46 protein-coding genes, 2 tRNA genes and 1 pseudogene (2 of these 49 running past the window's edge) are annotated in these 57,671 nt (G+C 60.6%); 40 read left to right on the top strand and 9 right to left on the bottom strand.

Annotation, left to right across the window (positions count from 1 at the left end):
* The 5 genes and pseudogenes from EKL15_RS22135 to EKL15_RS22115 form a co-directional block, all read left to right on the top strand.
* On the top strand, positions 1 to 15 hold the 3' end of the coding sequence (locus tag EKL15_RS22135; RefSeq protein WP_049274344.1) for an esterase-like activity of phytase family protein. It extends 1,329 nt beyond the left edge of the window; the window shows 15 of its 1,344 coding nt (coding positions 1,330–1,344); its start codon lies beyond the left edge, outside the window; the stop codon is at positions 13 to 15.
* 97 nt (positions 16 to 112) lie between these two features.
* A tRNA-Sec gene (locus EKL15_RS22130) sits at positions 113 to 207 on the top strand.
* A gap of 167 nt (positions 208 to 374) precedes the next feature.
* Positions 375 to 677, top strand: a pseudogene (locus tag EKL15_RS22125) (hydroxyacid dehydrogenase); the annotation flags it as partial.
* Between the two features lie 1,009 nt (positions 678 to 1,686).
* Positions 1,687 to 3,147 (top strand): S-type pyocin domain-containing protein, encoded by a 1,461-nt coding sequence (locus EKL15_RS22120; RefSeq protein ID WP_238423753.1) that lies wholly within the window; start codon positions 1,687 to 1,689, stop codon positions 3,145 to 3,147.
* 32 nt (positions 3,148 to 3,179) lie between these two features.
* Positions 3,180 to 3,452, top strand: coding sequence for a colicin immunity domain-containing protein (locus EKL15_RS22115; RefSeq protein WP_072270057.1), 273 nt, complete (start codon positions 3,180 to 3,182; stop codon positions 3,450 to 3,452).
* Positions 3,453 to 4,264: 812 nt separating this feature from the next.
* Here EKL15_RS22115 and EKL15_RS22110 read toward each other — a convergent pair.
* Together EKL15_RS22110 and EKL15_RS22105 are read right to left on the bottom strand one after the other, a co-directional pair.
* A complete protein-coding gene (locus EKL15_RS22110) occupies positions 4,265 to 4,624 on the bottom strand; it encodes a TonB family protein (RefSeq protein WP_052133472.1) in 360 nt (119 codons plus the stop codon).
* A gap of 227 nt (positions 4,625 to 4,851) precedes the next feature.
* Complete coding sequence (locus EKL15_RS22105) at positions 4,852 to 5,754, bottom strand: LysR family transcriptional regulator (protein WP_100396625.1); 903 nt, start codon at positions 5,752 to 5,754, stop codon at positions 4,852 to 4,854.
* A 140-nt stretch (positions 5,755 to 5,894) separates the two neighbouring features.
* Between EKL15_RS22105 and EKL15_RS22100 the strand changes: the two genes are divergently transcribed.
* From EKL15_RS22100 to EKL15_RS22065, 8 genes are all read left to right on the top strand, one after another.
* Entirely contained in the window at positions 5,895 to 7,430 is a 1,536-nt protein-coding gene (locus tag EKL15_RS22100) for an MFS transporter (RefSeq protein WP_100396601.1), read from the top strand.
* Between the two features lie 41 nt (positions 7,431 to 7,471).
* Complete coding sequence (locus tag EKL15_RS22095) at positions 7,472 to 8,515, top strand: HlyD family secretion protein (protein ID WP_100396600.1); 1,044 nt, start codon at positions 7,472 to 7,474, stop codon at positions 8,513 to 8,515.
* On the top strand, positions 8,512 to 9,957 hold the full coding sequence (locus EKL15_RS22090) for an efflux transporter outer membrane subunit (protein ID WP_100396599.1): 1,446 nt from the start codon (positions 8,512 to 8,514) through the stop codon (positions 9,955 to 9,957). The genes EKL15_RS22095 and EKL15_RS22090 overlap by 4 nt, the downstream gene beginning before the upstream one ends.
* The gene (locus EKL15_RS22085) at positions 9,938 to 10,711 is read left to right on the top strand and encodes a siderophore-interacting protein (RefSeq protein WP_060423466.1); all 774 of its coding nucleotides are present in this window, start codon (positions 9,938 to 9,940) and stop codon (positions 10,709 to 10,711) included. Before EKL15_RS22090 ends, EKL15_RS22085 begins: the two co-directional genes overlap by 20 nt.
* A 21-nt stretch (positions 10,712 to 10,732) precedes the next feature.
* On the top strand, positions 10,733 to 11,176 hold the full coding sequence (locus EKL15_RS22080) for a universal stress protein (RefSeq protein ID WP_203090390.1): 444 nt from the start codon (positions 10,733 to 10,735) through the stop codon (positions 11,174 to 11,176).
* A 71-nt stretch (positions 11,177 to 11,247) separates the two neighbouring features.
* Positions 11,248 to 11,760, top strand: coding sequence for a DUF962 domain-containing protein (locus EKL15_RS22075; protein ID WP_060441232.1), 513 nt, complete (start codon positions 11,248 to 11,250; stop codon positions 11,758 to 11,760).
* Positions 11,761 to 11,936: 176 nt separating this feature from the next.
* Positions 11,937 to 13,103, top strand: coding sequence for an MFS transporter (locus EKL15_RS22070; protein ID WP_039568202.1), 1,167 nt, complete (start codon positions 11,937 to 11,939; stop codon positions 13,101 to 13,103).
* Between the two features lie 192 nt (positions 13,104 to 13,295).
* Positions 13,296 to 13,532 carry a DUF4282 domain-containing protein gene (locus tag EKL15_RS22065; RefSeq protein WP_019452598.1) on the top strand — a complete coding sequence of 79 codons (237 nt, stop codon included), beginning with the start codon at positions 13,296 to 13,298 and terminating at the stop codon, positions 13,530 to 13,532.
* 51 nt (positions 13,533 to 13,583) lie between these two features.
* Here EKL15_RS22065 and EKL15_RS22060 read toward each other — a convergent pair whose 3' ends face one another.
* Positions 13,584 to 14,333: an NAD(P)-dependent oxidoreductase gene (locus EKL15_RS22060; RefSeq protein ID WP_203090419.1), complete on the bottom strand. Its 750-nt coding sequence runs from the start codon at positions 14,331 to 14,333 to the stop codon at positions 13,584 to 13,586.
* A 93-nt stretch (positions 14,334 to 14,426) separates the two neighbouring features.
* Positions 14,427 to 15,290, bottom strand: a complete 864-nt coding sequence (locus tag EKL15_RS22055; protein ID WP_102985093.1) for a LysR family transcriptional regulator — start codon at positions 15,288 to 15,290, stop codon at positions 14,427 to 14,429.
* Between the two features lie 114 nt (positions 15,291 to 15,404).
* Here EKL15_RS22055 and EKL15_RS22050 point away from each other — a divergent pair, with 114 nt between their 5' ends.
* The 4 genes from EKL15_RS22050 (at position 15,405) to EKL15_RS22035 (ending at position 21,226) form a co-directional block, all read left to right on the top strand.
* Entirely contained in the window at positions 15,405 to 16,163 is a 759-nt protein-coding gene (locus EKL15_RS22050; RefSeq protein ID WP_100396595.1) for an SDR family NAD(P)-dependent oxidoreductase, read from the top strand.
* A 260-nt stretch (positions 16,164 to 16,423) separates the two neighbouring features.
* Complete coding sequence (gene bglF, locus EKL15_RS22045; RefSeq protein ID WP_060424259.1) at positions 16,424 to 18,286, top strand: PTS beta-glucoside transporter subunit IIABC; 1,863 nt, start codon at positions 16,424 to 16,426, stop codon at positions 18,284 to 18,286.
* Between the two features lie 14 nt (positions 18,287 to 18,300).
* Positions 18,301 to 19,704 (top strand): glycoside hydrolase family 1 protein, encoded by a 1,404-nt coding sequence (locus EKL15_RS22040; protein ID WP_203090388.1) that lies wholly within the window; start codon positions 18,301 to 18,303, stop codon positions 19,702 to 19,704.
* Between the two features lie 151 nt (positions 19,705 to 19,855).
* The gene (locus tag EKL15_RS22035) at positions 19,856 to 21,226 is read left to right on the top strand and encodes a carbohydrate porin (protein WP_369803993.1); all 1,371 of its coding nucleotides are present in this window, start codon (positions 19,856 to 19,858) and stop codon (positions 21,224 to 21,226) included.
* Here EKL15_RS22035 and EKL15_RS22030 read toward each other — a convergent pair whose 3' ends face one another.
* Positions 21,227 to 21,826, bottom strand: a complete 600-nt coding sequence (locus tag EKL15_RS22030) for an HD domain-containing protein (protein WP_049274352.1) — start codon at positions 21,824 to 21,826, stop codon at positions 21,227 to 21,229. It lies immediately after the preceding gene.
* 97 nt (positions 21,827 to 21,923) lie between these two features.
* Here EKL15_RS22030 and EKL15_RS22025 point away from each other — a divergent pair, with 97 nt between their 5' ends.
* The 13 genes from EKL15_RS22025 to dppF all read left to right on the top strand — a co-directional run bounded on the left by EKL15_RS22025 (position 21,924) and on the right by dppF (position 37,179).
* Positions 21,924 to 22,388: a MarR family winged helix-turn-helix transcriptional regulator gene (locus EKL15_RS22025; protein ID WP_100396593.1), complete on the top strand. Its 465-nt coding sequence runs from the start codon at positions 21,924 to 21,926 to the stop codon at positions 22,386 to 22,388.
* A gap of 160 nt (positions 22,389 to 22,548) precedes the next feature.
* Entirely contained in the window at positions 22,549 to 22,974 is a 426-nt protein-coding gene (locus EKL15_RS22020; protein ID WP_004934114.1) for an organic hydroperoxide resistance protein, read from the top strand.
* 225 nt (positions 22,975 to 23,199) lie between these two features.
* On the top strand, positions 23,200 to 24,894 hold the full coding sequence (eptB, locus tag EKL15_RS22015) for a kdo(2)-lipid A phosphoethanolamine 7''-transferase (protein ID WP_060424255.1): 1,695 nt from the start codon (positions 23,200 to 23,202) through the stop codon (positions 24,892 to 24,894).
* 118 nt (positions 24,895 to 25,012) lie between these two features.
* Positions 25,013 to 25,603, top strand: a complete 591-nt coding sequence (gene uhpA, locus EKL15_RS22010) for a transcriptional regulator UhpA (protein ID WP_004934117.1) — start codon at positions 25,013 to 25,015, stop codon at positions 25,601 to 25,603.
* On the top strand, positions 25,600 to 27,144 hold the full coding sequence (gene uhpB / locus EKL15_RS22005) for a signal transduction histidine-protein kinase/phosphatase UhpB (RefSeq protein WP_049202602.1): 1,545 nt from the start codon (positions 25,600 to 25,602) through the stop codon (positions 27,142 to 27,144). Before uhpA ends, uhpB begins: the two co-directional genes overlap by 4 nt.
* A 95-nt stretch (positions 27,145 to 27,239) precedes the next feature.
* Positions 27,240 to 28,571 (top strand): MFS transporter, encoded by a 1,332-nt coding sequence (locus EKL15_RS22000; RefSeq protein ID WP_038875891.1) that lies wholly within the window; start codon positions 27,240 to 27,242, stop codon positions 28,569 to 28,571.
* A 120-nt stretch (positions 28,572 to 28,691) separates the two neighbouring features.
* Positions 28,692 to 28,768, top strand: a tRNA-Pro gene (locus EKL15_RS21995).
* Between the two features lie 424 nt (positions 28,769 to 29,192).
* Positions 29,193 to 30,884 carry a glycosyl hydrolase family 18 protein gene (locus EKL15_RS21990; RefSeq protein WP_049198206.1) on the top strand — a complete coding sequence of 564 codons (1,692 nt, stop codon included), beginning with the start codon at positions 29,193 to 29,195 and terminating at the stop codon, positions 30,882 to 30,884.
* A gap of 601 nt (positions 30,885 to 31,485) precedes the next feature.
* Positions 31,486 to 33,093: a dipeptide ABC transporter periplasmic-binding protein DppA gene (dppA, locus tag EKL15_RS21985; RefSeq protein ID WP_047729481.1), complete on the top strand. Its 1,608-nt coding sequence runs from the start codon at positions 31,486 to 31,488 to the stop codon at positions 33,091 to 33,093.
* 170 nt (positions 33,094 to 33,263) lie between these two features.
* On the top strand, positions 33,264 to 34,283 hold the full coding sequence (gene dppB, locus EKL15_RS21980) for a dipeptide ABC transporter permease DppB (RefSeq protein ID WP_043129106.1): 1,020 nt from the start codon (positions 33,264 to 33,266) through the stop codon (positions 34,281 to 34,283).
* An 11-nt stretch (positions 34,284 to 34,294) separates the two neighbouring features.
* Positions 34,295 to 35,197 carry a dipeptide ABC transporter permease DppC gene (dppC, locus tag EKL15_RS21975; RefSeq protein ID WP_100396590.1) on the top strand — a complete coding sequence of 301 codons (903 nt, stop codon included), beginning with the start codon at positions 34,295 to 34,297 and terminating at the stop codon, positions 35,195 to 35,197.
* A 15-nt stretch (positions 35,198 to 35,212) separates the two neighbouring features.
* Positions 35,213 to 36,193, top strand: coding sequence for a dipeptide ABC transporter ATP-binding protein (gene dppD / locus EKL15_RS21970; protein ID WP_038874024.1), 981 nt, complete (start codon positions 35,213 to 35,215; stop codon positions 36,191 to 36,193).
* Positions 36,190 to 37,179 (top strand): dipeptide ABC transporter ATP-binding subunit DppF, encoded by a 990-nt coding sequence (gene dppF / locus EKL15_RS21965; protein WP_047729477.1) that lies wholly within the window; start codon positions 36,190 to 36,192, stop codon positions 37,177 to 37,179. Before dppD ends, dppF begins: the two co-directional genes overlap by 4 nt.
* 297 nt (positions 37,180 to 37,476) lie before the next feature.
* On the opposite strand, the gene bcsG is transcribed toward dppF, so the two are convergent.
* From bcsG to bcsE, 3 genes are read right to left on the bottom strand one after another with little or no spacing between them, the layout of a single operon-like run.
* Entirely contained in the window at positions 37,477 to 39,132 is a 1,656-nt protein-coding gene (gene bcsG, locus EKL15_RS21960) for a cellulose biosynthesis protein BcsG (RefSeq protein ID WP_087762634.1), read from the bottom strand.
* A complete protein-coding gene (gene bcsF, locus EKL15_RS21955; RefSeq protein ID WP_004934139.1) occupies positions 39,129 to 39,332 on the bottom strand; it encodes a cellulose biosynthesis protein BcsF in 204 nt (67 codons plus the stop codon). The genes bcsG and bcsF overlap by 4 nt, the downstream gene beginning before the upstream one ends.
* Complete coding sequence (gene bcsE / locus EKL15_RS21950) at positions 39,319 to 40,887, bottom strand: cellulose biosynthesis protein BcsE (RefSeq protein ID WP_100396589.1); 1,569 nt, start codon at positions 40,885 to 40,887, stop codon at positions 39,319 to 39,321. Before bcsE ends, bcsF begins: the two co-directional genes overlap by 14 nt.
* A 189-nt stretch (positions 40,888 to 41,076) precedes the next feature.
* Between bcsE and bcsR the strand changes: the two genes are divergently transcribed.
* The 9 genes from bcsR to EKL15_RS21905 all read left to right on the top strand — a co-directional run bounded on the left by bcsR (position 41,077) and on the right by EKL15_RS21905 (position 57,111).
* Entirely contained in the window at positions 41,077 to 41,268 is a 192-nt protein-coding gene (bcsR, locus tag EKL15_RS21945) for a cellulose biosynthesis protein BcsR (protein WP_033649881.1), read from the top strand.
* Positions 41,269 to 41,271: 3 nt separating this feature from the next.
* Positions 41,272 to 42,012, top strand: a complete 741-nt coding sequence (bcsQ, locus tag EKL15_RS21940; RefSeq protein WP_087762632.1) for a cellulose biosynthesis protein BcsQ — start codon at positions 41,272 to 41,274, stop codon at positions 42,010 to 42,012.
* Complete coding sequence (bcsA, locus tag EKL15_RS21935) at positions 42,009 to 44,612, top strand: UDP-forming cellulose synthase catalytic subunit (RefSeq protein ID WP_060424243.1); 2,604 nt, start codon at positions 42,009 to 42,011, stop codon at positions 44,610 to 44,612. Before bcsQ ends, bcsA begins: the two co-directional genes overlap by 4 nt.
* A gap of 62 nt (positions 44,613 to 44,674) precedes the next feature.
* Positions 44,675 to 46,981, top strand: coding sequence for a cellulose biosynthesis cyclic di-GMP-binding regulatory protein BcsB (bcsB, locus tag EKL15_RS21930; RefSeq protein WP_203090386.1), 2,307 nt, complete (start codon positions 44,675 to 44,677; stop codon positions 46,979 to 46,981).
* 5 nt (positions 46,982 to 46,986) lie between these two features.
* On the top strand, positions 46,987 to 48,099 hold the full coding sequence (bcsZ, locus tag EKL15_RS21925) for a cellulose synthase complex periplasmic endoglucanase BcsZ (RefSeq protein WP_203090384.1): 1,113 nt from the start codon (positions 46,987 to 46,989) through the stop codon (positions 48,097 to 48,099).
* On the top strand, positions 48,081 to 51,554 hold the full coding sequence (bcsC, locus tag EKL15_RS21920) for a cellulose synthase complex outer membrane protein BcsC (protein ID WP_203090382.1): 3,474 nt from the start codon (positions 48,081 to 48,083) through the stop codon (positions 51,552 to 51,554). Before bcsZ ends, bcsC begins: the two co-directional genes overlap by 19 nt.
* A gap of 228 nt (positions 51,555 to 51,782) precedes the next feature.
* Positions 51,783 to 53,789, top strand: a complete 2,007-nt coding sequence (hmsP, locus tag EKL15_RS21915) for a biofilm formation regulator HmsP (RefSeq protein WP_206190303.1) — start codon at positions 51,783 to 51,785, stop codon at positions 53,787 to 53,789.
* A gap of 272 nt (positions 53,790 to 54,061) precedes the next feature.
* Positions 54,062 to 55,348 (top strand): dicarboxylate/amino acid:cation symporter, encoded by a 1,287-nt coding sequence (locus EKL15_RS21910; protein ID WP_126180510.1) that lies wholly within the window; start codon positions 54,062 to 54,064, stop codon positions 55,346 to 55,348.
* Between the two features lie 260 nt (positions 55,349 to 55,608).
* Positions 55,609 to 57,111, top strand: a complete 1,503-nt coding sequence (locus EKL15_RS21905; protein WP_060424235.1) for a pitrilysin family protein — start codon at positions 55,609 to 55,611, stop codon at positions 57,109 to 57,111.
* A 25-nt stretch (positions 57,112 to 57,136) separates the two neighbouring features.
* Here EKL15_RS21905 and ppiC read toward each other — a convergent pair whose 3' ends face one another.
* Complete coding sequence (ppiC, locus tag EKL15_RS21900; protein WP_004934175.1) at positions 57,137 to 57,418, bottom strand: peptidylprolyl isomerase PpiC; 282 nt, start codon at positions 57,416 to 57,418, stop codon at positions 57,137 to 57,139.
* A gap of 109 nt (positions 57,419 to 57,527) precedes the next feature.
* On the opposite strand from ppiC, the gene rep reads away from it, so the two are divergent.
* On the top strand, positions 57,528 to 57,671 hold the 5' portion of the coding sequence (gene rep, locus EKL15_RS21895; RefSeq protein ID WP_004934177.1) for a DNA helicase Rep. The gene runs 1,881 nt beyond the window's last position; the window shows 144 of its 2,025 coding nt (coding positions 1–144); its start codon is at positions 57,528 to 57,530; its stop codon lies off the right edge, out of view.

The raw sequence follows: 57,671 nt of genomic DNA, 5'->3' as shown, positions 1-57,671 counted from the left end.
GATTTCCTGAAGTAGCTCCCCCTGGCCGCCGAATCGCCGGCGGCCGCCATTTCCCGCTTAGCGCAGCGAACGAACTGCGCTATAATCAGCGCCTTGCTTCCCTCTTCTCCAAGGAAGATCCTCGTCCCCGGTGGGGCGGCCGGACTTCAAATCCGGTTGGGGCCGCCAGCGGTCCTGGGCAGGTTCGACTCCTGTGATCTTCCGCCACCTTACTGTTTCCACACTTTCTTGAATTCAACGAAATAATATCCGAGCGAATCAGCTTCCAGGAATTTTTTGGGGAAACAACCGTTATTCGGGTAATGAGCTTCGATGGGTTTCTCTGACATACAAGGACATTATTGCACGGTAAGTTAGATTAAAGCGGAGGCGGCATGACAGAGAAACATTTAGCCCAATCCCCGGCAGGTGAATTTGTCATGTTTGCCAGCGGTGATGGAAAGGTGCGCGTTGAATGCCGCTTTGAAAGCGATACTCTGTGGCTATCCCAGACAATGATCTGCGAACTGTACGGCAAAGCTAAAGCGACTATCAGCGAACACATAAAGCATATCTTTGCAGAAGGTGAACGGGTCGAAAATTCAGTTGTTCGGTTTTACCGAACAACTGCCAGCGACGGGAAAAACTATAAAGTTCAATATCTTAGTCTGCCGTTAATACTCGCTGTTGGCTACCGCGCCACAGTGTTCCAACCGTAGGGATACCGAGTGTTTTCACTTTGTTTGGCTATTGATTTCGTGATAAACGATTGCACCGTTTGGGATTTCAGCAGACTGAATCTCCACGCACCGTCGATCAACGAAAGATTGAATTGTGCCCCCACCGCGACAGACGCTTGTGCTTCCGGAAACAGACTCAGGTTAACGTTGCTCCCGGGATCCCTGTCCCCACCATTGTTGCCACCACCAGTATGCCCGCCAGTGTCCTTATTCTTACCTCCCCATGGGTTATTCTCCGAGCTCCAGCCAGAGTGATCGGATGCATCCACACCTCCACCCAACTCCGTCGGCCCACCATTCACCCCACCGCCAGGACCGCGGCTGTCTTTACCATCACCACCACTAATAACTCATCTCCTGTTGAAATCGCATACAAACACTGTATGCACATCCTGTTTTTAGCGAGAGTTAAAGGAGTTTACATGCCATTAACCCAGCTGGTTGTTGTGCTGTATATCAAACAAAACAGAGAGGAGGTTTGGGGTGAATGGGGTTTGAGGGCCAATGGAACGAAAACGTACGTTAAGTAGATAATTAATTGTTTAAGCTGAAATTTAATGCTCTCTACTCTCCCTTCAGAATATCCTCCGGGAGTATGACTGGTTGCAGAAGCTGGAGTGGGAACGGACGCGCAGCCGGGATTAACCCACATTTGTCAGTGTGACAGCTGTCGCAGGCGGCTGCTTTTTTGTGTCACGCTTAGCACATATGAGAATGATTATCATTTGATTGACGGGTTTGAGAGGAGGGTTTAGCATCAAACACTATATATAAACACAGTGTTTGTGTGCAAAATGACAGATATCAAAAAGGAGATTTTATGGAGCATAAATGGGAAGTTAAATACGATCCGTATAATTATAATAACGGGGTGGCACCTGAACCCGGATTATATTGGTAAAACGGATCTTGGAGTTGGGAAAATGGAGAGGAGACCCTGACAGTCACTGCAATTCCGATCCCTGGGTTGGATGAAAAAGTCAAAGAATGTCTGGCCAATAATATTTGTTTTATCTGCGGAAAGAAAAATTGCCCATATATAAAAAACGACAAGCATTATCGTGAATTGCTGGATGCCTGTCGTCGAGGCGATGGTGCGAACGCAAAAAGAATATACATGCAGCAGTTTGCGCCACTTCTCCATGTATTCAGCGGGCAACGTAACGAAGGGTTGCAACGGGAACTGGACGCGCAGGCAAGAGCGAAAGCCGAAGCAGAAGCCCGAAAGGCCGAGGAAGCCCGAAAGGCCGAGGAAGCCCGAAAGGCCGAGGAAGCCCGCAAGGCCGAGGAAGCCCGCAAGGCCGAGGAAGCCCGTAAGGCCGAGGAAGCCCGTAAGGCTTTGTTCGACAAAGCCGGGGTGAAACCCGCTCCCGTGTATACACCGGCGATGGTAGCAGAAGCGAATAAGGCGCTCAAAGCGCCGGGCGCTATGGTGCTGAATCAGACGCCGGGGACGGCGCAGATAGCGTTGGCTGGAGCCGGAGTGTGGACAGCTGCCGGTAATGTGGCAGGCAGTATTACCAACTGGTTCAGTAATGCGCTGTCCAAACTGTCCGTTCCGGCGGTCAGTCCGGGGCTTCTTAAGGCATCGATGGCGACTCTTTGGTTCCATTCAAAACCTGCTGGTCAGGGTAGTGATCAAGTTCCAGGGCGCGACGCTCCTGCGCTGTTTGCGTTTCCGGCGCGGGCTCTGGCGGATGCGAAGGCGATAGAGGCCGGGATGAAAACCGTGAATATGCCGGCGCGTGGGAGTCTGGTGAAGAGCAATGGGCAACTGGCGCTGCAGCTGCTGAAAACCGGTAACGGCGGTATTCCGGCGGCGGTGCAGGTGCTGACGGGGGTGCGTGATCCGAAAACAGGTCTGGACCGTATTACCGTTCCGGCAATTGCCGGTGCAGGCGTCCCTGCGCGGACCATCCTGATTAACCCGGCTCAGCCGCCCTCAGCGCCGTCAAATACCGGCACACCACCGCCTCCGGTCCCAGTGACCCCCGTCCATACTGGCACGGAAGTGAAACCGATGGACACCATCACGGTGACCACGACGCCGGTCGCAGACCACAACGGACTACAGGATTTTATCTACTGGCGTCCGGACGCGGCCGGAACAGGTGTAGAGCCGGTGTATGTGGTGCTGAGTGATCCGCTTGATTCTGGACGATTTACACGTAAACAATTGGATAGAAAATATCTCAAACATGCTAGTGATTTTGGGGTTAGTGACACGAAGAAAAATCGTGAAACGTTGACTAAGTTCAGGGATGCTATTGAGGCGCATTTGGCGGATAAAGGAACTGTGGAGAAAGGGACTTACCTTCATGAAAAAGGATCAAAAGTATTCTTTAATCCAAAAACAAATAACGTCGTTATTTTGAAGGAAAATGGTGACTTTATATCTGGGTGGCATTTAACTGTGGGAACACCGTAATATGAGGTTTACATTAAAACGGGGAGTTTGAAATGAGTATTAAATTAATTGATTTGACGAAAGATTTAGTGTCATCCAAGGTTTCACCTGAAGATTTTGAATCTCGCTTTTTTAAGTTATGGCGAGATGAGGGTAATTCAGGGGTACTGGCAAAGGATAGCAAGGAGATTAGTGGGTGTTTATACGAAATTTTTGATCTGGCTGAGCGGTACACATCAGATCCTGATCGTTCATCAATTGAAATTGATGAAAAAACGCTGAAAAAAGAAGCTGAAGTAACATTGAGAAAATTTAAATTCATCTGAGAATTCTTTGAATATGTTCTTTGCGCCATCCGAACGGGTGGCGTTTTTTATGCATGCAATTCGATGGGGGGAGACGGGGCCTGACGCTCAGTGGAACGAAAACTCACGTTAAGATATTTTCTGCCTTTGACGCCGCTTTTAACGGCCTCAGATGTCCTTGGGGTTTGAGGGGCAACCGTACGAAAACGTGCGGCAAGCTAAAAATGAACGTCTGAAAAATCGATTAGCAGACAAAGCTGTCCGTTAAATGCCAATTTTCGATTAAAAAGACACCATTTTAAGGGCATTTTTCTATGCCTATTATTTTTATATATCAGATAGTTACTTCGCTAACGTACAATCTCGTTCCATTGGCCCTCAAACCCCTGAATAAACTCGCCGACATGACAACAGATAGCATTAAATGTGCATATTAAAAAATTGTTACATTGCCATTGTTGGTTTCTCTTCATAAGCCTCAAGCGCCTTTGAAACCGAAGAAGTTGTCGTCATAAGGTGAGGAATACCGACAAGATAGAGGGCTGAAACCTAACAGGGGATTTATCACGCCTTCAATTAGCTAAAATCGAACGGTCAAAATATGAGCTTAACGTACAATAATTTTCGATATCCAAACTGACCCTTAAACCCCACAAGTAAAATCATTTGGGGGCATAATAGGGGGCATGGTTCAAAATCTAACTTGATAAAACTGAGTAAATTCAAATGAATTGGCTATCAAATGCGACTCCTGTGATGTCCGGTAGGGGTAATTTGCTTCCTTCCTTTTGTGAGAGCACGGCTTGTGTGGGTAGAGAAAATTTAGCGTACGATCAGCGAAACGGAACCCCATTGCCATAGACTGAGTTGTGCGGTTTGGTGGTGAAGTTAAAAGTAAATTCACGATCCTTCACTGGCTGACCGCGTTCAAAGCGCCAGCTTTTCATGGCAGTCAGCACCGGCTCGTCAAAGATCCCGGCGGGTTTCGCCTGCATAATACGCACATGGCTGACCGTGCCGTCGTGCTCGATATCATATTTCACCTTGACGATGCCATTGGTGTTTTTCAACAGGGCCTGTTCAGGGTAAACGGGAGCCGTTTTAATGAGAGCTTTGGGGGACGGTGCGGCACCGAGCGCCAGCGCAGGCGTCAAACACAGTAGCAGGAGGGCGACAAACGTATGTTTTTTCATGTCATAATCCATTGGTTAAAAAGATAGCAAATACAATGTAAGACCGTGAGCTCCTCCTAATAGAGCGGAACTCAAGATACTGATTTTTTAACTAATTGAATAATTAATGCTTTCATCGAATATACCGAGTATGCGCAGGGCTTCGGCAAAATGCCATATTACCGGCTTATCTGGCAGGCGTATTTGGGTTCTGCCGCGAGCGTCTTCTCTCCCCAACACCTAACCCCTCACTCCCTTTGCAAAAAGAACTGCTTGATGGTCTGCCGCAGCCAGCGGTGCGCCGGATCGCGATCCAGGCGCGGATGCCAGGCCTGCACGATAAACACCGATTCCAGCTCGAGCGGCAGCTCGATCTCAGCCAACGGCAGGTGGATGTTGCTTACTCCCTGCAGCACGTGGCGCGGTAGCGGCAGGATAAAGTCTGATTTCATGGTTAGCATCATCGCCGAATGGAAGCCCGGCAGGGTCAGGGCGACGTTGCGCTGCAGGCCAAGATCGCGCAGCGCGTCGTCGATCGGCCCCTGCGTGCGCCCGCGGCGAGAAACGCTGATATGCGGGTAATGGGTCAGGGTTTCGGGCGTTACCTGGCCGATGATCGGGTGACCAGGGCGCACCAGCGCCTGAAAGGTGCTGGTGAACAGGCTCTGCGTCTTAATTTCCGGGTGCCAGTCGCGTGAGGAACCGATCACCAGATCCACCTTGCCGCTGCGCAGCGCGTCATCTTCGCCGTCGCTTTCGGCGATAAACTTCAGGCCGCTTAACGGCGCCATGTCCCGCAGCGTCTCCAGCAAGCCGCCCGCCAGCGCGCCGATAAAAATGTCGTTGGCGCGAATGGTGAAGGTTCGGGTCAGCTTGCCGGGCTCGAAGGATTCACTCGGCGCGATCAGCGCGGCGGCCTGTTCGATGATATCGCCGAGCTGGCGTTTCAACTCCAGCGCGCGCGGCGTCGGCACCAGATGCTTGCCGGCCCTGACCATGATCGGATCGTCGAACTGCCGGCGGATGCGCCCCAGAATGCGGCTCATCGCCGGGGCGCTCAGATTCATCTTCTCGGCGGCGCCGCTCACGCTGCCTTCTTCCAGCAGCAGATTCAGCGCATAGATCAGGTTGAAATCAATTTTTTGCGGCATGGCCTCTCCGGTGGTGGTGCGCTCAATGGATTGCGTTTTGTGCAACTAGTTAATTACATCATTTCATTTTAAACAATCGAAATAAGCCCGGATACTGCCCACGACAACAAAGATTGAGGCTGAAACAGCAGGAGTGGGGAATGGTTGAGGTGTCTGTTACGCCGCACCACAAAAATCGATGGCTCGCCAGCGCCGGCGAAATCAACGGCCGCACCTGGCTGGGGCTGTTCGGCGTGTTTTTGGCGGTGATGGCCAGCGGCGTGGGGGAAAACGCCAGCAAGTTCGCGCTGGCGGATATACAGGGCGGCATGCTGCTGAGCTTCGATGCCGGCAGTTGGCTGACCACCTGTTACGTCACCGGCTTTGTGATCGGTTCCGGGTTCACGCCCTGTTTTTGGCCGACCTTTTCGCTGCGCCGGGTGGCGTTGACGATGTGCGGCATTTACCTGGCCGGTGGGCTGCTGACGCCCTGGCTGGGAGAACAGTATGGCGTGCTGCTGGCGGTGCGCAGCCTGCAGGGCTTCGCCGGCGGCGCGTTGCCGCCGATGCTGATGACGGTGGTGCTGCGTTTTATGCCGCCGCTGATCAAGGTGCTGGGGCTGGGTGCCTACGGCTGGGTCTCCGCCTGGAGCGCCACGCTGGGCGCCACCGCCGCCGCCTTCGCCTTTCACTGGGGTTGGAGCGGGTACTTCTACTGGAACCTGCCGCTGATGGCGATCGCTGCGGTGTGTATCGGCTACGGTCTGCCGCAGGATCCGCTGCGGCTGGAGCGCCTGCGGCAGTTCAACTGGCGCGGCCTGCTGCTCGGCGGCGTGGCGCTCGGCATGCTGACGGTGGGCATTTCACAGGGGGAGCGCCTCGACTGGCTGAACTCGCCGCTGATCTACGTTTTATTATTGGGTGGCGGCGGATTATTGGCGTTATTTCTGATTAACGAATGGTATCACCCGCTGCCTTTTTTCAATTTGCAGCTATTAAGCAAAAGGAATTTGTCCTTCTCCTTAATTACGCTGGGTGGCGTGCTGTTAATTATGGTGTCGCTGGTCAATATCACGTCGGGATATTTAGCCGCGATTCAGGGCTATCGTCAGGAACAAACTTCCGACTTAATGCTGTGGGTGGCGTTGCCGCAATTAATTACGCTGCCGATTGTTGCCATGATATGCAATACGCCGCGGGTGGATTGCCGCTGGGTGCTGGCGATCAGCCTGCTGTTGATGGCCACCGCCTGCGTGCTGGCGGCTCAGCTGACGCCGGAATGGAACGGCGACACGTTTCGCGTTATCGCGCTGTTGCAGGCGGTCGCTCAACCGATGGCGATCATCCCGTTGCTGATGCAGGCGACCGGTGGGCTGTTGCCGACCGACGGGCCGTTTGCGGCGGCCTGGTTCAACGCGGTGAAGGGTTTCGCCGCCACCGCAGCCGGCGGCGCCATCGCGCTGCTCAGCCGGCAGCGCGGGGACTATCACGCCGGCACGATCGCCGACGGTTTTGGCTCGGCCTACAGCCGCGCATCGGGGTCGGCGGAGCAGTTGGCGCAGCTTGCCGCCCGGCAGGGCCACGTGCTGGCCAGCGCCGATCTTTATCTGTTGGTTGCCGGCCTGGCGTTATTACTGACCGCGCTGATTTTATTTATGCCGACCCGTATTTATCCGCCGCGTTCGGTCGCCGCCTGACATTTTATCATCAGAAATAAATATTAAGTGGAGTCACTTTTATGGCTAACAAGAAAGTCGCCGTCGCCGTATTGGCGGTTACCGTCATTACGCTGGGATTATTAATCAATAAATTCCTTATTAAAGAGACACAGCAGAATACCAACGACGCCTATATTCGCGCCGATATCTCGCGTATTTCTCCGCAGATTGCCGGTGAAATTGCGCAGGTGTTGGTCAGGGACAATCAGTGGGTCAAACAGGGGGAGTTGCTGGCGGTGATCGACCCGCGTGAATTCAACGTTGCCCTAGCGCAGGCGACGGCGCAGGAGCAATCGGCCCGCGCCCGGCAGGACGACGCTAGGGCTAACCTCACCCGCCAGAGCGCGCTGATCGCCGCCGCGCTGGCGGAGCGGCAGGCGGCGCAGGCGGAGCTGGCGTTTGCACGCCAGGAGCAGAACCGCTACCAGAGAATGGCCAGCAGCGGCGCGGGTTCGCAGCAGGCGGCGCAGCAGGCGACAACGCGGGTGCACACGCTTTCCGCCAATGTGGCGCAGGCGGAGGCGACGCTCAAAGCGGCGCGAAACATGGAGCAGGTGCTACAAGCCAAGCTGGCGGACAGCGATGCCGAGCTGATGTTGGCGCAGGCGAAGAAAGCGATGGCTGAACTGAACCTGTCTTATACCCGCATCACCGCGCCGATCGGCGGCGTGGTCGGCAAGAAAAGCCTGCGGGTCGGGGAGTTCGTCAAACCGGGCGATGCGCTGCTGGCCATCGTGCCGCAGGACAAGCTGTACATCATCGCCAACTACCAGGAAACCCAGCTGGAAAACATTGCGCACGGGCAGTCGGTAGACATCCATATCGATACCTTTCCCGGCCAAACGCTGAAAGGGCAGGTGGACAGCATTGCGCCGGCTTCCGGCGTCAGCTTCGCGGCCGTGGCGCCGGAGAACGCCACCGGCAACTTCACCAAGATCGTTCAGCGCATCCCGGTGAAGATTGTGTTCGATATCAATAAAGAGCATGCCGCCTTGCTGAGCGCCCTGCGCGTCGGCATGTCCGCAGACGTCAGCATCAATACGCTGGACGGAGGCGTGCAATGAACAGGGCCGTGATCCCGCTGCTGTTGATTGCGCTGAGCGGCTGCCGGGCGGTAGGGCCGGACTACGCTCGGCCGCAAAACGCGCTGCCCGAGAGCTGGGGTGAGCAGGCCGGCGGCGGGGCGCTGCCGGTGGCCTGGTGGTCGATATTCAACGATGCGTCGCTGACGCAACTGGTGCAGCGCGCGGCGGCCGGCAACCTGGATCTGCAGCTCGCCACGGCGCGCATGCAGCAAAGCCGCGCACTGCTGGGCGTGACCGAGGCGGCGCTGATGCCGGATCTGAGCCTGGACGGCGCCTATCAGCGCCAGCGCGCCACCTCGGTGGGCAGCATGGATCCGTCCGGCAACGGCGGAGAGGCGGATTATAACCTCTGGCGCGGCGGATTCAGCGCCACCTGGGAGTTGGACATGTGGGGCAAGCTGCGTCGCGCATCGGAAAGCGCGCGCGCCGGCTTCGCCGCTTCGCAGGAGAATCGGCGCGCGCTGCTGACGTCGGTGACGGCGGAGGTGGCGAGCGACTATCTGCGTCTGCGCGCCACGCAGCAGCAGCTGGCGGTGGCGCAGGAAAACCGCGCCACGGCGCTGCGCACGCTGCAGCTGACGCAAAGCCGTTATCAAAGCGGTGCGGGCAACGAACTGGATATCGATCAGGCGCAGGTGCAGTTGGCGCAGGTAGATGCCCTGCTGCCGACGCTGTTCGATCGACAGGAACGCTTGAACAACGCCATCAGCCTGCTGTTGGGCGAGCGGCCGGGCGCGCTGAAAGCGATGTTGTCGCCGACGGGGCCGCTGCCGGCGCTGGTGCGCGCGGTGCCGATGGGTGTGCCGTCGGATCTGGCATTGCGCCGGCCGGATATTCGCGAAGCGGCGGAGCGTTTGCATCAGGCGACCGCCGAGATTGGCGTCGCCACCGCCGACTACTATCCGCGCATCACGCTGACCGGCAACGCGGGCTACCAAGCATTGGCGCTGGCGGATATGGGCAGCTGGTCCACGCATACCTTCGCCATCGGCCCCGCCCTGTATCTGCCGCTGTTCGACGGGGGGAAAATCACCCAGCGGGTGCGCCTGAGCGAATACCGGCAGCAGGAAATGGCCATCGCCTACCAGCAAACGGTGCTGCGCGCTTGGCATGAGATCGACGACGCGCTTTCCGGTTACCGCGCCCAGCAGCGCCGCCAGACGCATCTGGCCGAGGCGCTGGCCGCCAACCGACACGCGTTTGCGCTGGCGCGCGACAGCTATCTGAACGGCGCCAGCGATTTTATCCACGTTCTGAGCACGCAGCGCGCGCTGCTGGATCTGCAGTCCGCGCAAATTGTTTCACAGGAGGAGACGGCGATCGCCGTGGTGAATATCTATCGAGCGCTGGGCGGCGGCTGGGAACACACCTACCCGTCTGCGGCGCCACAGGAGAAGGCTGATGCACAACACGCTGAATAAGATTGTCGACGAGATGCTGGAAAGGGATACCCGCCGTAAACGCGAGGCTAGGGTGAGCGCCGTGCGGCAAGTCACCGCCCGGATCCGCCGCATCACGTTGAGCGGCGACGATGTGGATAAGTTTATCGCCGACCCGCGCGCGCAGGAGCCGGCCAGTTGGATCAAGGTGTTCTTCCCGTGGCGCGACACGCTGGCCGGGCGGGCCTATACCCTGAGCGGCATCGACAAACTCGCCCGCACCTTCGATATCGATATGGTGCTGCACGGCGAAGGCCCAGCGTCGAACTGGGCGCGCGACGCGATGCCGGGCGACAAGCTGGGGTTCGCCGGCCCTTGCTCCGGCGGCTTCCGGCTGTTGCCGCAAACTCGCTGGCTACTGTTGCTGGGCGATGAGACCGCGCTGCCCGCCATGCGCACTATCCTCGCCTCGCTGTCTACCCCGCTGCCGGTGCTGTGGTTCGCCGAAGTGGGCGATGCGCAGGAGATTCAGGATGTCGATTGCTCCTTTTTGCAGATGAACAGCTGGCAAATACGCACCCGGCATTTCGACAGCGTGATGAACAGCCCGCTGGTGCAGGCCGTCAGCCACTGCGAACTGCCGGCCGGGGAAGGGCAGGTGTGGCTGGCCTGCGAACACCAGGTCGCCGCGTATCTGAAGGCGCGTTTTATCAACGAAATGGGCATCTCCCGCGCCGCCTTGTTTGCCAAAGGTTATTGGAAAAAGGGCGAAGCTAATTTCAAGGGCGCGATGTAACTCGGGCGAATGAGGATGGTTATGATTGAGAGAGTGTTATTGGCGGTGGACTGCTTTGAACACAGCGGCAACGCGCTGGATTTTATGGCGCGTCTGCAAGGCAGCATCGGCGGCGTGATCGTACTGACGGTGGTCGACAATGCCTTCACGCTCAGCCGCAGCGGCCTGCGCTTCGACAGCGACGAGCGCGAAGAATATCCCGCCGCCCAGCGCGAAGAGGCGCTGGCGGAAAAGCAGGTCGGGCAGGTGACGCGGGCGTTGAAACAGATGGGCTTCAACGCCCAGGGCCTGCTGGCTGCGGGGGCGCCCATCGAGGTGATCCCGGACCAGATGGCTTTGTTCAACTGCGATTTGCTGATCATCTCGCACCGCCACCTGTCTTCGTTGGGGCGCTGGCTGAACGCCTCCGTCACGTGCGGCCTGCTGGATGAGATTGGCCAACCGGTCTTGGTGATCCCGCGCTAAGCTATGGGTAAGGGCAGCCGCATGCGGCGGCGCGCGTTCGGCGACGAAGGCCGTGCATACCGGAGGTCAACATGCGAAGTCTGGAAGATCAACTTGCCGCTTATGCCGCCTATCACCGCGATGCGCGCAATATTGCCACGCATTTTATCGGCATCCCGCTGATCGTCGTCAGCCTGCTGGCGCTGCTCTCCCGGCCGGCGTGGGGCGCGGGAGGGCTGCCGTTTTCGCCGGCCTGCGCGGTGGTGATCGTCGCGGCCCTCTATTACCTGAGGCTAAATCTGCGCCTTGGCGCCATGATGCTGGCGTTGCTGCTGCTGTGCCTCGGGTTCGGCGCCTGGGTGGCGTCGCTGTCGACGGCGGCGTGGCTGAGCATCGGTATCGGCGGCTTCGTCATCGGCTGGCTGTTTCAGTTTGTCGGGCATTTCTGGGAGGGGAGAAAACCGGCGTTTATGGACGATGTGACGGGCCTTATCATCGGCCCGCTGTTCGTGCTGGCGGAAGCCTGCTTCCTGGCCGGCGGGCTGCGCGAACTGCAGCGGAACATCGAAATGCGCTCGGGCAAAGTGCGTAGCGGGAGGGCATGAGGTGGGCTTGATTCCTACGGTGACGGACGCTGATGTCCGCCCCCTCCCGCCGCACTTTTAACAAATTTGCAAAAGTCTTTTAGCCTCCCGCCTGCTTATCTTTGTTGTGATCAATGTCATACTTTCGGCATCTTAACTGTTCCCGCGCTTCGGCAGCGGTAAACCGGAGTTGTTGCATGAAAGTGAATTATCCCTTGTTAGCGCTGGCGGTGGGGGCGTTCGGCATCGGCACCACCGAATTCTCTCCCATGGGCTTGCTGCCGACTATTGCCAAAGGGGTGGACGTCTCCATTCCGATGGCCGGCATGTTGATCAGCGCCTACGCCGTCGGCGTGATGGTCGGCGCGCCGCTGATGACGCTGCTGCTGTCGCACCGGGCGCGCAGAAGCGCGCTGATTTTCCTGATGGCGATCTTTACCCTGGGCAACGTGCTGTCGGCCATCGCGCCGGATTACACCACCCTGATGCTGTCGCGCATCATCACCAGCCTGAACCACGGCGCCTTCTTTGGCCTCGGATCGGTGGTGGCCGCCAGCGTGGTGCCGAAAGAGAAACAGGCCAGCGCCGTGGCGACGATGTTTATGGGGCTGACCATCGCCAATATCGGCGGGGTGCCCGCCGCGACCTGGCTGGGTGAAACCATCGGCTGGCGCATGTCGTTCTTGGCGACGGCCGGGCTGGGCGTGATCGCCATGCTGGGGCTGTGGTTCTCGTTGCCGAAAGGCAGCGCCGGCGCGCGCCCTGACGTGAAACGCGAGCTGTCGGTGCTGGTGCGGCCGCAGGTGCTGACCGCGCTGCTGACGACCGTGCTGGGGGCGGGCGCGATGTTCACGCTCTATACCTACATTTCGCCGGTATTGCAGCACATCACCGAGGCGACGCCGCTGTTCGTGACGGTGATGCTGGTGCTGATCGGCGTCGGTTTCTCGATCGGCAACTACCTCGGCGGCAAGTTCGCCGACCGTTCCGAGAGCGCGACGCTGAAGGGCTTCCTGCTGCTGTTGGTGGCCATCATGCTGCTGATCCCGCTGCTGGCGCGCAGTGACATCGGCGCCGCGGTGAGCATGGTGATTTGGGGCGCGGCGACCTTTGCCGTGGTGCCGCCGCTGCAGATGCGCGTGATGCGCGTGGCCAGCGAAGCACCGGGGCTGTCGTCTTCGGTCAACATCGGCGCTTTCAACCTGGGCAACGCGCTGGGCGCCGCCGCCGGTGGCGCGGTGGTCTCCGCCGGTCTGGGCTACAGCTTCGTGCCGGTGATGGGGGCGATTATCGCCGGGCTGGCGCTGCTGTTGGTGTTGTTCACCAGCCGCACCGCGGCAAAAGTCGTTTACGCCAACGGCTAAGCGACAGCGTGCGGCGGTTTTTTATCCGCCGCACGCCGTTAGCCGCATAAAACATAAACGCTTATCCTCTCCCGCCCCCATTTATCTGTTCGGCATCAACTCTTAGCCGCTATCATTAACCATGTATATACATGGTGGCCGCTTGCACGGCACCTCTGGGATAATGAAAGACCTGCCTAAGGAAAGATCCACATGAGAAATATCTTCTTCTTCGACGCGATGCTGACGCCAAAAATCATCACCGCCGTTTACTGGCTGGCGCTGTTGGGCGTGTTGATCAGCGGCATCGGCATGATGTTCTACGGCGAGTTCTTCCGTGGCCTGTTCGGCATCATCGTCGGCGGCGTGTTCGTGCGCGTGGCGTTCGAGATGATCATCATTGCGTTTAAAAATAACGAATATCTGCGCAAGATCGCCGAAAAACCGTAATGCTGTCCCAACGCCGGGTTCCTCCCGGCGTTGTTTCCCTTTCCGCCCAGGCTATTCGAAGCCGAGCAGGCTGAACGCATCGTCCTGCGGGGCGTAACCCAACAGGCGACGGGTCTCTTCCAGCGATAAACGCGTGTAGCGGTTATTGGAAACCCCGTGCACCACCGCATATTGCACCCCTTCGACACGAATGCAGCGCTCTAGCAGATCGGCGGCGTCGCGATGGCTGAGAAACGCGCTCATGTCGCGGGCGCTGAGCCGATCGCCTGGGCTGAGGGTAGTGAAGTTGGCGATGCGCACCGACAGGGCAGAAAGCCCTTCCTGATGGGCGAAGTAGGCGGCGATGCCTTCGCCGAAGGCTTTGCTGGCGCCGTACAGGTTCTTCGGTTTCGGCGCGTCGTCCGGGCAGATTTGATAGTCGAGCGGATAGCCTTCCACCGCCTGCGCGCTGCTGGCGAACACCACCCGGCGGCAGCCGGCGTCTTTCGCCGCGCGGAAGATATTGAAGGTGCCGAGAATGTTGTTGTCCATCAACGAACCGCAGAAGTCGGCGTCGGGGGAGGGATCGGCCGCCAGGTGCAACACGGTGTCGATATTGGCGCAGGCCGCGCGGCAGGCGTCGAGATCGGCGATGTTGAAGCTGATGACTTCGTCGCCGGGTTGCAGATCGTTCAGCAGACTGATGTCGCGTTCCGCCAGGCGCAGCGCGTAGCGATCGCCCATTGCCTGACGAAACGCCGTGGCTACCCGGCCGCCGGCGCCGGTGATCAGAATCCGTCCTACATCAGTACGCAACACCATGATGACTGCCATCCCTACTCTCGATTAAGTGTTGACCAGTAATAATCCCCCGTGTGACTTTTGTCCAGTATTTATATTAGTCATTCTGATGCTTTATGCCGGTAATGGGCACGTTTTGCCGAGCGTTTCGACCAGGAAATTCATCACCGCGCGCACGGCAGCGGTGCGCGCCAAATCGGGATACGTCACCAGCCAAAGCTCGCGCGTTGGCGCGGCATTGGCCGTGGGCAACGGGACCAGATCCGGATCGCCATCGGCGACGAAAGTCGGCAAAACGGCGGCACCCAGCCCTGAACGCGCCGCTTGTTGCAGTGAAAACAGATCGCTGGCCTGAAAGACCACCGGACGCCCCTGCAACAGCTGTTGCAGCCATTGCTGATGCGGCTGCTGTTGGTAGTGATGGTCATAGGCGAGAAAGCGGCGCGCCGTGTCGGGCAGTGCGGCGTGCTCCGGTGTAGCATACAGCGCGTAGCGCATCATGCCGATGCGCTGCGTCAGCAGTTCCGGTTGCTGCGGGCGCACCATGCGCACGGCGATGTCGGCTTCGCCGCGATCCAGCTCGGCGAGCGCCGATTCACCCGACAGCGTGACGACGATCTGTGGAAAAGCCTGGTTAAATGCGGCAATGCGCGGCGCGAGAATATGCGCGGCGATCGACGGCGGCGCACTGATGCGCACGCCGGCCTGTGGCGTTGCGACGGCGCTGCGCGCATGGCGGGCAATCGCCTGGCTTTGCGCCTCGATCTCCGCCGCCAGCCCGGCAATCGCCTGCCCGTCCTGGGTCAAGGGCGTGCTGCGCGGCAGTCGTACGATCAAACGCAGGCCGAGCGCCTGTTCCAGTGCCGCTACGCGTCGCCCGACGGTGGCGTGATCGCAACCCAGCTCCCGCGCTGCCGCCGACAACGAACCGGTGCGCGCCAGCGCCACGAAGTGTTTTAAATCCTGCCAGTCAAACATCGGTGAATTCCTGCACATTAATGATGCGGTTTTCGGGAATATTCACACGAATAACGGCGTGATTCAATGTGTGAACGTTTCCTTTTAAATTGAATTATTCAATTAGGGTTTCTTATGAATTTGCAACTGCAGCAACGCACGGCATTGGTCACGGGCGCCAGTGAAGGGATCGGTGCCGGCATGGTCAGGGTATTGGCCGCTCAAGGGGTCAAGGTAGTGGCCACCGCACGACGCGGTGACCGGCTGCAGGCCTTGGCGGGTGAGGTGGAACGGCAAGGGGCGGTGCGTCCGCAGGTGATCGTTGCAGACGTGACCGACCCTGAGGCGATAGCCCGTTTGGCGGCGCAGGCGCTGCGCCAGGTGGGGACAGTTGATATCCTGATCAACGCGGTAGGCGCGTTTCACCCCACGACGCTGAACGACAGCGATCGCAGCTGGGATGACGCTTTCGCTTTGAACTTCACGCCGGCCCGCAGATTGACTCAGGCGCTGTTGCCGGCCATGCAGGCGCAAGGCTGGGGCCGGGTGATCAACATCAGCGGATCGATGGAGCCGCGCAGCCTGAGCGCCGCCAGCGCCGCCAAGGGCGCATTGCATCTGTGGGCCAAAGGATTGGCCAGCGACGTGGCTGCTCAGGGGATTACCGTCAATACGCTGCAACCCGGACGTATCAACAGTGAACAGATCCGTGAGCGCTTATACGCTTGCGATGAAGCGCGCCAGGCGTTCATTGCGCAACATATCCCGATCGGCTACTTCGGCGAACCGGAAGACATGGCCTATCTGGCGGCGTTTCTTTGCTCCCCGCTCGCGCGATATATCACCGGCGCGGTGATCCCGGTAGATGGCGGCATGCATTATTTCGCGCATTGAGGCCGTTTTGCCCCCGCGATCACAGTTCGGCAATTTGCCGGCGCAAAGGCTTGCCTCGGCAAAATCTGCGGTGTTAACGTCATAACTCAACCGATTTAGGGTTGTTACTGCTACGGCAGGCAAAACCTAAACCTTGCGTTTCTGTTCCCCGATGGGGCAGAGGCCGCGAGGTTTAGGTTTTTTTTTGCGCCGAATTCCGCCTCAGCGCCAGGCCAGTGCGGGGAGGGAAGCGGCAGAACGCGAAGTCTAAGGATAACCGTATGAAATATGACACATTAGCCAGTGAGATTTTGGCCGGCGTCGGTGGCCGCGACAATGTGAAAAGCCTGGTGCACTGCGCCACCCGCCTGCGTTTCAAGCTGCGTGACGACACTCGCGCCAACGCGGCAGCGCTGAAGAAAAACCCCGGCGTCATCATGGTGGTGGAGAGCGGCGGCCAGTTCCAGGTGGTGGTGGGCAACCACGTGGCGGAGGTGTTCGACGCGGTTAACCGCGTTGGCGGGTTGGCCGAGGGCGCGCCGAGCGACGACGCGGGCGGCAAAAAAGACAACCTGCTCAGCCGCTTTATCGATCTGGTGTCCGGTATTTTTACCCCGCTGCTCGGGGTGATGGCCGCTTCGGGGATCCTGAAAGGCTTCCTGGCGCTGAGCCTGGCCTGCGGCTGGCTGCTGGAGAGCGGCGGCACCTTCAAAATGCTGTTCGCCGCCAGCGACTCGCTGTTCTACTTCTTCCCGATCATGCTCGGCTACACCGCCGGGAAAAAATTTGGCGGCAACCCCTTCGTCACCATGGCGATCGGCGGCGCGTTGACGCATCCGCTGATGATGGCGGCGTTCGAAGCGGCGCAGCAGCCGGGGGCGGTGCGCGAATACTTCTTCGGCATTCCGCTGACCTTCATCAACTACAGTTCGTCGGTGATCCCGATCATTTTCGCGGCCTGGGTATCCTGCCGCCTGGAGCCGCTGTTTAACCGGGTGATCCACAGCGCGCTGCGCAATTTCATCACGCCGCTGCTGTGCCTGGCGATCACCGTGCCGTTGACCTTCCTGCTGATCGGCCCGGCGGCGACCTGGCTCAGCCACCTGCTGGCCAACGGCTATCAGAGCATTTACGCCTTTAACCCGATCATCGCCGGTGCCTTTATGGGGGCGATGTGGCAGGTGTGCGTGATCTTCGGTCTGCATTGGGGATTGGTGCCGTTGATGATCAATAACCTGAGCGTGCTGGGGCGCGACACCATGGTGCCGCTGCTGCTGCCGGCGGTAATGGGGCAGGTCGGCGCCACGCTGGGCGTGATGCTGCGCACCCGCGACGCCAAGCTGCGGGCGCTGTCCGCTTCGGCCATTGGCGCCGGGATTTTCGGCATCACCGAACCGGCGGTGTACGGCGTTACGCTGCCGAACAAACGCCCGTTCATCTTCGGCTGCATCGGCGGCGCGCTGGGCGGTGCGGTGATCGGCTACTTCCATACCTCGGTCTACTCGTTCGGCCTGGTGAGCGTATTCACCTTCGCGCAGATTATCCCCGGCGGCGGCATCGACGCCACGGTATGGGGCGCGATCGGCGGCACCCTGCTGTCGTTCGTGTTTGCCGCGCTGGCCAGCTACCTGTTCGGCGTTGCGCCGGCGGAAGACGCGGCGCAGCCTGAAGCCGCCGCGCCGCTTAACCGTAAGCAGGCCATCCTCAGCCCGATCGCCGGCGACATCGTGCCGCTGGATCAGGTGAACGACGCAACCTTCGCCAGTGGCCTGCTGGGGAAAGGGGTGGCGATCGCGCCGCAGCAGGGGCGCGTGGTGGCGCCGGTGAGCGGCAGCGTGGCGTCGCTGTTCAAAACCAAACACGCCATCGGCATCGAATCGGACGACGGCGCGGAGATTCTCATCCACGTCGGCATCGATACCGTGAAGCTGGACGGGGCGCATTTCACCGCCCACGTGCGGGAAGGTGAGCGGGTCGCCCCGGGCGATTTGCTGATCGAGTTCGACCAGGCGGCGATCCATGCCGCCGGCTATGACACCACCACGCCGATCATCATCAGCAACAGCGATGACTACGTGGACGTGTTGACCAGCGGCCTGTCTCCGGTGCAGGAACAGGCGCCGCTGCTGACTTTATTACGTTAATTGAGGAGCAAGCGATGAACGGCAAGTTTCCGCAACATTTTCTGTGGGGCGGCGCGGTAGCGGCGAACCAGGTAGAAGGCGCATATCAGGCCGACGGCAAGGGGCTGTCGACCTCCGATCTGCAGCCGCAGGGCATCTTCGGCGCCATTACGCCGCGCACGGCGGGCGACAGCGGCATCAAGGATGTGGCGATCGATTTCTATCACCGTTATCCGGAGGACATCGCGCTGTTCGCCGAAATGGGCTTTAAGTGTCTGCGCACCTCGATCGCCTGGACGCGCATTTTCCCGCAGGGCGACGAAGAGACGCCGAACGAAGCCGGGCTGGCGTTTTACGATCGGCTGTTCGACGAGATGGCGAAGTACGGCATTCAGCCGCTGATCACGCTGTCGCACTATGAGATGCCTTACGGCCTGGTGAAGCACTACGGCGGCTGGGGCGATCGGCGCACCATCGATTTCTTCGAGCGCTATGCGCGCACCGTGTTCGAACGCTACAAGCACAAGGTCAAACACTGGCTGACCTTCAACGAGATCAACATGTCGCTGCACGCGCCCTTCACCGGCGTCGGCCTGCCGCAGGAGAGCGACAAAAGCGCCATCTATCAGGCGATCCACCATCAGCTGGTGGCCAGCGCCAGAGCGGTGAAGGCCTGCCACGAGATCGTGCCGGAGGGCAAAATCGGCAACATGCTGCTGGGCGGCATTCTGTATCCGCTGAGCTGCAAGCCGGAAGATCTGCTGGAAACCCAGCGGCAAAACCGCGACTGGCTGTTCTTCGGCGACGTGCAGGCGCGCGGCTATTACCCGGCCTATATACAGCGCTTCTTCCGTGAAAACGGCATTCAGGTGGCGATCACCGAGGAAGATCGGCAAACGCTGCGCGAAACCATCGATTTCATCTCGTTCAGCTATTACATGAGTGGCTGCGTCACCGCCGACCCGGCGCAGTACGAGACGGCGCGCGGCAACATTCTCGATATGGTGCCGAACCCGCACCTGGCCAGCTCGGAGTGGGGGTGGCAAATCGACCCGATCGGGCTGCGCTACCTGCTCAACGTGCTGTACGACCGCTATCAGAAGCCGCTGTTCATCGTCGAGAACGGGCTGGGCGCCAAAGATCGCGTCGAGGCCGACGGCAGCATCCACGACGACTACCGCATCAACTACCTTAATGACCATCTGGTGCAGGTGGCGGAAGCGATCGACGACGGCGTCGAGGTGATGGGCTACACCAGCTGGGGGCCGATCGATCTGGTCAGCGCCTCGAAGGCGGAAATGTCGAAGCGCTACGGCTTCATTCACGTCGACAGGGACGATGCCGGCAACGGCAGCCTCGAGCGCCGCCGCAAGAAGAGTTTCTACTGGTATCGCGATGTGATCCACAGCAACGGCGCCAGCCTGAAAGACCGGCGCTAGCCTCTAAGCCCGGCGGCAAGCGCCGGGCGTTAACCTAACGTTATTCGCTGCTGTTCATGATGGGAAATTCTCTCCCAGGGAATGCTGTTGCCCGCAGTCAGCCGTTATGCGGAGAAATATAATAATGATGAAAAGCTTATTACCTCGTTCCATGACCCTGGCGGCGCTGGCGCTGCTCTGTAGCCAGGCGCAGGCGGAAACGCTGCAAACCGGCAAGGACGTCGAAGCCCCCACCGCCAAATGGGAAGGGGTAGCGCTCGGCTTTGAGCCGCCACAGCCCGGGCTGTTGGGGGATATGCTGGGGATCAGGCCGATCCTGGAGGATCACGGCTTCCACTATAACCTCGGCTACCTCAGCCAGCTGTCGTATAACGCCGGCGGCGGTTACAACCACGACAAACAGGCGTCGTACATCGACCAGTTCTCGTTGACCTTCAGCCAGGATTTGCAGGCGCTGACCGGCATTCCGGACGCGGCGATCGAAGGCAATATCGTCAACCGCAACCATGACAACAACCTGACCCGCGATCGCTTGCAGGATCCGCGCGTCGGCCTGACCGATCTGTCGCAGGAGAGCTTTGGCGGGCAGTCGATTACCCGGCTGGGTTGGTTGACCTTCAGCCGTTCCTTCCTCGATCGCCGGCTGCAGTGGCGCATCGGCATGATGAACAAGGTGCAGGATTTCGATCAGATCATTCCCTGCGATTTTCAGACGCTGACGCTGTGCGGCGGTAAGTCCGCCAACTCGTTGACCTGGTATAACTGGAACGTGCATTACTGGGGCACCACGCTGCAATACAAGCTGACCGACGGCCTGACGCTCAAGGGCGGCGTGATGGAGCAGAACCCGAGCGCCCCCAGCCGCAGCCACGCCTGGAGCTGGTCCACCAAGGGCAGCAAAGGCTTCCTGTTGCCGATGGAGCTGGAGCTGAAAACCCACGCCGTCAACCAGCTGCCGGGGGTGTATAACCTGGGCGTGCTGTTCACCAACGCGCGCCAGAGCGATCTTTATGAAGGGGTGTCCGGTGGGCCGGGTGCCAGCGATCCGCAGGGCTATCGCAGCCACGATCGCACCTGGTTCCTGTATACCGGTTTCAACCAGCAGGTGACGCGCCATGCGGATGACGTCAACCGCGGTCTGAGCGTGTTTTACAGCCTGGGGCTGGGAGATCAGCGCAGCAACTACCTGCACTGGTCTACCTCGACCGGCATCCGTTACCGCGGGCTGTTCGATGCGCGGCCGGACGACTGGCTGGGGCTCGGTGTCTCGGTGGTGAAGCTGAGCGACCGCTACAAAGACAATCAGCGTTATCTCAACCAGATGAGCGGCATCAGCGATTATCACGATCCGAACTACCGGCCGGTGCCGGGCCACTCGGTGACGGCGGAGCTGTATTACCGGGTTAACGTCACGCCGTGGCTGCAGCTGCAGCCGGGCCTGCAGTACTGGCATCACCCGGCGGGCGTCAGCGAGACGCAGGACGCCTGGGTGACGGCGTTGAAAACGGTGGTGACCTTCTGATCAGGCCGCGTCGCTCTCGCGGTAGCGCCGGCGGGCGTGCTCGAACCAGCTGGCCGGCACGTTGTGCGGCGGCTGCTGCAACCTGAGCAGCCCCTGTTCAACGATATGGCTGGCCTGGCGCCACAGCGTCGGGTCGCCTTCGGTCAGCACCTCCAGCAGGCGCTGTTTCTCGATCAGGTAGGTCTGGGCGAAGTGGCTGTCGTAGTCCAGCAGCGAGCGGGTGTTGTCGATAAGATCCGCCAGCTTGATGGTTTTGGCCTGCGGCGATGCGCCGGCGCTGTGGCGCCGATCGCGGTTTTTGCGTTCAAAGCGGTTGCCGTCCTCGGCGTGGCTGACGTTGGTTAACATCCGCACCAGCTCTGCCACCTTCGGCCCGAAATGGCTGTCGATGTCGCCGAGGGTGGTGGGCGTGTCTTCTACCGTATCATGCAGCCAGGCGGCCGCCAGCATCTCTTCGGTGTGCGGTACGCTGCGCACCAGCTCCATCACCGCCTGCGGGTGGACGATGTACGGATCGTCGGTGTATTTGCGGCGCTGATCGATGGCCGCATGCGCCTTGGTGGCGTAGCGGCGCGCGCGTTCTGCAAGCGTGTTCGTCATTTCCTTTCCCTCCGAGCATCCTCTGCATGAAAAAAATGTAGCATACCTCACAAGAAATAGCTTGCGATTACATCGTGCGCTATCTATATTCACACACATGAAAAGCACCGAGACCGATCAACCCAAGGCGAAGAACCTGCTGCAGCTCGATCAGCAGCTCTGTTTCGCGCTGTACTCCGCCAACCTGGCGCTGCACAAAGTCTATCGCAAGCTGCTGAGTCAGCTCGAACTCACCTACCCGCAATATCTGGTGATGATGGTGCTGTGGGAGCGGGATCGGGTGACGGTATCGGATATCGGTGAGCGTCTGTTCCTCGATTCCGCCACGCTGACGCCGCTGCTGAAGCGGTTGGAAACCGCCGGTTTGCTGGTGCGTTATCGCGCCACCACCGACGAACGGCAGGTGATCATCGCGCTCACTGAAGCCGGCCGCGCGCTGCGCGAGCGGGCGCAATCGGTGCCCGAGGCGGTGATGTGCGCCACCGACTGCAGCCTGGACGAGATCGTCTCGCTCAAACAGCAGTTGGAAAAACTGCGCGGCAGCCTGATCGACCAGATTTGACCTGCCGCCGCCGAACGCAAGAACGGCGCGGGTGGTCTACACTGTTTAATAAGTGTCATAAATAAGTAGTGCGCGATTTAATCGCAAAAGATAAACCTGTGACCGGCTTTACCTCATTGAAGCCGTAGTCATCTCGCCAACCAGCAAGAAGGAATGAACGATGTCTATTGAGAAAGTGGTTTACCGCGCTCACGCCACCGCAACCGGCGGCCGCGACGGCCGTGCGACCTCCTCCGACGGCGTGTTGGACGTGAAACTTGGCGTGCCGAAAGAGATGGGCGGCGCCGGCGGCGAAGTCACCAACCCCGAGCAGCTGTTCGCTGCAGGTTACTCCGCCTGCTTCCTCGGCGCGCTGAAGTTTGTTGCGGCAAAAGAAAAGGTCAAAATCCCGGCCGAAGCGAAGATAGACGGCACCGTCGGCATCGGTGAAATCCCGAACGGCTTCGGCATCGAAGTGCAGCTGGATATCTCGCTGCCGGGCATCGAGCGCAGCGTGGCGGAAGATCTGGTGAAAAAGGCGCACGTGGTGTGCCCATACTCCAACGCCACCCGTGGCAATATCGACGTGACTCTGAACGTTAAGTAAGATTTTTGCCGAAATCTGGAAAAAATGGAGGGTTTATCCCTCCATTTTCTTGCGTGCCCTGCCTGAAAATCGTTCAAAAAAACGGTAAATTTTGTCCGTTTTGTGAGAATTCTCTTGATTATTACCCGCAAAATAACGCTTATTGCCGGTTGGCTGAACCAGAAGCCGCAATCAGTGTCTGACTGAGTCAGAACCGCTACACCGTCCCCGGAGCCACCGCGTTACATGAACAAAGTTAAATCGCTATCACAGCAGAATTTATCGTTATTGTTAGCGATCTATATCGGCATATTTCTAAACCTGTCCGTTTTCTATCGCCGTTTTGATTCGCTGGCGCACGGCATTCAGGGCATTAAGCTTATTTCGGCGGTGACGGAAGTCATCGCTATCGTCCTGTTCACGTTCTTCATCATGCGGCTGGTATCGCTCGGCGGCCGGCTGTTTTATCGCATCGTCGCCTCGCTGCTGGTGTTGATTTCGGTGGCCGCCAGCTACTACATGACGTTTTTCAACGTGGTGATCGGCTACGGCATCGTGGTGTCGGTGATGACCACCGACATCGATCTGTCGAAAGAGGTGGTTGGCCTGCACTTCGTGCTGTGGATGGTGGCGCTCAGTGCCTTGCCGCTGCTGCTGATCTGGAAAAACGGCCTGCGTTACACCCTGATCGAACAGCTGAAAACCCCTGGTCATCGCATCAAGCCGCTGCTGGTCTTGCTGGCGGTGGTGGCGCTGGTCTGGCTGCCGCTGCGTATGCTGGACGACGAGCAGAGCGTGCAGGAGAAGCTCGCCAACGTTGATCTGCCGAGCTACGGCGGCGTGGTGGCGCACTCGTATCTGCCGTCCAACTGGCTGTCGGCGCTGGGGCTGTTTGCCTATACCCGCTATGACGAAAGCCAGGACCAGAGCACGATGTTCGATCCGGGCAAACACTTCACCTATGTACCGCCGGCGGATATCGACGATACCTACGTGGTGTTCATCATCGGCGAGACCACGCGCTGGGATCACATGGGCATGCTGGGCTATGAGCGCGATACTACGCCGCGGTTGTCGAAAGAGAAGAACCTGGTGGCGTTTCGCGGCGAATCGTGCGACACCGCCACCAAGCTGTCGCTGCGCTGCATGTTCGTGCGCGAAGGTGGCACCGAGGATAACCCGCAGCGCACGCTGAAAGAGCAGAACGTGTTCGCGGTGCTGAAGGATCTGGGCTTCTCTTCCGAGCTGTTCGCCATGCAGAGCGAGGTGTGGTTCTACAACAACACCGAGGTGAACAACTATTCGTTCCGCGAGATGATCGCGTCCGAGAAGCGCAACGACGGCAAGGCGGTCGATGACATGCTGTTGGTGGACGAAATGAAGGAGTCGCTGGCGCGCTATCCGAAGGGCAAACACCTGGTGATCCTGCATACCAAAGGCTCGCACTACCTGTACTCGCAGCGTTATCCGCGCAGCTATGCGCGCTATCAGCCGGAGTGCATGGGGGTGGATGATTCCTGCACCAAGGCGCAGCTGATCAACGCCTTCGACAATACGGTGCTGTATACCGACAGCTTTATCAGCAATGTGATCGACCAGGTGCGCGACAAGAAGGCCATCGTGTTCTATGCCGCCGACCACGGCGAATCGATCGGCGAGAACACGCACCTGCACGGCACGCCGCGCGAAATGGCGCCGCCGGAGCAGTTCCGCGTGCCGATGATCGTATGGGCGTCGGACAAGTTCCTCGAGAACCCGCAGCACCTCAGCGCCTTTGAGCAGCTGCAGGCGCAGCAGCGCATCGGCAAAACGCATCGCCACGTCGAGCTGTTCGATACCATCCTCGGTTGCCTCGGTTACACCTCGCCGAACGGCGGCATCGTGGATAAAAACAACTGGTGCTCTCTGCCGCAGCATAAAACGGCGCCCGCCCGCCTGTAATCCTTCCCGCCGGGTGCCTTGCGCACCCGGTAATTTCACTCAATACATTCTCTTCATCAATTATTCCGGTGTGTGCATACGGTATACTTGCGCACTTCCCTTCTAACCGGAGATTTCCATGACCCTGCGCGTGGCGTTTATCGACGATCATGACATTGTGCGCTCGGGCTTTGTGCAGCTGCTGTCGCTGGAGGCCGATATTCAGGTGGTGGGCGAGTTCAGCAGCGCGGCGCAGGCGCGCGCCGGCCTGCCGGGGCTGGAGGCGGAAATCTGCATCTGTGACATTTCGATGCCGGACGGCAGCGGGCTGGATCTGCTGGCGGACATTCCCTCCGGCATCCGCGTGGTGATGCTGTCGATGCACGACAACCCGGCGCTGGTGGAAATGGCGCTGGAACGCGGCGCCAGCGGCTTCCTCTCCAAGCGCTGCAAGCCGGAAGATCTGATCACCGCGGTGCGCACCGTCGCCGGCGGCGGCGTCTACCTGATGCCGGAAATCGCCCAGCAGCTGGCGCGGGTGAGGGTCGATCCGTTGACCCGCCGCGAGCGCGAGATCGCGCTATTGCTGGCGCAGGGCCAGGAGGTGCGCGAGATCGCCGCCGCCTTGGGGCTGTCGCCGAAGACGGTGCATGTGCATCGCGCCAACCTGTTCGCCAAGCTGGGTATCAACAATAACGTCGAGCTGGCCAGACGGATGCTGAACCTGTGACGCAGCGCCTGATCACCCAGCTGGCGCTGTTTTTCATCTACGCCGCCAGCGCGTTTTGCCTGTGGGGCATCGGCACCGCGCTGATCGACCCGCCCTGGCAGGCGCTGCTGTTGTTCCCATTCGGCCTGCGCATGGGCATTTTGCTGCAGAGCCCGTACCGTTTCTGGCCGGGGATCCTGCTGGCCGATCTGCTGCTGATGGCGCTGCTGGCGGACCAGTTCGGTTACGGCCCGGCGCTGTGGGCGTCGGTGGCGGTGCTGGTGTTGACGGTGCTGCTCAGCCTGCTGGCCTCGCCGTGGCTGTTGCGCCATCAGCAGAGCGACAGCGAATGGCGGTGGCCGCTGTTGCAGGGCGCGGTGGTGGCCGCCGCCGCCTTGCTGCAGGCCCTGGTATGGCAGCTGGTGAGCGGCGAAGGCGCCCGCGCGCTGCTGCTCGGCCTGACCGGCGGTTTCACCATCGCGCCGACCTGCCTGCTGTTGTGGCACTATCTGGCGCGCCAAATCTGGGTGCCGCTGGAGCCGGGGCTGATCCACAAGCCGGTGGAGCTGCGCCTCGGCCACCTGGCCAGCTATCTGCTGTTGTTTGCGTTCAGCATCTGGCTGCAGCAGCAGGTGAACGCCGCCGAGCTGCGCCGTTTCGCGCCGTTCTGCCTGGCCATTCCTATCGTGTTCATGTCTTACCGCTACGGCTGGCAGGGCGCGCTGTTGGCGACGCTGCTCAACGGCGTGGCGCTGATGGTCAACGAGCCGCCGCAGCCGGAGTCGCACCGCGATCTGCTGCTGTCGCTGCTGGCCCAAAGCCTGACCGGGCTGCTGCTGGGCGCCGGCATTCAGCGCCAGCGCGAGCTGAATCAGCAACTGCGGCTGCGGCTGGCGGAGAACCGCCAGCTGGCGCGGGCGCTGGTGACGGCGGAGGAGCAAACCCGGCGCGAGGTGGCGCGCGAGCTGCACGATGAAGTGGGGCAGACCATCACCGTGATCCGCACCCAGGCCAGCATCGTCAAACGCCTGGCGCCGGAGCCGGCGGTGATCGGCTGCGCCGACGCCATCGATGCGTTGGCGCTGCGGGTTTACGACGGGGTGCACGACGTGCTGACCCAGCTGTGGCCGGCGGCGCTGAACAACCTGCCGCTGTCGGCGGCGGTGGCGGCGATGCTGCGGGAGTCGCTGCCGCAGGACGCGTCGCTGGTGAGCAGCCTGCAGTGGCAGGTGCCGGACGAGCTGCTGGATGAAACGCTGAAAATCACGCTGTACCGGGTGTGTCAGGAAGGGGTGACCAATGTGTGCCGCCACGCCGGCGCCAGCCGCCTGGAGCTGGACGCGCGCCTGCAGCCGCGCAAAGGCGCCGCGCCGCTGATCGCCCTGACCATCCGCGACAATGGCGTGGGTTTCGATGCGGAAAACCATCAGCCGGGGTATGGCCTGCGCGGTATGCAGGAGCGCATCAGCGCCCTCGGCGGCAGCCTGCGGTTCACCGCTGAACGGGGCGCCTGTTTGAGTGTGATCTTGCCCACAGTTTCACCGGCGCAAGCGCCAAACTAGGAAAAACTCCTAGCCGCGTCGGGAATCCGGCGTAAGCCTCCCGCGCGCGCGAGGAGCATCATAGCGGCACTTTATTCAATCCTCTGAGGTTCCACATGTGGTCTTTCCTTAAAAGCCGCTCGGACGCGCCGCAGGTCACCGATCAACGGCAGATCGACGCCAGCTACAAATACTGGCGCATCCAGCTGATGTGCACCATGTACATCGGCTACGCCGCGTTTTACTTCACGCGCAAAAGCTTCAACTTCATCATGCCGGCGATGCTGAGCGATCTGGGCCTGACGATGTCCGACGTCGGCATCCTCGGCACGCTGTTCTACATCACCTACGGCTGCTCGAAATTCATTTCCGGCATGATCAGCGATCGCTCCAACCCGCGTTACTTTATGGGGCTGGGCCTGATCATGACCGGGGTGCTGAATATCTTCTTCGGCCTCAGTTCGTCGCTGCTGATGCTGGGCACGCTGTGGATCCTCAACGCCTTCTTCCAGGGCTGGGGCTGGCCGCCGTGCTCCAAAATCCTCACCAGCTGGTATTCGCGCTCCGAGCGCGGCAGCTGGTGGGCGATCTGGAACACTTCGCACAACGTCGGCGGCGCGCTGATCCCGCTGCTGGTGGGCTTTATCTCGCTGCACTTCAGCTGGCGTTACGGCATGATCATTCCCGGCATCATCGGCGTGGTGTTGGGGCTGCTGATGTGCTGGCGCCTGCGCGACAAGCCATCCACCCTGGGGCTGCCGAGCGTCGGCAAATGGCGTAACGACGCCATGGAGCTGGTGCAGGAATCGGAAGGCCAGGGACTGAGCAACCGCGAGATCATCAAACGCTACGTGCTGACCAACAAGTACATCTGGCTGCTGGCGGTCTCTTATGTGCTGGTGTACATCGTGCGCACCGCGATCAACGACTGGGGCAACCTCTACCTGACGCAGGAAAAGGGCTATTCGCTGATGACCGCCAACTCGGCCATTTCGCTGTTTGAAGTGGGCGGCTTTATCGGTTCGCTGGTGGCCGGTTGGGGCTCCGACAAGCTGTTCCGCGGCAACCGCGGCCCGATGAACCTGATCTTCGCCATCGGTATCTTCCTGTCGGTGGCGGCGCTGTGGCTGATGCCGGGCGTGACCTACCTGCTGCAGGCCTGCTGCTTCTTCGCCATCGGCTTCTTCATCTTCGGCCCACAGATGCTGATCGGCATGGCGGCGGCGGAGTGCTCGCACAAGGATGCGGCGGGTGCGGCGACCGGTTTCGTCGGCCTGTTCGCCTACCTGGGCGCGGCGCTGTCCGGCTACCCGATTGCGCGGGTGATGGAGATCTGGCACTGGAACGGCTTCTTCGTGGTGATTTCCATCGCCGCCTGCCTGTCGGCGCTGTTCCTGCTGCCGTTCCTACGTGCGCAGACGCCGGCGCTGAAAACTGCCAACGCCTGAGTGAAATACGCTGCGCAACCCCCGGCGCAGCGCATTATGGCGCTTTTATCACCACTTGAAATGCAGGGGCAAAAAAGTGATTGACGCCTATAACCGCCAGCAGTAAGATGCGCCCCGCATCGGCGAGTAGCGCAGCTTGGTAGCGCAACTGGTTTGGGACCAGTGGGTCGGAGGTTCGAATCCTCTCTCGCCGACCACATTCGAAAAACCTGCTTTTTAAAGCAGGTTTTTTTTCGTCCGTCGTTTATGAGGATGAGTACCTCCTCCGATACGGTCGGCTTCGCTTTATGGCGTGCCTCAATCTGCCGTCCTCGTGAAATATATTTATCCTTTACGCTTAATTAATTCACACTCCTTATTCCCATTAGGTTCTTATTTTTATATTTAAATAAATTCATGCTTGCCAAATAAAACCCGGTTGATAGCGCTCTTGTTTTCACGTTTTTTTTACCTATAGTCTGAATGGACAACGCGGGAGCTCTTATTCCCGCCGCGTGGGAAATACCGTGATTATTTATTAACGTTAATCTTCGTGGATTATTGCGGGATCATTTTTCTCCGGCAATGCGTGGCGTCGATTAACTCTTTTATGTTTATCCTCTCGGAATAAAGGAATCAGTTATGCGCAAATTTAATAAACCGCTGTTGGCGCTGTTGATCGGCAGCACGCTGTGTTCCGCGGCGCAGGCCGCCGCACCGGGCAAACCGACCATCGCCTGGGGCAACACCAAGTTCGCTATCGTCGAAGTCGACCAGGCGGCCACCGCTTATAATAATCTGGTGAAGGTAAAAAATGCCGCCGACGTCTCGGTCTCTTGGAATTTATGGAATGGCGACACCGGCACGACGGCAAAAATTTTATTAAATGGCAAAGAGGCGTGGAGCGGCCCTTCAACCGGATCTTCCGGTACGGCGAATTTTAAAGTGAATAAAGGTGGCCGTTATCAAATGCAGGTGGCGTTGTGCAATGCTGACGGCTGCACCGCCAGCGACGCCACCGAAATTGTGGTGGCCGACACCGACGGCAGCCATTTGGCGCCGTTGAAAGAGCCGCTGCTGGAAAAGAACAAACCTTATAAACAAAACTCCGGCAAAGTCGTCGGTTCTTATTTCGTCGAGTGGGGCGTTTACGGGCGCAATTTCACCGTCGACAAGATCCCGGCGCAAAACCTGACCCACCTGCTGTACGGCTTTATCCCGATCTGCGGCGGCAACGGCATCAACGACAGCCTGAAAGAGATCGAAGGCAGTTTCCAGGCCTTGCAGCGCTCCTGTCAGGGCCGCGAGGACTTCAAAGTCTCGATCCACGATCCGTTTGCCGCGCTGCAAAAAGCGCAGAAGGGCGTCACCGCCTGGGATGACCCCTACAAGGGCAACTTCGGCCAGCTGATGGCGCTGAAGCAGGCGCGCCCTGACCTGAAAATCCTGCCGTCGATCGGCGGCTGGACGCTGTCTGACCCGTTCTTCTTCATGGGCGACAAGGTGAAGCGCGATCGCTTCGTCGGCTCGGTGAAAGAGTTCCTGCAGACCTGGAAGTTCTTCGACGGCGTGGATATCGACTGGGAGTTCCCGGGCGGCAAAGGCGCCAACCCGAACCTGGGCAGCCCGCAGGACGGGGAAACCTATGTGCTGTTGATGAAGGAGCTGCGGGCGATGCTGGATCAGCTGTCGGCGGAAACCGGCCGCAAGTATGAGCTGACCTCCGCCATCAGCGCCGGCAAGGACAAGATCGATAAGGTGGCTTATAACGTCGCGCAGAACTCGATGGATCACATCTTCCTGATGAGCTACGACTTCTACGGCGCCTTCGATCTGAAGAACCTGGGGCACCAGACCGCGCTGAATGCGCCGGCCTGGAAACCGGACACCGCCTACACCACGGTGAACGGCGTCAATGCGCTGCTGGCGCAGGGCGTCAAGCCGGGCAAGATCGTGGTCGGCACCGCCATGTATGGCCGCGGCTGGACCGGGGTGAACGGCTACCAGAACAATATTCCGTTTACCGGCACCGCCACCGGGCCGGTTAAAGGCACCTGGGAGAACGGCATCGTGGACTACCGCCAAATCGCCAGCCAGTTCATGAGCGGCGAGTGGCAGTACACCTACGACGCCACGGCGGAAGCGCCTTACGTGTTCAAGCCTTCCACCGGCGATCTGATCACCTTCGACGATGCCCGCTCGGTGCAGGCCAAAGGCAAGTATGTGCTGGATAAGCAGTTGGGCGGCCTGTTCTCCTGGGAGATCGATGCGGACAACGGCGATATTCTCAACAGCATGAACGCCAGCCTGGGCAACAGCGCCGGCGTTCAATAATCGGTTGCAGTGCGTTGCCGGGGGATATCCTTTCGCCCCCGGCTTTTTCACCGCCGAAAGTTTTTTTACGCCGCACAGATTGTGGCCCTCGCCGGCGCAAAGCGCTGCCATCGGACTCACCCTTTTGGGTAATCCTTCAGCATTTCCTCCTGTCTTTAACGGCGATCACAAAAATAACCGTTCAGATATTCATCATTCAGCAACAAAGTTTTGGGGTTTTTTAACGGAGTTAAAAACCAGTAAGTTTGTGAGGGTCAGACCAATGCGCTAAAAATGACCGCTTAGCATAAATTTTCATGCTGGAACTGTTAACAAAAGGTTTTTTTTATGTTTGTTTGCTGTTTCTCACAGTCTGCGTAAATCCCCACTGGTTATATTGACGACACCCCAAACAGTTGGCAACTTGATAGCCTCAGGGGTAAGAGCGAGAGTTGTTTGAGTGAATTCCACGCGCTCAGACGTCCCCGCCGCGATGCGTTCCATCCGGCATTCTCTCCTCGTACGCCTTCTGCCTTCGGGCGCCGATCGCACAGGCCACGCAATAAAAAATACAGGTCTGGCGGCAATTACACACATCACATCACACAATGGAGCACTAACGATGACACGTTCCTTGGGTAAATCGGGGGTTCTGAAATTCGGCATTGGGCTGATCGCGCTGACCGTGGCGGCCAGCGTTCAGGCCAAGACGTTGGTTTACTGTTCTGAAGGTTCCCCGGAAGGGTTCAACCCGCAGCTGTTTACCTCCGGCACCACCTACGACGCCAGCTCGGTACCGATCTACAACCGCCTGGTCGAATTCAAAATCGGCACCACCGAACTGCAGCCGGGCCTGGCTGAGAAGTGGGACGTCAGCGAAGACGGCAAAACCTACACCTTCCACCTGCGCAAAGGCGTGAAGTGGCAGAGCAGCAAAGACTTCAAGCCGACGCGCGACTTCAACGCCGACGACGTGGTGTTCTCCTTTGAGCGCCAGTTGGATGCGAACAACGCCTACCACAAAGTGTCCGGCGGCAGTTACGAATACTTTGAAGGCATGGACATGCCTAAGCTGATCGCCAAGATTGAAAAAGTGGACGACAACACCGTGCGCTTCGTGCTGAACCGCCCGGAGGCGCCGTTCCTGGCTGACCTGGGCATGGACTTCGCGTCCATCCTGTCCGCCGAATATGCCGACGTGATGATGAAAGCCGGCACGCCGGAGAAAGTCGACCTGAATCCGATCGGCACCGGTCCGTTCCAGCTGCTGCAATACCAGAAAGACTCCAAGATCCTGTACAAGGCATTCGACGGTTTCTGGGGCACCAAGCCGAAGATCGATCGCCTGGTGTTCTCCATCACGCCTGACGCCTCCGTGCGCTACGCCAAACTGCAGAAAAACGAATGTCAGGTGATGCCGTACCCGAATCCGGCCGATATCGCCCGCATGAAGCAAGACAAGTCCATCAACCTGATGGAACAGCCGGGCCTGAACGTGGGTTACCTGTCGTTCAACGTCGAGAAAAAGCCGCTGGATAACCTGAAGGTGCGCCAGGCGTTGACCATGGCGGTCAACAAGCAGGCGATCATCGACGCGGTTTATCAGGGCGCGGGTCAGGCGGCCAAGAACCTGATCCCGCCGACCATGTGGGGCTATAACGACGCGGTGCAGGATTACGCTTACGATCCGGCCAAGGCGAAAGCACTGCTGAAAGAAGCGGGCATGGCCGACGGCTTCAGCATCGACCTGTGGGCGATGCCGGTACAGCGTCCTTACAACCCGAACGCGCGCCGCATGGCGGAAATGATCCAGGCCGACTGGGCCAAGATCGGCGTGAAAGCCAAAATCGTGACCTATGAGTGGGGTGAATACCTCAAGCGCGCCAAAGCGGGCGAGCACCAGACGGTGATGATGGGCTGGACCGGCGACAACGGGGATCCGGACAACTTCTTCGCCACGCTGTTCAGCTGCGCGGCGGCGAAAGACGGCTCCAACTACTCCCGCTGGTGCTACAAGCCGTTTGAAGATCTGATTCAACCGGCGCGCGCCGAATCCAACCACGACAAGCGCATCGAACTGTACAAGCAGGCGCAGGTGGTGATGCACGATCAGGCTCCGGCGCTGATTGTCGCACACTCCACCGTGTACGAGCCTGTGCGTAAGGAAGTGAAAGGCTACGTCGTGGATCCACTCGGTAAGCATCACTTCGAGAATGTCTCTGTAGACTGATTTCGACCGCTTTACCGGAGACGCACGAATGGACTTGCAGGGGCGCAACAGGTTTGCGCCCCTGCTGACCAGTCTCCGGCGTATGGCCGTCGAATCGTTCAAAGGCATGTGAGCGTTAATAAGCCTGGCGGACGATGAGCTGCCGGGCATTGATACAGAGAGTTCGGGATATGTTGCAGTTCATACTCCGACGTTTGGGGTTAGTTATCCCAACGTTTATCGGCATTACGTTGCTGACTTTTGCATTCGTCCATATGATCCCCGGCGACCCGGTGACCATCATGGCCGGGGAACGCGGTATCTCCGCCGAGCGCCACGCGCAGCTGATGGCGGAAATGGGGCTGGACAAGCCGCTCTATCAACAATATTTCTCCTACGTGTCCAACGTGCTGCACGGCGATCTGGGCACCTCACTCAAAAGCCGCATCTCCGTCTGGAGCGAGTTCGTTCCGCGCTTTCAGGCCACGCTGGAGCTGGGCTTCTGCGCGATGCTGTTTGCGGTGCTGGTAGGCATCCCGGTCGGGGTGCTGGCGGCAGTCAAGCGCGGCTCGGTCTTCGATCACACCGCGGTGGGCATCTCGCTGACCGGCTATTCGATGCCGATTTTCTGGTGGGGCATGATGCTGATCATGCTGGTGTCGGTGCAGCTTAACCTGACGCCGGTGTCGGGCCGCATCAGCGACACGGTCTTCCTCGACGACAGCCATCCGCTGACCGGCTTCATGCTGATAGACACTCTGATCTGGGGCGAGCCGGGCGACTTTATCGACGCAGTGATGCACATGATCCTGCCGGCCATCGTGCTGGGCACCATCCCGCTGGCGGTGATCGTGCGCATGACCCGCTCCTCGATGCTGGAAGTGTTGGGTGAAGACTACATCCGCACCGCGCGCGCCAAGGGCGTGAGCCGCATGCGGGTGATCGTCGTCCACGCGCTGCGCAACGCGCTGCTGCCGGTGGTGACGGTGATCGGGCTGCAGGTCGGCACCATGCTGGCCGGCGCCATCCTGACGGAAACCATCTTCTCCTGGCCGGGACTGGGCCGCTGGCTGATCGACGCGCTGCAGCGCCGCGATTACCCGGTGGTGCAGGGCGGGGTGTTGCTGGTCGCCTGTATGATCATTCTGGTTAACCTGCTGGTAGACGTGCTCTACGGCGTGGTCAACCCGCGTATTCGCCACAAGAAATAAGGGGCGCTCTCATGTCTCAAATCACTGAGTCTGTAGTTAAAGGTGCGCCGAAGCCGATGACCCCGTTTCAGGAGTTCTGGCACTATTTCAAGCGCAATAAAGGGGCCGTGGTCGGCCTGGTGTATATCGTTCTGATGCTGGTGATCGCGCTCGGCGCCGGGGTGCTGGCGCCGCATGCGCCGGCGGATCAGTTCCGCGACGCGCTGCTCAAGCCGCCGGTGTGGCAAGAGGGCGGCAGCTGGCAATACCTTCTCGGCACCGACGACGTGGGCCGCGACGTGCTGTCGCGCCTGATGTACGGTGCGCGCCTGTCGCTGCTGGTCGGCTGCCTGGTGGTGGTGCTGTCGCTGATCATGGGCGTGGTGCTCGGCCTGCTGGCCGGCTACTTCGGTGGCGCGGTGGATGCGGTGATCATGCGCGTCGTCGACATCATGCTGGCCCTGCCGAGCCTGCTGCTGGCGCTGGTGCTGGTGGCGGTGTTCGGGCCGTCGATCGTCAACGCTTCGCTGGCGCTCACCTTCGTCGCGCTGCCGCACTATGTACGTCTGACGCGTGCGGCGGTGCTGGCGGAAGTGAACCGCGATTACGTCACCGCTTCGCGGGTGGCGGGCGCCGGCGCGCTGCGCCAGATGTTCGTCAACATTCTGCCTAACTGCCTGGCGCCTTTGATCGTGCAGGCTTCTCTCGGTTTCTCGAACGCCATTCTGGACATGGCCGCTCTCGGCTTTCTGGGCATGGGCGCGCAACCGCCGACGCCGGAGTGGGGCACCATGCTCTCCGACGTGCTGCAGTTCGCGCAAAGCGCCTGGTGGGTAGTGACCTTCCCCGGCCTGGCGATCCTGCTGACGGTGCTGGCATTTAACCTGATGGGGGACGGTTTGCGTGACGCTCTCGACCCCAAACTCAAGCAGTAACAGAGGACGAGAGAGATGGCGTTATTGAATGTAGACAAGCTTTCGGTGCACTTCGGTGACGAAGGCACCCCGTTCCGCGCGGTAGACCGCATCAGTTACAGCGTGGAGCAAGGCCAGGTGGTCGGCATCGTCGGTGAATCCGGCTCCGGCAAATCCGTCAGCTCGCTGGCGATCATGGGCCTGATCGATTTCCCCGGCAAGGTAATGGCCGACAAGCTGGAGTTCAACGGCCAGGATCTGCGCAAGATCTCCGAAAAAGAGCGCCGCCAGCTGGTGGGTTCTGAAGTGGCGATGATCTTCCAGGATCCGATGACCAGCCTGAACCCGTGCTATACCGTCGGTTACCAGATCATGGAGGCGCTGAAGGTGCATCAGGGCGGCAACCGCCGCACTCGCCGCCAGCGCGCTATCGACCTGCTGACCCAGGTGGGCATTCCCGATCCGGCCTCGCGGCTGGACGTGTACCCGCACCAGCTTTCCGGCGGCATGAGCCAGCGCGTGATGATCGCCATGGCCATCGCCTGTCGGCCGAAGCTGCTGATCGCCGATGAGCCGACGACCGCGCTCGACGTGACCATCCAGGCGCAGATCATCGAACTGCTGCTGGACCTGCAGCAGCGCGAAAACATGGCGCTGGTGCTGATCACCCACGATCTGGCGCTGGTGGCCGAAGCCGCGCACCACATCATCGTGATGTATGCCGGCCAGGTGGTGGAATCCGGCAAGGCGGCGGAGATTTTCCGCGCGCCGCGCCATCCTTATACCCAGGCGCTGCTGCGCGCGCTGCCGGAGTTCGCCGCCGACAAGGCGCGCCTGGCTTCGCTGCCGGGCGTGGTGCCGGGCAAATACGATCGCCCGACCGGTTGCCTGCTCAACCCGCGTTGTCCCTACGCCAACGAGCGCTGCCGTAACGAGGAGCCGGAACTGCGCAGCATTCCCGGCCGTCAGGTTAAATGTCACACACCGCTGGATGATGCGGGGAGGCCGACCGTATGAGCCAGAATCAACCTTTACTGCAGGCGATCGACCTGAAGAAGCATTACCCGGTGAAAAAGGGCCTGTTCGCGCCGGAGCGGCTGGTCAAGGCGCTGGACGGCGTCTCCTTCACCCTGGAGCGCGGCAAAACGCTGGCGGTGGTCGGCGAGTCGGGCTGCGGCAAATCGACGCTCGGCCGCCTGCTGACGATGATCGAAGTGCCGACCGGCGGCGAGCTGTACTATCAGGGGCAGGATTTGCTGAAGCCGGACGTCTCGGCCGAGAAACTGCGCCGCCAGAAGATCCAAATCGTGTTCCAGAATCCTTACGGATCGCTCAACCCGCGCAAGAAGGTCGGGCAGATCCTCGAGGAACCGCTGTTGATCAATACCCCGCTCAGCGCCGCCGAACGGCGGGAAAAAGCGCTGGAGATGATGGCGAAGGTCGGCCTGAAGACCGAGCATTACGACCGCTACCCGCACATGTTTTCCGGCGGCCAGCGCCAGCGTATCGCCATCGCCCGCGGGCTGATGCTGAACCCGGACGTGGTGATCGCCGATGAACCGGTGTCGGCGCTGGACGTGTCGGTGCGCGCTCAGGTGCTGAACCTGATGATGGATCTGCAGCAGGAGCTGGGGCTGTCCTATGTGTTCATCTCGCACGATCTGTCGGTGGTGGAACACATCGCCGACGAGGTGATGGTGATGTACCTCGGCCGCTGCGTGGAAAAGGGCAGCAAAGAGGCGATCTTCAACAATCCGCGCCATCCTTATACCCAGGCGCTGCTGTCGGCGACGCCGCGGTTGAACCCGGATATGCGCCGCGAGCGCATCAAGCTGACCGGCGAACTGCCCAGCCCGATGAACCCGCCGCCGGGCTGCGCGTTCAACGCCCGCTGCCGCCGCGCCTTCGGCACCTGCGTGCAGCTGCAGCCGCAGCTGAAACAGTACGGTGAGCAGATGGTGGCCTGCTTTGCGGTCGATCAGGACGAGCATCCGGGGGCGTAAGGCGTCGGATTTTCCTGCTTAAACCAAACGCCGGCATAGCGCCGGCGTTTTTTATTATTCAATCAAAGGGTTAATAAATCGGGGGCACCCTAGTCCGTTGTTTTAATTAATTTCCTAATTAAATCCTTATGGAGGTTATTTTTTTAAGAATCTTCGTATGGAAATAATAATCAAATAATAGAATTCAACGGTTTGTTGTTAATAACATTCTGTCGGTCGAGCGGTTTCACTTTTTTTATTATAAAAACCCAATAAAAAAGCACGCCGGCGGCGTGCTTTGGGGGGATGAGGCCGCGCTTATTGCGGGTAAGGCACCCAGTCACCGCCGTTCAGGCGAATGTAGGGCTTGCCCTGATACTGCATCACAATGGCGTTGTCGTTTTCGGAGATGACCGGGGTCTGCGGCAGCCCCTGGGTCAATGCCTGCCAATCGACGCTGGACTCGCTGAAGACCTTGCCATCCACCAGGCGCGACACCAGTTCAGACAGCGCCAGATAGCTGCTCGGCGTTTTGATCTGCAGCGGGCTGCCCTGATGCGGCGCCTTCATCCCAATCAGTTTGATGCCGACCGGCGTATGGGTGATGTTTGGGCTGGGAATATCGCGCAGGCCGGACATCTGCATCTTGTCGCCCACCAACGCCGCGCCGTGCTCCGGCACGATCACCACCACCACTTTGCGGCCGGATTTCTCCAGCTGGTCAAGGAAGGTGTTCAGCTGATCGAACAGTTTCTGCGCGCGCGGTTGATAGTCGGCGCTCTTGCTGGAGCCGACGAAGCGGTTGCCGTCGTGCAGCGGAATGATGTTGAAGAAGGTGGCGGTGCGGCCGTCACCGCCTTTTTGCTGTTGATCCAGCCAGCGGGTCAGCAATTCGAGATCGTTATAAATCGGCTCGCCGTCGAACGAGGTCAGCTCGTTGCCGATGCCGGCCTGTGACATCAGCGGTGCCTGCATGTCGCCCTGTTCACGCAGTTCTTTCAGGAAGTTGCCGAATACCCCGGAGTGATCGAGCATCAGCTGTTCCTTGAAGCCGAGCTTTGCCAGGTTATCGAACAGGTAACACTGCTGGTTCACCGGTTGATACAGGTCGTGATGCGAAAGCTGGCCGCAGCTGGCGCGCAGCAGGCGGATGGCCGCCGGGCCGCTGTAGGCGGTGGCCGAGTTGAAGCTGTCGAACATGATGTCCATCTTCGACCACAGCGGGTGATTCTGCAGGTTGACCGCCTCCATATCGGCCCAGGCCAGCGAACAGATGTTGATCACCAGCAGATCGAACGGCTGGGCGTCGGCGGGCAAGGTGGCCGGGAACGCGGTGACGCGGCCTTTTTCCCGCTCGTAGAACTGATTCAGGTAGGCCGTCAGATTGGCGCTGGTCGGCGGCAGGCTGTCTGCCGGGGCAGCATCCCCCGCCGCTGGCACCGACGTGGCCGGCGTATTGGCGCCCCCGGCCGAGGCCGTGGAGGTGGCGGGCAGCAGTGAGACCGCCGGCCCGGCGATGTTGACGATATTGAGCCACACCAGCGCCGCCACGGTGAACACCGTGACGCGCACCCACTGCGCGACGAACAGGTAGGCAATAAGCAGCACGAAGGCCGCGCCGACCATCTGCCAGTTGATAAAGCGGTTGATCAGCTCCAGCAGATACTGGGCGCTGAAGCCGGCCAGCTGCGAGCCCTGGCTGAGAATGCTGTTGATGCCCGGCAGCCAGGTGTCGTGGTAGAACAGCGCGATGCCAATCGGGATAGCGAGGTAATGGCGCCAGCGGTGCAGACGCTGTGAGGGGATCGGCATCAGCAGAAATGCCATGAACACCAGGTTCGGCAGCGCGTGGAAATTCAGGTAGCCGAACCACAGCAGGGCGAATTTGGCCAGAAAGTAGAGGTTCCAGCCGCCCAGCCCGCGCCAGTAGCGCCACAGAGCGTTATCGGATTGCGTCTTCGAGTTTGGATTCATGGCTGCTTCTTACGTTTAATCTGAGATGAGGAGCCTGTGCGCACCCACAAACCGGCGGATTTCAAATAGCGCGGCGATAACAACAGGTTTTGCCAGTATTGACGCAAATGCGGAAAACGCCGGTGAAAGGCGTAGCCCAGCGGAATGAAGATCAGCGCGCACAGCAGGATCAGTTGCACGATGTCGTTAAGGTTCAGCATGCGGTTCCTCCTGCGGGCCGAGCGGCAGCGTGAAGGCGACCGGCTGGCGCCGTTCTGCGGGCACCTCGGCCGCTTTCACGCTGGGGCGCGGCGCGGTGCCGGCGGTGCCGGTGGCCGAAATCTGCCAGCGCCCCTGGGCCATGCGTTTGATTTCCGAAATGATATCGACGTCCTGGTGCCACACCACCCGGTTACTGAAGGCTTCATCCACCGGCAGGCGGAAGATGAACTTCAGCGCGGTATCCAAATCGTTGATGCGGCAGGTGGAGAGGAACAGCACCAGCCGCCCCTGCACGACGGTCATCACGTCGCCGAAGCGCCGCAGGTGGCACAGGGTCATCGCTTGTTCGGCGCGCAGGCCGGTGGCCGGTCGCAATGCCACCATCACCCCTTTGCCGTCCTCGGGCAGCAGCGTGTTGCCCATCAGCGACAGCACCGCCTGGCTGAACGGTTCCGGCCGCATATAGCCTTTGAGCTGCAGCGGGCGCAAGCCGGCCAGCAGCGCATCGATGTCGGCGGGGACATGGCGCGAGAAGCGCTGCCCCTGAATGCCTTCGAGCATGGTCAGAAAACGCGACAGCGGCGCGACGTGCGGTACGATCAGGTTGGCGCCGCAGGCCAGCAGCAGCCGCTCGTCGCTGTAGCGCAGGCTGGCGCTCATCTCGCGCACCGCGATTTTCAAGCCGTTGCCGCGGCTGCGGCGCAGGGTGTGGATTTGGTGCGCCAGGTGATCGATTTGGTCGCTTTGGTACAGCGCGAAAATCAACGTCGCCGAGAGTCTCAGCATGCCGTGCTGCGCCAGTTCGTCGTTGCTCTCCAGCAGCTGCCAGTTGGCGGACAGCGGCGGCGCGCCTTCCAGGATGCTGCGCTCGGCCAGATACAGGCCTTCGTCGCTGCGCAAGGCGGTGGGGGAGGGTTGGCTATTTTCATCCTCACCCTGCCAGCCGCCTTCCGCGGCGTACAGCGTCAGCAGCTGATTGGCATTGATGCCGTTTTCGGTGCTCCACCAGTTAACCAGATACTGCGCGCTGTCCTGCTGCCATTGCAGGCTGGACAGGCCGTTCAGGATGCGATGCTGGGCGCTGAGCTGTCCCTTGAGCTTATTGATGCCGCCGCCGTGGCTGAGGATCAACAGCGTACACCCCTGCCGCCGCAGCCAGGCGGCGAGGGTACGGGTCCACTCGCGCAGCTCTTCGGTGGTGAAGGTTTGCCACAGGCTGGCGTGGGCCAGCAGGATAAGTAAGCGATTTTGCGGCCGCAGGGCGCGCATCAGATCGTCGCTCAACTGCGTCAGCGCGGCTTTTTTCTCCGGTAATTGATACAGCGGCAGCTTCTGCAAAGCAGGCGAAGCCAGCTCGGCCAGCAGGCGATCGGGTTTATCGCCGCTGCAGATCAGGGCGACTTTGTGGGTGGCCGGCTGGGCGGCGATGACCTGGCGACACAGCAGCGCGGCGTCGCTTTGTCTGTCGATATTGATCCAATAAAGCCCGGGGGCCTGCATCACCGACAGCTCTTCCCAAATCTGCCGAATGCCTAGAGAAAAAGAGTGCGCCATAGGATGTGTTCTACTTTCGTTGAAAGCCGACTAAAGGCGTTTATATTTAAAGATAGCCATTTTTACTCTGGCAATAACAAATCTCCGACGCTCTGCAACAATATTTGTTGAGAATCATCTTATTGCCTCTCTCTTTTTGTATCGTTGCTATAGTTAATTAACATAGCCTATTTTCGCCAAGGCGGAAGAATGAATAACGCACCCACCCATTTTCGTGCAGCGGCACCTGGGGAGAGCCAGGATGACCTGCAGGCGCTCAGCCAGGCTTTTTCATTGCCGAAATTAAGCTATGTCGATATTTCGCGGCAGGAGCGGTTAACGCAAATGATGACGCGCTGGCCGTTGTTGGCCGAATTGGCGCAGACCACGGGGAGCCACTGATCTATGCCGGTGATCGCGCTGCAAGGGTTGCGGGGTGGAATGGGGACGACGTCGGTCACGGCGGCGCTCGCCTGGGCGTTGCAGCAGCTGGGTGAGTCGGTGTTGGCGATCGATTTCACGCCGGACAATCTGCTGCGCCTGCATTTCAACACGCCGTTCGAGCTGGCGCGTGGCTGGGCCCGCGCGGAGCGGGACGGCGGGCGCTGGCAGGAAGGGGCGCTGCGTTACTGTGAAAACCTCGACTTTCTGCCCTTTGGCCGCCTGAATGCAGCGGAACGGCTGGAAGTGCAGCGCCAGTGTCAGCAACAGCCGGAACGCTGGCGCGACAATGTGCGCCAGCTGATCGCCGGCGATCCGCTGCGCTGGATCCTGCTGGATGTTCCGGTCGGGGACGGCGTGCTGGCGCAGCAGGCGCTGCAGCTTGCCGACAGCGTGTTCGTGCTGTTGAACCCCGACGCCAACTGCCAGGTACGGCTCCATCAGCAGACGCTGCCGAACGACTGCCGTTTCTTGGTCAATCACTACTCCTCCGCCAGCCAGCTGCAGCAGGATCTGCATCAGCTGTGGCTGCAAACGCTGAGCGGCCTGTTGCCGGTGGTGATCCATCGCGACGAAGCGTTGGCGGAAGCGCTGGCGGTCAAGCAGCCGTTGGGCGAGTACCGCCCCGAGAGTCTGGCGGCGGATGAAGTGCTGACGCTGGCCAACTGGTGCCTGATCAACCTCAAGCGGGGCGTTGCGCCATGAGCCGGGTGCTGAGCCTGCTGCTGGTGCCGCCGGTGCGTCAGGCGGTGCAGACGCGCTACCGCGGCTATCGGCGCAACGGCGCGTCGGCGCTAACCGCCTTTTTCGCCACGCTGCTGGTGGCGTTGGGCTGGCTGCTGCTGCGCTTCGAATCGCCGGCCTGGCAGCGCGTGCGCGCCGGCCGCGCTTATTGGTTCCCGCATCTCTCCGCCGACCGCCCGCGCCCGGCGGATGCGCTGCGTTATCTGCTGCAGGGGCTGTGGCTGCTGCTGTTTCGCAGCGGCCGCGCGCCGGTGCAGCGCGACTATTTCGCCGGTTGGCGCCGCCTGCAGCAGCGCTATGCCGACTGGCTGCAGGGCCTGCCGCAACGGCTGAAGAACGCCGGCGTGGAGCAGCGTTCGGTGGAGCGCCTAGGCCGCATGAGCCGCGGCATGCGGCGCGCGCTGTTTATTCTGGTCAGCGTGCTGGCGGCGATCCTCGCCATGCTGTGCATCTCGCAACCGTTCGATCTGCCGGCGCAGTTCGTGTTCGTCCTGCTGCTGTGGGGGATCGCGATGGTGGTGCGCCGGGTGCCGGGGCGCCTGCCGGGGTTGATGCTGATCGTGCTGTCGCTGACCGTATCCTGTCGCTACCTGTGGTGGCGCTATACCGCCACGCTGAACTGGGACGATCCGCTCAGCCTGGTGTGCGGCCTGTTGCTGCTGGTGGCGGAAACCTACGCCTGGGTGGTGCTGGTGCTGGGCTATTTCCAAACCGTCTGGCCGCTTAACCGGCAGCCGGTACCGTTGCCCGCCGATAGCGCCACCTGGCCGACCATCGACCTGATGGTGCCGACTTACAACGAAGATCTCGGGGTGGTGAAGCCCACCATCTATGCGGCGCTGGGCATCGACTGGCCGAAAGAGAAGGTGAACATCTATATCCTCGATGACGGCAACCGTCCAGAATTCCGGGCGTTCGCTGACGAAGTGGGGGTGAAATACATCGCCAGGCCGACCCACGAACACGCCAAGGCCGGCAACATCAACAATGCGCTGAAGCAGGCCACCGGCGAGTTCGTGGCGATTTTCGACTGCGACCACGTGCCGACGCGCTCCTTCCTGCAGCTGACCATGGGCTGGTTCTTCAAAGACAAAAAGCTGGCGATGCTGCAAACCCCGCACCACTTCTTCTCGCCGGATCCGTTCGAGCGCAACCTCGGCCGCTTCCGCCAGACGCCCAACGAGGGCACCTTGTTCTACGGGCTGGTGCAGGACGGCAACGACATGTGGGACGCCACCTTCTTCTGCGGCTCTTGCGCCATCCTGCGCCGCAGCGCGCTGGACGAGATCGGCGGCATTGCGGTGGAAACCGTCACCGAAGACGCCCACACCTCGCTGCGCTTGCACCGGCGCGGGCACACCTCGGCCTACATCCGCATTCCGCAGGCCGCCGGGCTGGCGACCGAGAGCCTGTCGGCGCACATCGGCCAGCGCATTCGCTGGGCGCGCGGCATGGTGCAGATCTTCCGGCTGGACAACCCGCTGTTGGGCAAGGGGCTGAAACTGGCGCAGCGCCTGTGCTACGCCAACGCCATGCTGCACTTCCTGTCGGGCATTCCGCGGCTGATCTTCCTCACCGCGCCGCTGGCGTTTTTGCTGCTGCATGCCTACATCATCTTCGCACCGGCGCTGGCGATCGCGCTTTATGTGCTGCCGCACATGATCCACGCCAGCCTGACCAACTCACGTATCCAGGGGAAATACCGCCATTCGTTCTGGAGCGAAATCTATGAAACCGTGCTGGCCTGGTATATCGCGCGGCCGACGACGGTGGCGCTGTTCAATCCGCACAAGGGCAAATTCAACGTCACCGCCAAGGGCGGGCTGGTGGAGGAGGAGCACGTCGACTGGGTGATCACCCGGCCTTACATGTTCCTGGTGATCCTGAACCTGGCCGGGCTGGCGTTCGGCGTCTGGCGGTTGGCCTATGGCCCGACGGACGAGGTGATGACGGTGATCATCAGCCTGGTATGGGTGCTGTACAACATGACGATTCTCGGCGGCGCGGTGGCGGTGGCGGTGGAGGCCAAGCAGGTGCGTCAGGCGCACCGCGTGGAAATCGCCATGCCGGCGGCGATCGCGCGTGCCGACGGCCATCTGTATCCCTGCACGCTGCGCGATTACTCCGACGGCGGCGTGGGCATCGAGATGCGGGTGGAAAACGCGTTGAAAGACGGCGACAAAGCCTCGCTGCTGCTCAAGCGCGGCCAGCAGGAGTACAGCTTCCCCTGCGTGGTGACGCGCGCCTTCGGCAACAAGGTGGGGGTGCGCCTGGTCGACCTCTCCACCCGTGAACACATCGATTTCATTCAGTGCACCTTCGCCCGCGCCGATACCTGGGCGCTGTGGCAGGACGGGTTCCCTGAAGACCGGCCGATCGAAAGCCTGCGCGACGTGCTGGCGCTGGGCTTTCGGGGGTATGTGCGCATGGCGGACTACGCGCCGCCGCTGGTGCGCGGTCTGCTGGTCGGGGTCACTTCGCTGACCGCCTGGGTAGTGTCGTTTATTCCGCGCGGCGTCGGCAGGGATCCGACCTTGGGTCAACAAGAAACAGTGGGTTAGCTGCGAGTTCAACCGCCCGCTCACTCGCCCGGTGAACAGGCTCCAACATTGATGATGATACGATGACGAGAAAAATAACCTGGTTAACTGCTCTGGCCTTAGGCATCAGCACCCTGTCGCAGGCCGAAACCGCCACCGCGCCGACCGTGGCGGCCCAGCCGCCGATCGCCGCGGCGGCCGATACGGCGACCGCGCCACCGCCGGCCGCCGTGCCGCAGGATCCGAATGCGCCGGTGCGCGACGTGTCGCTGCCGTTTGCGCAGATAGCGCCGCCGCCGGGCACCTTTGTTTTGCGCGGCACCCGGCCGGACGGGCAGATCGAATTCGGCGTGCGCAGCGATGAGGTGGTCTCGCAGGCGATGCTCGATATGGAGTTTACGCCGTCGCCGGCGCTGATCCCGGTGGAGTCGCACGTCAAGGTCTACCTGAACGACGAGCTGATGGGGGTGACCACGATCGCCAAGGAGCAGCTGGGCAAGCCCAATCGCATCCAGATGGCGATCGATCCGCGCTATATCACCGATTTTAACCGCGTCCGGCTGGTGTTCGTCGGCCATTATCAGAACATCTGCGAAAACCCGGCCAGCACTTCGCTGTGGCTCGACGTCAGCAAATCGAGCGCGCTGAAGCTGCGTTTCCAGACGCTGCCGGTGAAAAACGAGCTATCGCACTTCCCTGAGCCGTTCTTCGACAGCCGCGATAATCGGCCGCTGACGCTGCCGATGGTGTTCGCCGGCCAGCCTGATCTCGCCCAGCAGCGCGCGGCGGGCATTCTGGCTTCCTGGTTCGGCAGCAAGGCGCAGTGGCGCGGGCAATCCTTCCCGGCGCTGTACAACGCGCTGCCGACGCAGCACGCGGTGGTGTTCGCCACCAACCAGCAGCGCCCGGATTTCCTGCGCGATTATCCGGCGGTCAACGGCCCGACGGTGGAGATGATCAGCCACCCCGATAACCCGTACGTTAAACTGCTGCTGATTCAGGGGCGTGACGACAACGATTTGATCACCGCGGTGAAGGGCATCGCGCAGGGCAACATCCTGTTCCGCGGCCAGAACGTGACGGTGGACAAGGTGGAACAGCTCGCGCCGCGCCAGCCTTACGACGCGCCGAACTGGGTGCGCACCGATCGGCCGATGACCTTCGCCGAGCTGCAGCAATACGCCGAGCAGCTGCAAACCAGCGGCATCGAACCCGGCCCGATCTCGCTGACCATGAACCTGCCGCCGGATCTGTTCCTGATCCGCAGCACCGGCATCGACATGCACCTGAAATACCGTTATACGGCGCCGCGCATTCAGGACGGTTCGCGGCTGAGCGTCAGTCTGAACAACCAGTTCGTGCAGGCTTACTCGCTGGTGCCGGAACACGAACAGGGCGCACAGCTGCTGCGCTTGCCGTTGACGCAGGGGCTGCTCGATTCCGACAAGAACGTCAGCATTCCGGCGCTGCGGCTCGGGGCCACCAACCAGCTGCGCTTTGACTTCGATTACACCACGCTGCTGGCCAGCGGCGCGGAAGGGCGCTGCGAAACCTACTCCTTCACGCAAAACCACGCGGTGATAGACGGTGCGTCCACCATCGATTTCTCCGGCTACCGCCACTTTATGGCGATGCCGGACCTGCGCGCTTTCGCCAACGCCGGTTTCCCGTTCAGCCGTCTGGCGGATCTGTCGCAAACGCTGGTGTTGGTGAACCAGAAACCGCAGCCGGCGCAGGTCAGCGCGCTGCTGAACGCGCTGGGGGTGATCGGCGCGCAAACCGGTTATCCGGCGCTGGCCTTCACGCTGAGCGACGACTGGTCGCAGGCCAAGGATCGCGACGACGATATCCTGATGGTCGGCACCATCCCGCCGGAGCTGCGCGACGACAAGAAAATCAGCCTGCTGGTGGACGCGACCCAAAGCTGGGTGAAACAGCCGACGCGGCAGCCGCCGCTGCCCAGCGCGGAAGTGCTGGCGGAAGATACCAAACCGGACAGCAAGACCACCGTCAGCTCCGAGGGGGCGATGTCGGCGATCATCGGCGTGCAGTCGCCGTTCAACGACCAGCGCAGCATCGTGGCGCTGCTGGCGGACAGCCCGCGCGGCTATGAGCTGCTGAACGACGCCCTGCTGGACAGCGGCAAGCGCGCCGCGGTGTTCGGCTCGGTGGCGGTGATCCGCGAATCGGGGGTCAATAGCCTGCGCGTCGGCGATATTTACTATGTCGGCCACCTGCCGTGGTGGGAGCGGCTGTGGTATGCCCTCTCCACCCATCCGGTGCTGCTGGCGGTGATCGCGGTGGTGCTGGTGGTGATCCTGGGGCTGATGCTGTGGCGCGGCCTGAAGGCCTTCAGCCGGCGTCGCCTGGCGCCTGAAGATCGGGATTGACGGCGGTGAGCGCGATGCTGCAACGCCTGTCGCTCGGCATGCTGCTGCTGTGCGCGTTCAGCGCGGCGGCGGCCTGCGAGTGGCCGGGCTGGCAACAGTACAAGCAGTACTACATCAGCCCGCAGGGGCGGGTGATCGATCCGAGCAGCCCGAACAAAATCACCACCTCAGAGGGACAGAGTTACGGCCTGTTCTTCGCCCTGGTGGCCAACGACCGGCCGACCTTCGATCGGCTGCTGGCCTGGACGGAGAACAACCTGGCGGCGGGCGATCTCAGCGCCCGTTTGCCCGCCTGGCTGTGGGGCGAGAGCGACGACAAGCAGTGGAAGGTGCTGGACGCCAACTCAGCGTCGGATGCCGATCTGTGGATAGCTTACAACCTGCTCGAAGCCGGCCGCCTGTGGAAAAGCCGGCGTTATCAAACCCTGGGGACGCTGCTGCTGCAACGCATCGGCCGTGAGGAAGTGGCCGACATTCCCGGCCTGGGCCTGATGCTGTTGCCGGGCAAAGTCGGGTTCGTGGCGGAAGATCGCTGGCGGCTGAACCCCAGCTACCTGCCGCCGCAGCTGCTGGCGCGTTTTGCGGCGCTGAAAGGCCCGTGGCGCGCGATGCGCCAGGTCAATCAGCGGCTGTGGCTGGACACCGCGCCGCACGGCTTCTCACCGGACTGGGTGGTGTGGCGGGTCGGTGCCGGCTGGCAGCCGGATACCGTCAAGCCGAACGTCGGCAGCTACGACGCCATTCGGGTTTATCTGTGGGCCGGCATGCTGGCGGACGACGATGAGCACAAGGCGGCGCTACTCGAACGCTTCCAGCCGATGGCGCAGCTCACCGCCAAACAGGGCGTGCCGCCGGAAAAAACTGATACCGCCAGCGGCAAAACCACCGGCACCGGCCCGGTCGGCTTTTCTGCCTCGATGCTGCCGATGTTGGCGACGCAGGCCGAGGCGCTGACGACACAGCGGCAACGCATCAGCGAACATCCGCCGGGTGACGACGCCTATTTCAGCGCCTCGCTGACGCTGTTCGGTCAGGGGTGGGATCAACAACGTTATCGCTTTAATCGTCAGGGTGAATTGCAACCCTCGTGGGACGGCCAATGCACAACTTCAAAATAAACTGGCTGAATTTGATTCCGCTGAGCCTGGCGATGTTGCCACAGGCACGCGCCGCGGAGGCCGTGGCCCCGGAGCAGTGGCTGCTGGAGCAGGTGCGTATTGGCGAGGCCGGCAACAAGGACGATCTGGTGCGCCAGTCGCTGTACCGGCTCGAGCTGATGGATCCGAACAACCCGGACGTGATCGCCGCGCGCATGCGTTTGGCGCTGCGGCAGGGCAACATGGCGCTGGCGCAGCAGCAGTTGGACAAGCTGAAAACCCTCGCGCCGCAGTCCAGCGCCTATCGCCAGGCGCAAATGAACATGCTGCTGACGCAGCCGGAAACCCGGCAAAAGCTGCAGCAGGCACGCCTGATGGCGACTGCCGGTCGGTTGCCGGAGGCCAAGGCGCAGTACGATGCGCTGTTCCACGGCGAGCCGCCGACGCTCGATCTGGCGGTGGAATATTGGCGACTGGTGGCGCGTTTGCCGGGGCAGGAGGCGAAGGCGTTGAAGCAGCTGCAGGCGCTGGATCAGCAATATTCCGGCAACGTGGCGCTGCGTATGTCGCTGGCGCGCATGCTGTTCAGTCAGAACCAGGACGCGCAGGCCTATGAGCTGCTGCAGAAGATCGCCGCCGATCCGGCCGGGCGCGGCGATGCCGCCGATCTGTGGCTGGACAAGGTCAAAGCGATGCCGGTCAGCGCGCAAAGCGTGGCGGCGCTCAACCGCTTCCTCGGCGTGTTCGACACCGGCGATCAGGCGACCAGCGCCCGCGAAGAGCTGGCCAGACAGCAGAAACTGTTGGCCGATCCGGCGTATCAGGCGCGGGTACGCGGCCTGGCACAGGTGGATAAAGGCGGTAGCCGGGCGGCCATTCCGGAGTTGCAAAAGGCGCTGGCGGCGACGCCGAACGACGCCGAGGTGCTGGGTGCGCTCGGCCAGGCCTATTCGCGCGCCGGCAACCGCCCGCAGGCGCTGAAACTGTTCCGCCAGGCGTTGGCCGCCGACAAGAACGGCTACGACAGCGGCAAGTGGCAAAGCCTGATCAAGAGCACCAGCTACTGGCTGGCGGTCGACGAAGGCGACAAGGCGCTGAAAGCCGGCAATCTTGCGCTGGCCAGGCAGAAATACCAGCAGGCGCGCCAGCTCGACGACAGCGACGGCGACGCGTTTATCGGGCTGGGCGATGTGGCGGTGGCGAGCAAGGATGACGCCGCGGCGGAAGGATTTTATCAGCAGGCGCTGCGGCGCGATCCCGGCAACGGCAGCGCGCTGCGCGGCCTGGTGAATCTCTATCAACGGCAGTCGCCGGAAAAAGCGCTGGCCTACCTCAACGGCCTGCCGCGCAGCCAACAGGCCAAGCTGCGCAGCACCCTCGACGGGCTGCGGCTCGATATGTTGAAACAGCAGGCGGAGGCGCTGGCGGCGCAGCAGCAGTGGCAGCAGGCGGCGGAAATCTATCGCCGCGCTCAGCCGATGGATCCCGACGATGTTTGGCTGACCTATCGCTACGCGCAGGCGCTGCGTCAGGCCGGGCAGCCGCAGCAGGCGGACGCTCTGTTCCGGCAGCTGGCGCAGCGTCAGCGCGCCAATCCGCAGTTGGCCTATGCCTATGCGCTCTACCTTTCCGGCAGCGATCGCGACGACCAGGCGCTGGCGCAGCTCAATACGCTGCCTGTGGCGCAGTGGAACGACAACATGCGCGAACTGGCGCAGCGGCTGAAAATGCAGGCGGTGATCGCGCAGGCCGAACGGCTGCGGGTGGCCGGCGACGAACCGGCGGCGGAAGCCTATCTGCGCCGGCAGCCGGCGGACACCCGCATCGATTTACTGCTGGCCGACTGGGCGCTGGCGCGCGGGGAGTATGCGGCGGCGCTGGAGGATTATCAGCGGGTGAAACGGCGCGAACCGAACAACCCGGATGCGCAATTGGGCGAGATCGAAGCCTATGTCGCGCAAGGGGATTTGGACGCGGCGCGCCAGCGGCTGAAAACCGAACCGCAGCCGCAAGACGCTTCGCTCAACAGCCAACGGCGGGTGGCCAACGCCTGGAGTGCGGTCGGCGATCCGCAGCAGGCCGAAGCGCTCTTCAACCGGCTGAAAACGGCGGCGGCCTCGGAGCCCGTAGGACAAACCAAAGCGCTGATCTACCGCGACGCCGCCCGTCTGGAACGGGCGCAGCGGCAGCCGGAGCGGGCGCAGCAGGATTACCGCCAGGCGATGGTGGCCGGCGGCATCACGCCGACGCTGCCGCAGGACAATGACAGCTACACCTATTTGACGCGCAATAACCCGAGCGACGACTGGTTGAAACGCGGCATCCGTTCCGACGCCGCGGATCTGTATCGGCAGCAAGACGTGAACGTCACGCTCGATCACGATTACTGGCGCTCGAGCGGCACCGGCGGCATTTCCGACTTCAACGCGCACGACACCATGCTGCAGGTGGACATGCCGCTGTATGACGGGCGCGCCTTCTTGCGCACCGACACCGTGCAGCTGGATGCCGGCCGCTTCTCGACCGACGGCAGCGGCAAATACTACGAGACCTTCGGCACCTGCAATACGCAAGGGTGCCGCGGCGATGAACACCAGAAAACCACCGGAACCAGCGTGGCGGCCGGCTGGAAAAACGACCGCTGGGCCGCCGATATCGGCACGACGCCGATGGGCTTTGAGGTGGTCGACTGGACCGGCGGCCTGGCCTACAGCGGCGACTGGAACCACATCGGTTGGACGCTGGCGGCCTCGCGGCGGCCGATCTCCAGCTCGTTGCTGGCGTTCGGCGGCGCCAAAGACCCAAATACCGGCACCACCTGGGGTGGCGTGCGCGCCACCGGCGTCAGTCTGAGCGCCAGCTACGATCGCGGCGAGGCGAACGGCGTGTGGGCCGATCTCAGCGCGCACCAGATTACCGGCAAGAACGTGGCGGACAACCAGCGGCAGCGGTTGATGGCCGGCTACTACTACAAGCTGATCAACGAAGACAATCGCCGCCTGAGCGTCGGGCTCAATACCATGCTGTGGCACTATCAGAAGGATTTGAGCGGTTATTCGCTGGGGCAGGGCGGCTATTACAGCCCGCAGCAATATATGTCGCTATCGCTGCCGGTCAACTATCGCCAGCGCACCGAGAACTGGTCGTGGGAGCTGGGCGGTTCAGTGTCGCTGTCCCATTCGAAAACCGACAGCCAGCGCCGCTATCCGCTGCAGGGGTTGATCCCGGATTCACTGCCCGATAAGTTCGCCGTCGAGGACGGTAGCGCCTCGAGCGGCGTCGGTTATACCCTGCGGGCGATCGTCGAGCGCCGTCTCAGCTCGCACTGGACGCTCGGCGCCGGCATCGACATTCAGCAGGCGAAGGACTATACGCCGAGCCACGCGTTGATTTATCTGCGTTATTCCCTGGCCGGCTGGCAGGGGGATCTCGATTTGCCGCCGCAGCCGTTGACGCCTTACGCCGATTTCAAGTAACCGGGAGGAGGAAGATTCGGAGTGTCGGACACCGGGGAGTTTTGTTACCCTGTGTCCGGGTCGCGTTTGTTCGCTTTAGGAAAAGACTGAAACCCGCGATTTTCTTGGTTTTGCCTGCGGCATAGCCAGATAAAAACAGCCGATGATCGAGTATACTCAGCCCGGTTCGAGGGGGCGGGTGAGAGTCAGCTCCCTTTTTGTTTCAGCCCGATTTCACGGAGAGCAGGTTTGCGGGTCAGGCGTTCGTTAACGATTAAGCAGATGGCGACAGTGTCCGGCGTGGCGCTGGTCACGATCTGTATCTTTATCGTGATCCAGTTATTCCACTTTGTGCAGCAGCGCAGGGATGACTACGCCCAGCAACTGGAGAATATCGCTCACTCCGTGCGTCAGCCGCTGGCGGAAGCGGTGCTGCGTATGGACGTGCCGGAAGCCAAAAAGGTGCTGAACACGCTGTTGCCGGTCGGCATTCTGAGCCGGGCGGATATCGTCTTGCCGAACGAGTTTCAGGCGCTGCACGCCAATTTCCCGCCAGAGAGGCCGGTGCCGACGCTGATCGCCCGGCTATTTGAACTGCCGATCCAAATTTCCGTACCGCTCTATTCGCTGGAGCGGGTGCCGGCCAACCAGCAGCCGCTGGCCTATCTGGTGCTGCAGGCCGATTCGTTCCGCATGTACCAGTTTATCCTCAGCATTTTGTCGACCATGCTATCGACCTACCTGCTGCTGGCGCTGATCCTGTCGGTGGCTATCACCTGGTGCATGAACCGGCTGATGGTGCATCCGCTGCGCGCGATGGCCAAGGAGCTGGAAAACATCTCGCAGGACGAAGCGCCCTATCACCAACTGATGCTGCCGGCACTGCACCAGGACGACGAGCTCGGCCTGCTGGTGCGCAACTACAACCGCAATCAACAGACGCTGGCCAAGGCACATGCCGACATGAGCCGTCTCAGCACCCGCCATCCGGTGACCGAATTGCCGAATCCGGCGTTGCTGAACGCGTTGCTGGAACAGCATATCGCTTCCAGCCTGCGCCCCGAGCGTTTTAACCTGCTGGTGATCGGCATCGAGACGCTGCATGAGGCCTCGGGCGTGATGAGCCCGGCGATGCGCGAAGCGTTGCTGTTGGCGCTGGCGAAGAAGCTGCGCGGCTGCATCGACGAAAACGGCGTGCTGGCGCAGCTGAGCAATACCGAATTCGCCATCCTGGCCAAAGGCACCGAGCGGCCGTTCCACGCCATGCAGTTGGCGCGGCGCATCATGGCGGAGATTAACGCGCCGTTGACGCTGGAAGGGCTGGCGCTGCGGCCCAACGCCAGCATCGGCATCGCGCACTACCTCAATCAGGGGGAAAGTGCGGAACAGCTGCTGCGCAGCGCCACCTCGGCGATGATGTCCGCGCACCGCGAAGGTAAAAATCAGATCCTGTTCTTCGAACCCAGCCTGACGGAACGCACGCAGAAGCGGCTGACGCAGGAGAGCGAGATTTTGCACGCCATCGAGCAGCGGCATTTCACGCTGTTCCTGCAACCGCAGATCGACATGCAGTCCAACGCGGTGATCGGCGCCGAAGCGCTGCTGCGTTGGCAGCAATATGACGGCAGCTATACCCTGCCGGCCGACGTTATCCCGCTCGCGGAAGAGCTGGGCGTGATCGTGCCCCTCGGCAACTGGGTGCTGGAAGAGTCTTGCCGTATCCTGGCGGACTGGCAGCAACGCGGCATTGAGCTGCCGCTGGCGGTCAACGTTTCCGGTATTCAGATGCAGGACGAGGCGTTCGTTCCGCATCTGAAAAATTTGTTGGCGCAGTATCGGATCGACCCGCGCAAGCTGCTGCTGGAGATCACCGAGACGGTACGCATCGACGATCTCGACCGCGCGCTGGCGCTGCTGCGTGAGCTGCACGATCTGGGACTGTCGATCGCGCTGGACGACTTCGGCATGGGTTACTCCAGCCTTGAATACCTGAACCGTTTGAAATCCCTGCCGATTGACTTGATTAAAATCGACCGCAGCTTCATTCAGGGGCTGCCGGCCGACGATGCAATGGTGCGCATCGTCAGTTCGATCTCCGAAGTACTGGCGTTGCCGGTGATGGCCGAAGGCGTGGAAAACGCCGAGCAGCGCGATTGGCTGCTGCAGCACGGCATTCGCAGCGGGCAAGGGTTCCTGTTCGCCCGGCCGCTGCCGCGCGAAGCGTTCGAAGCCGAGTTTTGCCGCGCGGCGCCATGAGCGCCGTCTACTTTTCCGGTACTTTTCCCCGTCCGAAAATCGCTACTCCCCACCTACCTCTTTTGCGTTAGTGCAAACAAAGGCTTACGCAATTTTCAGTTTTGCATCCAGACTGACGCGTTTCAGCTCTTAAATTCACATCAACTCCGCGGGGTGGGTGCAACAAATTATTTCCATGTTGTTAAGTGGGTGTTATTTTCCGCGCAAGCAATGAACAGGCTGGATTTTTAGACTGCTGCCTGGTGCGTGTCTTCCCCCCATAGGATGTTCATATGAAAACAACGATCTTTAAGAGCCTCTATTTTCAGGTGCTGACGGCGATCACGCTGGGTATCCTGCTTGGCCATTTCTATCCTGACCTCGGCGCCGAGATGAAACCTCTGGGCGATGGCTTCGTCAAACTGATCAAGATGATTATCGCCCCGGTGATCTTCTGCACCGTGGTGACCGGCATCGCCGGCATGGAAAGCATGAAGGCGGTGGGCCGCACCGGCGCCATCGCGCTGCTGTATTTTGAAATCGTCAGCACCATCGCGCTGATTATCGGCCTGGTGATCGTCAACCTGGTGCAACCGGGCGCCGGCATGAACGTCGATCCCGGCACGCTGGACGCCAAAGCGGTAGCGGTCTACGCCGAGCAGGCACAGCAGCAGGGCATCATTCCGTTCCTGCTGGATATCATTCCCGGCAGCGTGATCGGCGCGTTCGCCAGCGGCAACATTCTGCAGGTGCTGCTGTTCGCGGTGCTGTTCGGCTTCGCCCTGCATCGTCTGGGCGAGAAAGGGCAGCTGATTTTCAACGTGATCGACAGCTTCTCGCGGGTGATTTTCGGCATCATCAACATGATCATGCGCCTGGCGCCGCTGGGGGCCTTCGGCGCCATGGCGTTCACCATCGGTAAATACGGCGTCGGCACCCTGGTGCAACTCGGCCAGCTGATCGTGTGCTTCTACATTACCTGTATCCTGTTCGTGGTGGTGGTACTGGGCAGCATCGCCCGCGCCAACGGCTTCAGCATCTTCAAATTCGTCAACTACATCAAAGAAGAGCTGCTGATCGTGCTGGGGACCTCGTCGTCCGAGTCCGCGCTGCCGCGCATGCTGGATAAAATGGAGAAGCTGGGCTGCAAGAAGTCGGTGGTGGGCCTGGTGATCCCGACCGGGTACTCCTTTAACCTGGACGGCACGTCTATCTACCTGACCATGGCCGCGGTGTTTATCGCGCAGGCGACCAATGCCCACATGGACATCATGCATCAGGTTACCCTGCTGGTGGTGCTGTTGCTCTCCTCCAAAGGGGCGGCGGGCGTGACCGGCAGCGGCTTTATCGTGCTGGCCGCCACCATCTCCGCCGTCGGCCATCTGCCGTTGGCCGGTCTGGCGCTGATCCTCGGCATCGACCGCTTCATGTCGGAAGCCCGCGCGCTGACCAACCTGGTGGGCAACGGGGTGGCGACCGTGGTGGTGGCGAAGTGGTGCGATCAATTGGATGAGAAACAGCTGAAAGACACGCTGAACAATAAAAACGCCGGCGCGGACAAAACGCTGCCTTCCGCCTGATATTGGCGGCACCTCACCGGCCGCAGCCGCAGCCGGTGAGGTACAACTCCTGCCTCGTAACGATTTCTTGCATTAAAAACCCCGCTATCTATTATTTTTCACTCTAATGAGTGACATCCGCAAAGGCGCGCGGTCTAACACGATGGTACACTTTCTGCTTTCCGCCCCACTGTGAAACTCAGGGCGTATTTTTATGATTCCATTGAATGGAATACACGCATTTGCATAAGAAATTGGATAGTCATTAAGTAGGGGTTCACATGCAGGGCACCAGAATTCATCTTATAGTTGGTGGGCTGCTATTGGCTGCCGCCAGTAGCAGTGTGCAGGCTGAAGCACTACAACCCGATCCTGCCTGGCAGCAGGGGTCGCTGGCCAACGGGTTTTCATGGCAGATTCTCGATACGCCGCAGCGGCCAAGCGACCGCGTGGAGCTGCGGTTGATCGTCAATACCGGCTCCTTGGTGGAGTCTTCGCAGCAGACCGGCTTCGCCCATCTGCTGCCGCGGCTGGCGTTGGCGCGCAGCGAAAGCTTTACCGCGCCGCAGCTGCGCGCCCTGTGGCAACAGAGCGTGGATAACGAGCGGCCGCTGCCGCCGGCTATCATCTCGTATGATTTCACCATGTATAACCTCAGCCTGCCGAACAACCGGCCCGATCTGCTGAAGGAAGCGCTGGCCTGGCTGGCGGACACCACCGGCAAACTGGCGATCGACGAGCATACGGTGCACGCGGTGATGAATTCCAGCATCAATCCGGTCGGCACTTTCCCGCCCAATACCAAAGATGCCTGGTGGCGTTACCGCCTGAAAGGCTCGACGCTGCTGGCGCACGATCCGGCGCAGCCGGCGAAACGGCCGGTCAATCTCGAGCAGCTGAAGAAATTCTATCAACAGTGGTATACCCCGGACGCCATGACGCTGTTCGTGGTCGGTAAGGTGGACAGCCGCAGCCTGGGCGAACAGATCAACAAGGCGTTCTCGCCGCTGCAGGGCAAACGTGAAACCCCGGCCCCGATGCCGACGCTCACTCCGCTGCCGCAGCAGCCGGTAAGCCTGATCAGCGAGCAGGTGAAGCAGGATACGCTGTCTATCATGTGGGATTCGCCGTGGCATCCGATTCGCGATTCGCAGAGTCTGCTCCGCTACTGGCGTGGCGATCTTGCCCGCGAGGCGCTGTTCTGGCATCTACAGCAGACGCTGGAAAAAAGCGACCAGAAGAACCTGCATCTGGGCTTTGACTGCCGCGTGCAGTACCAGCGCGGGCAGTGCGCCATCCATCTGGATACGCCGAACAACAACCTGAACGGCAGCCTGGGCTTTATCGCCCGCGAGCTGGCCAACGTGCGTGACAACGGCCTGTCCAAAGAGGAATTCGATGCGCTGCTGGCGCAGAAAAACGATCAGCTGAGCAAGCTGTTCGCGACCTATGCCCGTACCGATACCGACGTGCTGATGAGCCAGCGCCTGCGTTCGCAGCAGAGCGGGGTGGTGGATATCGCGCCGGAGCTGTATCAGAAGCTGCGTCAGGAGTTCCTGTCCAGCCTGACGCTGGAGACGCTGAATCAGGCGCTGAAGCTGCAGCTTTCTCAGGAGGCGACGCTGGTGCTGATGCAGCCGAAGGGCGAGCCGGAAATGAGCATGAAGCAGCTGCAGGAAACCTATGACGGCATCATGATGCCGGCGCCGGCGGTGGTGACGGAAGAAGCCAAACCGGCCGACACCGCGGTGGCTGCGCCGGCGACGGACGCCGGCGCGCAGTAATGCACTGCAGGGGGCTCAGGCCCCCTCAGTTGCGGTACAGCACCTTGATGATGTGGTAACCGAACTGGGTTTTGACCGGGCCATAAGGTTTGAGCAGCGGGATGCTGAACACCGCTTTATCGAACGCCGGCACCATCGCGCCCTTGTTGAATTCGCCCAGCGAGCCGCCGTTGCGTTTTGACGGGCAGCTCGAGTATTTGCGCGCCAGCGTGTCGAAGCTGACGCCGCGCTTCAGCTTGGCCAGCAGCTCGTTGGCCAGCTTTTCATTGTCTACCAGAATGTGCAGGGCGCACGCCGTTTTTGCCATGGTAATGCCTTTGTCGATGCGAAAATTGCGCTGATTATACCCGCTAAATCTCATCGGCGCTTTCTGCTACAATTCCCTTCCACGTTTTACAGTCGAGCAAGCCAGCACCATGCGATTAAACCCCAGCCAACAACAAGCCGTCGAATTCGTTACCGGGCCCTGCCTGGTGTTGGCCGGTGCCGGTTCCGGCAAGACGCGCGTTATCACCAACAAGATAGCCCATCTGATCCACCACTGTGGCTACCAGGCGCGG

It is taken from the genome of Serratia sp. 4542 (assembly GCF_016805595.1).
Classification (GTDB): Bacteria; Pseudomonadota; Gammaproteobacteria; order Enterobacterales; family Enterobacteriaceae; genus Serratia; species Serratia nevei.
This window is presented reverse-complemented; position numbering and strand designations above follow the sequence as displayed.

Bases quoted from the DNA above. Each gene is read 5' to 3' on its own strand.
- EKL15_RS22060 (WP_203090419.1), bottom strand. From the start codon at position 14,333: ATGGTGTTGCGTACTGATGTAGGACGGATTCTGATCACCGGCGCCGGC.
- bcsA (WP_060424243.1), top strand. From the start codon at position 42,009: ATGAGCCGGGTGCTGAGCCTGCTGCTGGTGCCGCCGGTGCGTCAGGCG.
- EKL15_RS22000 (WP_038875891.1), top strand. From the start codon at position 27,240: ATGTGGTCTTTCCTTAAAAGCCGCTCGGACGCGCCGCAGGTCACCGAT.
- EKL15_RS22075 (WP_060441232.1), top strand. From the start codon at position 11,248: ATGCGAAGTCTGGAAGATCAACTTGCCGCTTATGCCGCCTATCACCGC.
- EKL15_RS22095 (WP_100396600.1), top strand. From the start codon at position 7,472: ATGGCTAACAAGAAAGTCGCCGTCGCCGTATTGGCGGTTACCGTCATT.
- EKL15_RS22035 (WP_369803993.1), top strand. From the start codon at position 19,856: ATGACCCTGGCGGCGCTGGCGCTGCTCTGTAGCCAGGCGCAGGCGGAA.
- bcsQ (WP_087762632.1), top strand. From the start codon at position 41,272: ATGCCGGTGATCGCGCTGCAAGGGTTGCGGGGTGGAATGGGGACGACG.
- EKL15_RS22085 (WP_060423466.1), top strand. From the start codon at position 9,938: ATGCACAACACGCTGAATAAGATTGTCGACGAGATGCTGGAAAGGGAT.
- EKL15_RS22070 (WP_039568202.1), top strand. From the start codon at position 11,937: ATGAAAGTGAATTATCCCTTGTTAGCGCTGGCGGTGGGGGCGTTCGGC.
- EKL15_RS22040 (WP_203090388.1), top strand. From the start codon at position 18,301: ATGAACGGCAAGTTTCCGCAACATTTTCTGTGGGGCGGCGCGGTAGCG.
- EKL15_RS22100 (WP_100396601.1), top strand. From the start codon at position 5,895: ATGGTTGAGGTGTCTGTTACGCCGCACCACAAAAATCGATGGCTCGCC.
- dppC (WP_100396590.1), top strand. From the start codon at position 34,295: ATGTCTCAAATCACTGAGTCTGTAGTTAAAGGTGCGCCGAAGCCGATG.
- bcsR (WP_033649881.1), top strand. From the start codon at position 41,077: ATGAATAACGCACCCACCCATTTTCGTGCAGCGGCACCTGGGGAGAGC.
- EKL15_RS22020 (WP_004934114.1), top strand. From the start codon at position 22,549: ATGTCTATTGAGAAAGTGGTTTACCGCGCTCACGCCACCGCAACCGGC.
- EKL15_RS22090 (WP_100396599.1), top strand. From the start codon at position 8,512: ATGAACAGGGCCGTGATCCCGCTGCTGTTGATTGCGCTGAGCGGCTGC.
- bcsB (WP_203090386.1), top strand. From the start codon at position 44,675: ATGACGAGAAAAATAACCTGGTTAACTGCTCTGGCCTTAGGCATCAGC.
- bcsC (WP_203090382.1), top strand. From the start codon at position 48,081: ATGCACAACTTCAAAATAAACTGGCTGAATTTGATTCCGCTGAGCCTG.
- EKL15_RS22110 (WP_052133472.1), bottom strand. From the start codon at position 4,624: ATGAAAAAACATACGTTTGTCGCCCTCCTGCTACTGTGTTTGACGCCT.
- dppA (WP_047729481.1), top strand. From the start codon at position 31,486: ATGACACGTTCCTTGGGTAAATCGGGGGTTCTGAAATTCGGCATTGGG.
- EKL15_RS21990 (WP_049198206.1), top strand. From the start codon at position 29,193: ATGCGCAAATTTAATAAACCGCTGTTGGCGCTGTTGATCGGCAGCACG.
- EKL15_RS22055 (WP_102985093.1), bottom strand. From the start codon at position 15,290: ATGTTTGACTGGCAGGATTTAAAACACTTCGTGGCGCTGGCGCGCACC.
- dppF (WP_047729477.1), top strand. From the start codon at position 36,190: ATGAGCCAGAATCAACCTTTACTGCAGGCGATCGACCTGAAGAAGCAT.
- ppiC (WP_004934175.1), bottom strand. From the start codon at position 57,418: ATGGCAAAAACGGCGTGCGCCCTGCACATTCTGGTAGACAATGAAAAG.
- bglF (WP_060424259.1), top strand. From the start codon at position 16,424: ATGAAATATGACACATTAGCCAGTGAGATTTTGGCCGGCGTCGGTGGC.
- EKL15_RS22050 (WP_100396595.1), top strand. From the start codon at position 15,405: ATGAATTTGCAACTGCAGCAACGCACGGCATTGGTCACGGGCGCCAGT.
- EKL15_RS22115 (WP_072270057.1), top strand. From the start codon at position 3,180: ATGAGTATTAAATTAATTGATTTGACGAAAGATTTAGTGTCATCCAAG.
- bcsF (WP_004934139.1), bottom strand. From the start codon at position 39,332: ATGCTGAACCTTAACGACATCGTGCAACTGATCCTGCTGTGCGCGCTG.
- uhpA (WP_004934117.1), top strand. From the start codon at position 25,013: ATGACCCTGCGCGTGGCGTTTATCGACGATCATGACATTGTGCGCTCG.
- dppB (WP_043129106.1), top strand. From the start codon at position 33,264: ATGTTGCAGTTCATACTCCGACGTTTGGGGTTAGTTATCCCAACGTTT.
- dppD (WP_038874024.1), top strand. From the start codon at position 35,213: ATGGCGTTATTGAATGTAGACAAGCTTTCGGTGCACTTCGGTGACGAA.
- EKL15_RS22030 (WP_049274352.1), bottom strand. From the start codon at position 21,826: ATGACGAACACGCTTGCAGAACGCGCGCGCCGCTACGCCACCAAGGCG.
- EKL15_RS22025 (WP_100396593.1), top strand. From the start codon at position 21,924: ATGAAAAGCACCGAGACCGATCAACCCAAGGCGAAGAACCTGCTGCAG.
- eptB (WP_060424255.1), top strand. From the start codon at position 23,200: ATGAACAAAGTTAAATCGCTATCACAGCAGAATTTATCGTTATTGTTA.
- bcsG (WP_087762634.1), bottom strand. From the start codon at position 39,132: ATGAATCCAAACTCGAAGACGCAATCCGATAACGCTCTGTGGCGCTAC.
- EKL15_RS22105 (WP_100396625.1), bottom strand. From the start codon at position 5,754: ATGCCGCAAAAAATTGATTTCAACCTGATCTATGCGCTGAATCTGCTG.
- EKL15_RS22080 (WP_203090390.1), top strand. From the start codon at position 10,733: ATGATTGAGAGAGTGTTATTGGCGGTGGACTGCTTTGAACACAGCGGC.
- EKL15_RS21910 (WP_126180510.1), top strand. From the start codon at position 54,062: ATGAAAACAACGATCTTTAAGAGCCTCTATTTTCAGGTGCTGACGGCG.
- EKL15_RS22065 (WP_019452598.1), top strand. From the start codon at position 13,296: ATGAGAAATATCTTCTTCTTCGACGCGATGCTGACGCCAAAAATCATC.
- EKL15_RS21905 (WP_060424235.1), top strand. From the start codon at position 55,609: ATGCAGGGCACCAGAATTCATCTTATAGTTGGTGGGCTGCTATTGGCT.
- bcsE (WP_100396589.1), bottom strand. From the start codon at position 40,887: ATGGCGCACTCTTTTTCTCTAGGCATTCGGCAGATTTGGGAAGAGCTG.